Raw genomic sequence first — 42,334 nt, 5'->3', positions numbered from 1 at the left:
TCATGGCGGGAAGCACCTTCCAGGAGCCGGTTAAAGGCCCACCGCATACAGGCACAGAAGAGACGCATCTCCGTAGTCAGCTGGTCTTCTTCGCCCCGGCTCCATTTCGAAGACCGGTGAGCCGGGTAAATCTCCGGAAAAAACTCCCCGCACACAGTTATGCTAAATTTGTTCTTCTCGTGTTTCTCTGGCATTCCTGATCAGCTCCCCGAAACCCTGCCGGACTTTGCTGCCTCACCAATGGATAATAGTTCCATTTTTTTATTGTAGCAAAACAGTTAAATACAATCAATTATAGTCTAGTTTTCTGAAGCTGCTGCTTACCTCCTCAGTGTTTGAAATGCCGCACTCCCGTCAGTACCATTACCAGGCCCAACCGGTCAGCCGCTGCGATTACTTCCTCATCCCTGAGGGCCCCACCGGTCTGAATGATAGCACTGATTCCGGCCCGGGCTGCCAGTTCCACCGTGTCGGGGAAGGGGAAGAAAGCATCTGAAGCCAGGACCGCCCCGGCTGCCTTTTCGCCGGCTTGTTCCAGGGCAATGCGGGCCGAACCCACCCGGTTCATCTGACCAGCTCCGACTCCCAGGGTAACGCCCCCTTTGGTAACCACGATAGCATTGGATTTGACATGCTTGACCACTCGCCAGGCAAACAGCATTTCCTCGATTTGCTCCGGTGTGGGCTGTTTCTGGCTCACTACCCGCAGATCAGCAGCAGTTATTTCTCTTGTATCAGCTTCCTGGACCAGGAGACCGCTGCCTACTACCCGCAGGTCATAGGGAAATACGGTGGCATTCCCGGCAGGCATAACCAGTAAGCGCAGGTTGGATTTGGCTGCCAGGATGGTTTTGGCCTCTTCACTAAAGGCAGGGGCAGCAATCACTTCCAGAAAGATTTCCGTCAGCTCTCTGGCCGTTTCTCCATCCACTTCCCGGTTAAGGGCAACTATCCCGCCAAAAGCGGAAACCGGGTCAGCCTGCAGGGCCTTGCGGTAGGCAGTGGCAATATCTTCGGCAATAGCTGCTCCGCAAGGATTGTTGTGTTTAACAATCACCGCCGCCGGCTGGGTAAATTCCTGGACCAGATTCCAGGCCGCCTGGGTGTCCAGCAGGTTATTGAAGGACAGTTCCTTGCCCTGCAGCTGTTCCGCCCCGGCTACTCCGGAGGCAGCATAGCCGGGCAGGCGATAAAAGGCTGCCTGCTGCTGGGGATTTTCGCCATAACGTAGCGTCTGCACCTTGTTGCCGGCCAGAATCAAGTCTTCTGTCAGCAATCCCGGCCGTTCCCCGGTCTGGCCAAACAGATACTGGCTGATCATGGCATCATACTGGGCCGTATGGCAATATGCTTCCGCTGCTAGCTGGCGGCGCATAACCAAAGGCACTTCCCCTTCTTCCCGCAAATAGTTAAGGACCTGGGAATAGCGCTGGGGATTGACTACAATCACCACGCTCTCGTGGTTTTTGGCGGCAGCCCGTACCATGGCCGGGCCCCCGATATCGATATTCTCGATGGCTTCCTCCAGAGTCACTCCCGGCTTGCTGATGGTTTGCCGGAAGGGATAGAGGTTAACAGCCACCAGATCAATAGTCCCGATCCCCTGTTCGGCCAGCTGGGCCAGGTGTTCCGGCGTGCGCCGGGCCAGGATGCCCCCATGGATTTTGGGGTGCAGGGTTTTTACCCGTCCATCCAGAATCTCAGGAAAACCGGTAATTTCACTGACATAGGTTACGGGAATTCCCGCTTCCTTGATGGTCTTATAAGTACCTCCGGTGGAAACCAGTTCCCAGCCCAGTTCTACCAGACCCCGGGCCAGTTCCGTCACCCCGGTTTTATCAGAAACGCTGATCAGCGCTCGTTTCATCAGAAAGCCTCCTTTCTGTCCTGCGGCTCAATCTGTACCCGCCGCCCTACTATCTTTACTCTGCCTTCGGCAATCAAATTGACTGTCCGGGGCAGAAGTTTATGTTCCTCAGCCAGAATCCGGGCCGCCAGCTCAGCTGCCGTATCCCCTTCCTCCACCGGCACGGCTGCCTGCAGGATGATGGGCCCGCTATCCAGCCCCTCATCAACGAAATGCACCGTGCATCCACTGATTTTTACCCCGTATTCCCAGGCCTGGCGCTGGGCCTCCAGCCCGGGAAAAGCGGGCAACAACGAAGGATGGATATTGATAATCCGCTCCGGGTAGGCTGCCAGCAGCACCGGTCCCACCAGGCGCAAATAACCAGCCAGCACTACCAGTTCCACTCCATTTTCCTTTAGCAGCCGGCAGATTTCCTGTTCATAGGCTGCTTTATCCGGATAAGCCCTGGGATCAACATGATAGGCAGGCACTCCGGCGGCCCTGGCTCGTTCTAAAGCCAGGGCCCCCGCCTTGTCGCTGATCACTACCGCCACTTCTGCTTTCAGTTCTCCCCGGGCCCGGGCATCCAGCAATGCCTGCAAATTCGAGCCCCGCCCGGAAACCAGCACTCCCAGTTTTAGCATCTCACACCACCTGCACTCCGGCCCCGGCTACCACCCGGCCGATGGTATAGACCTTTTCCCCGGCAGCCTTCAAACGGTCAGCGATGGCCGGCGCTTCCTCAGCCGCGACGATAGCCACCATGCCAATCCCCAGATTAAAGGTACGGGCCATTTCCTCTTTGGCTATATGCCCCAGCTTCTCAATCAAATCAAAAATCGGTGGAATCGGCCAGCTGCCGGCGGTTAACTCCACCCCCAGACCCGGCGGCAATACCCGCGGGATATTTTCCAGCAGTCCCCCGCCGGTAATATGGGCCAGGGCAGCGATGCGCCCTTCCTGAACCAGGGGCAGGAGGGAACGTACATAAATACGGGTAGGTTTCAGCAACTCCTCCCCTACAGTACAACCCAGTTCCGGCAGGTAGAGGTCAAGGTTCAGTCCGGCCCGCTCCAGCAAGACTTTACGGGCCAGGGAATAGCCATTGGAATGGAGACCGTGAGAAGCCAGGCCCAGCACCGTCATGCCTTCCCGCACCCGGGAGCCGTCGAGAATTTTCTCCTTATCCACCACTCCCACAGCAAAACCGGCCACATCATATTCTCCCGGCGGGTAAAAACCGGGCATTTCCGCCGTTTCGCCCCCGATGAGCGCACAGCCTGCCTCCCGGCAGCCTTCGGCAATGCCGCCAACAATAGCGGCTACCTGTTCCGGATCCAGTTTACCCACTGCCAGGTAGTCAAGGAAAAAGAGGGGTTCTGCCCCCTGAACCAGGATATCATTGACACACATGGCCACACAGTCGATGCCAATGGTGTCATGTTTATCCATCAGCATGGCCACCCGCAGCTTGGTCCCTACCCCATCAGTGCCGCTGACCAGCACCGGCTGCCGGTATTTGCTGATATCCAGGGCAAACAGCCCACCAAAGCCGCCGATATCTGTCAAGACTTCCGGTCGCATGGTTTTCCTGACTTTTTCCTTAATCAGTTCTACGGCGCGATTGCCGGCATCAATATCTACGCCGGCTTCTTTATAGGTCAAGCCTTTCAACAGCAAGACCCCCCTTTTTCCAGAATGTGTTTCCCCGCTTCCGGCGGGATGGGGACGGGATATTGACCATTAAAACAGGCGGTACAGAAGCCCTGATTGACATCAGCCTGAAATACAGCCAGCAGGCCTTCCAGGCTGAGATAATGCAGGCTATCCACCCCGATATACTGGGCTATCTCTTCCACACTTTTCTGGGCAGCGATCAGTTCACTCCGTTCCGAAGTATCAATACCATAGTAACAGGGATGCAAAATGGGCGGACTGCTGATCAGCAAGTGAATTTCTTTCGCCCCCGCTTCCCGCAGCATTTTGACAATGCGGCGACTGGTCGTGCCCCGTACAATGGAGTCATCCACCAGCACCAGGCGCTTATCTTTCACTACCGAAATAATGGGATTGAGTTTTAACCGCACCGCCAGCTCCCTTAAGGCCTGAGATGGCTGGATAAAAGTGCGGCCAATGTAGCGGTTTTTCATCAGCCCTTCTTCAAAGGGCAGGCCCAGCTCTTCGGCATAGCCTCGCGCTGCTGCCGTGCCGGAATCAGGCACAGAAATGACCACATCTACATCCCGGGGAGCCTCCCGGGCCAGCTGCCGCCCCATCTGGCGCCGGCACCAGTTGACCCCGAAGCCATCAATGCGGCTGTCGGGCCGGGCAAAATAGATATATTCGAAAATGCAGGTCTGCTTCTGAGGCGGTAAAGCCTGGCGGGAATGCAGGCCATTTTCATCGATTACCACCACTTCCCCCGGCTCAACATCCCGCAGGAAAGTAGCTCCCACCGTATCCAGTGCACAGCTTTCGGAAGCAATCACATAGCCATCCCCTAGCCGCCCCAGACAGAGGGGACGGATGCCATGGGGATCCCGCACTCCCAGCAATTTATCCTGGGTCATGATCACCAGGGAATAGGAGCCTTTGAGGTCAATCATGGTTTTATGGACAGCATCCTCTATCCCGCCCTGGCTATGCCGGGCCAGCAGGTTGATAATCACTTCCGTGTCAATGGTGGACTGAAAGAGGGACCCACGGGCGGTAAGATTCTTCCTTAATTCATAGGCATTGACCAGGTTGCCATTGTGGGCTACTGCCAGCATTCCCTTGGCATAGCGAAAAACCAGGGGCTGGGCATTAATGGGCGAACTGGCTCCTGTGGTAGAATAACGGACATGACCACAGGCAATATACCCTTTCAGGCTTTGTAAATCTTTATCCTGAAATACAGCTGGCACCAGGCCCATGCCTTTATGGAGGCGGATTTCCTTACCGTCAGCCACAGCAATTCCGGCGCTCTCCTGTCCCCGGTGCTGGAGGGCATAGAGGCCATAATAGGTGATCTGGGCTACTTCGCCACCAGGCAAATAAATCCCAAATACACCGCATTCGTCTTTTATTTCCCCCGCCATGGTTTCTCCCCCTAATTATTAGTTGCCGGTCAACCGGCGATACACTTCCTGATAGGCTTCCTCCACTCCGCCCAGATCACGACGGAAGCGGTCTTTGTCCAGTTTTTCCCTGGTCTCTGCATCCCAGAAACGGCAGGTATCAGGGGAAATTTCATCAGCCAGAATGATTTTACCATCTACCCGGCCAAATTCCAGTTTGAAGTCCACCAGGATGATTTCTTTGTCGCGGAGATATTCCTGTAAAATAGCGTTGATTTTCAGGCCCATTTCTTCCATGTAGAGCATTTCTTCCCGGGTTGCCAGCCCCAGAGCCAGAGCATGATAGTAGTTAATCAGGGGATCTCCCAGCTCATCATTTTTGTAATATAGCTCTACAACGGGTTGCTGCATGGCAGTTCCTTCCTCCAGGCCCAGCCGCTTGGCCAGGGAGCCGGCAGCGATATTGCGCACTACTACTTCCAGAGGTACGATTTCAACTTTTTTAACGATCTGCTCATTATCACTGACCAGCTGGACAAAGTGACTTTCAATCCCCTTCTGGGCCAGCAGCTGGAAAAAGTAAGCAGAAATCTTGTTATTCAGCTCCCCTTTACCACTAATGGTCCCCTTCTTTAAGCCATTGAAAGCAGTAGCATCATCCTTGTACTCAATCCAGACCAGACCGGGCTGATCAGTAGCATAGATTTTTTTGGCCTTGCCCTCGTATAAGAATTCGCCTTTTTGCATCTGCCTTCCTCCTAACTTGTTAATTTTATAAGCCGAAACGAGCAAAGATGGTATCCACCTGGGCCAGGTGGTAATTGAAGTTGAACAGCCCCCGGATTTCCTCCTCATTCAAATGAGCGGTAATTTCCCGGTCAGCCAGGACCAGGTCCAGGAAAGGCTGTTTGGTCTCCCAGGCTTGAAGGGCATTACGCTGCACCAGAGCATAGGCCGCTTCCCGGGTCAAGCCCTTATCCACCAGGGCCAGCAGCACCCGCTGGGAAAAGACCAGGCCATGGGTCTTATTGATATTAGCCAGCATGTTTTCCGGGTAGACCAGCAAGTTTTTCATCACTCCGATGAATTTGTGCAACATATAATTGAGAGCAATGGTGCTGTCAGGAATAATCACCCGTTCCACCGAGGAATGGGTAATGTCCCGTTCATGCCAGAGCGCCTGGTTTTCCAGGGCCGCCAGAGCATTGGCCCGCACCACCCGGGCCAGGCCGGCAATACGCTCACAGGTAATGGGATTGCGCTTATGAGGCATGGCCGAAGAGCCCTTCTGGCCTTTCTGGAAGAATTCTTCCACTTCCAGAATATCAGTCCGTTGCAGGTTCCTGATTTCAGTGGCGAATTTATCCAGGCTGCCCGCAATCACAGCCAGGGTGGTCATGAAGGCTGCATGGCGGTCCCGCTGGATAATCTGGGTAGAAACTTTCGCCGGTCTTAAGCCCAATTTACGGCAGGCGATTTCCTCCACCCGTGGATCGATATTGGCATAGGTGCCTACTGCCCCTGAAATCATGCCAGTAGAGATATCCTCTAATGCTGCCTGGAGCCTGGTCAGATTGCGCTCTGTTTCCGCCGCCCACAACAGCATTTTCAGGCCAAAGGTAATGGGTTCAGCATGAATGCCATGAGTGCGCCCAATCATGGGGGTATAGCGATACTCCTGCGCCTTTTCCAGCAATATCTGGTAAAGTTCCCGCAGCTGGCCCAGGAGGATTTCCCCGGCTTCTTTCATCTGCAGGGCCAAGGCCGTATCCAGCACATCGGAAGAAGTCATACCCAGGTGGATAAAACGGCTGGCTTCACCCACCCGCTCAGCCACACAGGTCAAAAAAGCGATTACGTCATGATTGGTTACCTGTTCAATCTCAAGGATGCGTTCTACACTGAAATCAGCTTTGGCCTTGATTTCCGCTACTGCGTCAGCCGGAATCATGCCCAGCTCTGCCATAGCTTCACAGGCAGCTATTTCCACCTGTAACCATTTGCGATACTTGTTTTCTTCTGACCAGATTCTCCCCATTTCCGGCAAGGTGTAACGCTCAATCATCCTCTTCTCAGCACTCCTTTGCTAAAAATAATCCCAGGCAGACCAAACCCTCGTTTTATGGCGAGGACCTGGCTGCCTGGGTCAGGGACGAGTTGAAAATTCCGGGGCGGTCCTCTTTAGCCCTGCTGTTTTTGGGCCAGATAACCGTCAATGCCCAATTGCTGCAGTTTGTCCGCCTTTGCCTGTACTTCCTCAGCCAGCTTCCGGCGGTACTCCACCAGTTTGGCCTGCAATTCCGGTCTGGTTGATGCCAGGATTTGGACAGCCAGCAATCCTGCATTCTTTGCTCCATTGATAGCTACAGTAGCGACCGGAATGCCACTGGGCATCTGCACTATAGCGTACAGCGCGTCAATACCATTGAGGGCCCCAGCTTTTATTGGTACACCAATTACCGGCAATGGTGTCACTGCAGCCACCACTCCGGGCAGATGGGCAGCTACTCCGGCACCGGCAATAATCACCTCCAGGCCCCGTTCCACTGCCCCTTTAGCCCACTCAATGGTCACCTCCGGGGCCCGATGGGCGGAAGAGATCTTGACTTCATACTCTACTCCAAATTGATCCAGCACTTTGGCCGCTTCAGCCATGATCGGCAAGTCAGAGTCACTGCCCATGATGATTCCAACCAGTTTTGCCATCAACTCATCCCTCCTGAATTTTTTCCTTATTCCGCTCCGATGAAAACGTAACGGCTTAACACCAGAGCGGTGAGAATCCACATTAGCCAGTGCACTTCCTTAGTCCGGCCGGTAACCACCTTCAGCACAGTGTAGAAAACGATACCAGCCGAAATCCCATTGGCGATATTATAGGTAAAGGGCATTACCGTCATAGTTAAGAAAGCAGGCATGCTTTCAGTGAAATCATCAAAATCGATTTCTTTAATGGCAGAAGCCATTAGCAAGCCTACAATAATCAGGGCCGGAGCTGTAGCAGCATCGGGAATCAGCTTAAAGAAAGGAGCCAGGAAGAGGGCAGCCAGAAACAGTACCCCGGTGGTTACAGCAGTCAAGCCGGTGCGTCCACCTTCCCCAATCCCGGCTGCGCTTTCAATATAAGCAGTAACAGTACTGGTACCCATCAGAGCACCGAAACTGACCCCCAGGGCATCCACCAGCATGGCCCGGCCGATATAAGGATTGTTGCCGGTCTCATCCAGCAAGCCAGCCCGGCCAGCAGTACCCACCAGGGTACCAAAGGTATCAAACAATTCCACGAAGGTAAAGGTCAGCACTACAGCAATCAGACCATGTTCCAGGGCTCCCATGATATCCAGTTTACCTACCGCCAGGTTACTCAACTTGGGCAGGGCATACTGGAATTTGTCAATCGGAGTAACACCCATCGGAATCCCAATTAAAGTGGTTAAGATAATCCCCCAGAGCAGGGAGCCTTTTACTCGCCGGGCCATGAGAATCCCGGTAATGGCCAGGCCAATCAGGGCCAGCAAGGGTTCGGCATGGGTCAGGTTGCCCAGCTTTAGATCCCATTCAAAGAAGAGCAGGGAACCGGCAATACCATTAGTTTTATTCAAAGTCTCCAGGGTAGGAGGAATAACATGCAAACCTGCGACCAGCAAATGCGAAGTCTTAAAACCGATAATAGTAATAAAGAGACCGATCCCGACAGTAATGGCTTTTTTCAGGGAATTGGGTACGGCAACCACCAGCAACTGCCGGATATTGGTGACGGTCAGGATTAGAAAGATAATACCGGAAATGAAAACTGCCCCCAGAGCTGCCTGCCAGGTAAATTCTCCGCCTTTAGCCGCCACTACGGCAAAGTAGGCATTCAGGCCCATGCCCGGAGCCAGAGCGATGGGGAAGTTGACAAACAGACCCATAGCGATAGTTACAATCCCTGCTGCCACACAGGTAGCGAAGAAAACCGCATCATAGTCCATCCCGGTGGTAGAAAGGATACCGGGGTTAACCGCCAGTATGTAGGCCATGGTCATAAAAGTAGTCAAACCGGCAATGATTTCCGTACCAACAGTGGTGTTGCGTTCCCGCAATTTGAACAGTTTCTCTAGCATCTCTACGCCTCCTAGCATCCATGGTAGTGAGTTTAATCAGCCATAGTTTCTCCTAACCGTAAAATCTCTACTACTTTTCACCTCCAAAAGAAAATTGGCCCGGACAGGCAGACTTCTTCCGCGAAAAAATACGAGAAGAAACCTACCCGTCCGGGCTTTTGTCCCATCGGTGTAGCGGGTAAAAAATACCCACCTGTGCCACTCGGTCACAGACCCGGCCATAAAACCGGCGGAACCCTAGGCACACTTTCTCTCGTAGTCAGATGATTTACGGTCATCTGGTAGAGACGCCGAAGCCATATTCTTCGGCTTATACGAGATGCTATTTGGCTGTCCACTACCTATGTTACCAGGTCTGGCCACTGCTGTCAAGGAGCAAAACCGAACGTTTAATATTATCTTAACAATGACGTTCGGATATTACCGGAAATAAGCTACCCCAGCGGCAAAGATTTTCTGGTCAAATTCCCCGGGCACATTCCGGTAGAGATGGGGGCCAATCCGCTCCGAATGCCCCATTTTGCCCAGTACCCTGCCATCAGGGCTGGTAATACCTTCAATGGCCTCGATGGAGCCATTGGGGTTGAACTGCAGGTCATAGGTGGGCTTACCCTCCAGGTCCACATACTGAGTGGCAATCTGCCCCCGTCGGGCCAGTTCAGCCACCAGTTCCGGTGCGGCTACAAACCGCCCTTCCCCATGGGAGACTGCTACGGTATGAATATCCCCTACCTCTACCAGACTCAACCAGGGGGACAGGTTAGAAGCCACCCGGGTACGCACCAGTTTGGAGACATGGCGCCCCAGGGTATTGAAGGTTAGGGTCGGAGAATCATCGCTCAAATCCCGGATTTCACCAAAGGGCACCAGTCCCAGTTTGATCAGGGCCTGAAAACCATTACAGATTCCCAGCATCAAGCCATCCCGCTGATATAAAAGCTCCATTACCGCATCCCTGACCCGGGGGTTACGGAAGGCGGTGGCGATGAATTTGCCGGAGCCATCGGGTTCATCCCCGCCGCTAAAGCCTCCTGGCAACATGATAATCTGGGCCCGCTTAATCCCTGCCACCAGGGCCGCCAGGGATTCCTCGATAGCCGCCGGGGTCAGGTTGCGGATAACCAGAGTTTCCACAATTCCACCCGCAGCAGTAAAGGCCCGGGCTGTGTCATATTCGCAGTTGGTGCCGGGGAAAACCGGCATCAGAATGCGGGGACGGGCGATTTTAACCGTACTCTGTCGCCGCTGTTCCTGCCAGTAGCTAAAAATTTTCGGCGGCTCTTCCTGCGTCTTAACCCGGGTGGGAAATACCCCTTCCAGGGGTTCTGTCCAGGCCCGGTATGCCTCTTCCAGGTCTATCTCTATACCATTAACCCTGATTACTTTTTCCGCCAGGGTCTGGCCCAGGAGCTGCCAGTCCAGTCCTGCCAGAACCCGTTCCAAATCCAGCCCTGCCTCCACTTCCAGGACCAGGGAACCATAAAGAGGGGCGAAAAGTTCCTTCCCATCAAATATATTTGCAAAGGCAAAACCTATCCGATTGCCGAACGCCATTTTACTAATCACTGCCGCCAGCCCGCCCAGGCGTACCGAATGGGCAGCCAGCACCCGGCCCTGGCTGATTAATTCGTGTATACGGCTGAAGTTTTGCTGTAATTGCTGAAAATCGGGGATTTCCCGTTCATCCCGCCGGGCCCGAACCAGCACCACCCGACTTCCTGCCTGCTTGAACTCTGGCGATATAACCTGGCGTACATCCACCGGTGCCACGGCAAAAGCTACCAGGGTCGGTGGCACATTCAGATCCTTGAAAGTGCCGGACATGCTATCCTTACCGCCAATGGCAGCAATCCCCAGCCGTTTTTGGGCCAGATAGGCCCCTAGCAAGGCACTAAAAGGCTTGCCCCACTTTTGCCGGTCCTTGCCCAGCTTCTCAAAATACTCCTGCAGGGTGAGGCGCACCCGGCGATAATCCCCACCCATAGCCACTATTTTGGTCACTGCCTCCACCACAGCATAGAGGGCACCATGGAATGGGCTCCATTTGGCCAGTTGAGGATTATAACCAAAGGTCATCAGGGTCCCGGTGACCGTTTCCCCTTCCAGTACAGGAATCTTAGCCGCCATACCCTCGGCCGGGGTATCCTGATAAATCCCTCCTAGCGGCATCAGCACGGTTCCGGCACCAATAGTGCTGTCAAATCGTTCGACCAATCCCTTCTGGCTGCAGACATTGAGGTCCTGTAAATTGGCCAGCCAGGCCTGCTGTAAATCCCCGGCTTTCGCCACCGCTGCCGGTACAGCAGCAAAGTAGTTTTCCTCTGCTTTCGGTGCGATTACCGTCACCTGAGTGGTCTGTTTCACCCCATTGGTGTTGAGAAAATCCCGGCTGATATCGACGATGGTCTGGCCCCGCCAGTGCATGCGCAAACGCCGTTCAGCGGTAACCCGGGCCACCGGTGTAGCTTCCAGGTTTTCCTCTGCTGCCAGCTGAATAAACTGCTCTACATCAGCAGCGGCTACCACTACTGCCATCCGCTCCTGGGATTCAGAAATAGCCAGTTCTGTCCCATCCAATCCCTCATATTTTTTCGGGATGGCATCCAGATTAATATCCAGCCCATCGGCCAGTTCCCCGATAGCTACCGACACCCCACCGGCGCCAAAGTCATTGCATTTCTTGATCAGGCAGCTTACTTCCGGCTTGCGGAAGAGCCGCTGGATTTTGCGCTCCTCCGGCGGGTTGCCCTTTTGTACTTCCGCCCCACAGCTAAAGAGGGATTCTTCGGTATGTTCCTTGGAGGAACCGGTCGCACCGCCACAGCCATCCCGCCCAGTGCGGCCTCCCAGCAAAATTATGACATCTCCGGGCTGGGGCCGCTGCCGCACCACATTGGTTCGCGGTGCCGCCCCGATCACTGCCCCGATTTCCATACGCTTGGCGATATAGCCCTGGTCATAGATTTCCGCTACCTGGCCGGTAGCCAGGCCGATCTGGTTACCATAAGAGCTGTAACCGGCTGCCGCCCCGGTAGTAATTTTCCTCTGCGGCAACTTGCCGGGCAAAGTATCCTCCACCCGGGCCCGCGGGTCACCACTGCCCGTTACCCGCATCGCCTGGTAGACATAGGAACGGCCGGAGAGAGGGTCCCGAATCGCCCCGCCCAGACAGGTAGCCGCCCCCCCGAAGGGCTCGATTTCAGTGGGATGGTTATGGGTTTCGTTTTTGAACATCAACAACCATTCTTCCGTTCGACCATCGATCTCCACCGGCACAATTATACTGCAAGCATTGATTTCCTCCGACTCATCCAGGTCCGGCAGTTTCCCCAGCTGACGCAGTTCCTTCATGCCCATGACGGCGATATCCATCAGGCAGATATCCCGTTCTTCCTCACCATAAACCAGGGTGCGGGCCCGCAGATATTCCTGATAGGCCTCCTTTACCGGCTCAGTCAAGGGTGCCGCCTCAATCTCCACCTCATTAATCCGGGTCAGGAAGGTAGTATGCCGGCAATGATCAGACCAGTAGGTATCCAGCACCCGCAGTTCGGTAATGGTGGGATTGCGCCCTTCTGTATCCCGGAAATATGTTTGGCAAAAGGCCAGATCCTCCAGCCCCATAGCCAGGCCCAGCCGGGCATGGAGTTCAGCCAGTTCTGGCTCCTTCATGTCGATAAAGCCCTGAATAACCGCCACCTCCGGCGGTTCCGCCATTTCCAGCTCCAGACTGACAGGCTTGTCCAGTGCCGCCTCCCGGGCTTCCACCGGGTTAATGCAATAGTCCTTGATTTTGGCCAGTTCTTCCTCGGTGATATCTCCCTGTAAAACAATCAGCTTGGCAGAGCGTACCAGGGGCCGTTCTTTCTGGGTAAGAATTTGCAGGCATTGTCCGGCGGAATCAGCCCGCTGGTCATATTGCCCGGGCAAATATTCGATGGCAAACACCCGCTCCCGGGGGTCCAGGGGTAATACCTCATCATATGCCACATCCACAGGGGGTTCGGAGAATATGGTGTCCCGGGCCAGCCTGTATTCTTCCTCACTGATACCAGCCACATCATAGCGGTTGATAATACGCAGTCCGGTTAAACCCGTGATGCCCAGATTTTCCTTTAAGTCTTCATATAGATGCCGGGCCTCCACGGCAAACTCCGGCTTTTTTTCTACATAAATCCTGCGCACTGGCACCATTAATACCTTCCCCCTCGGCTTTTCTTTGCTTTTATTATATCATAGCCGCATTCATAATAGTAGTTAATATATCTAATGTTATTTATAAGCATGACTGAATTATATGTGTGCGCAACTTATATCATTTTTTGTACATAAAAGAACCTCAAGAAAGCAAAAATCACTCTCTTGAGGTTAATTTTAAAATAAAATAGTACTGGGCTCAGAGCCTTTTCAGGAGCAAATTGTCTCATCCCCTGATGGGTGTCGCCTGACTTATTGGCTTCAGATACCCTTAATCCCCCCATACCGGGTATAGCTGGCATCTGCAAATAGGGTTTTTCTAGGCTTAATAACTGTCTAAACCCAATTTAGCTGCGGCCGCCCCGGCCTACAACCCATGTTGTGTTTTCCTGCTTATAAAACTACACTTAACCACAAATCCAAACTCTCTTCAACACAACTAGCCACAAGGCTAATAAAATCCCTGTAATCCCCGGAAATATGAGCATTATCAAGGGAATCATAGTATTCTGCCCGCCGTTCTTTCTTAATAATTACTGGCGGATAACTCGCTTTCATCAACTCAAAATTTAACAAAAGCCTTGCTGTTCTGCCATTTCCATCCACAAAGGGATGGATTTTAACAAACTCGCCATGTAATAGAGCCGCCCTTTCAATTGGATGGAGGTTACGCCACTCCCCCTGATACTGTTTTATCAGGTTTTCCATCTGCTCTTTTACAAGAAAATGCTGAGGCGGTCGATGTTTAGCCCCACTGATTATCACATTTTCTTTCCTATACACCCCGGCATTAGCATCATCAATATTCTTTAATACAAGCCGGTGAATATTCTTAATCTCCCACTCAGTCAGGGGAGCATCCTTATCTACTAACTCCTCCAGATATAAAATAGCATCTTTATGGTTGATAACCTCCAAATGTTCTTTCAAGGACTTGCCCCCAATAGTTATCCCTTCCAGGACCACCTTAGTTTCATAAATAGTCAGGGTATTTCCTTCGATGGCATTAGAATTATAGGTCCATTCTACCAGAATATGCTCCCGTAAAGATTTTACAGTACTGGCTGGCAACGGCCGTTTAGCGTCAAGCATTCTCTTTTTTTGCTCAATCAGCGCAAAGTTCATCTTTACCACCCCATCTTTATTATATCGCCAAATAGTTGCTAAGAAAAATTATCTAATGATACAATAAAGCAAAAACTATCACAGGAGCGGTAAGATGAACATCAGCTTTGAACTCTATAAAGTTTTCTACCATGTAGCCAAAAGCCTGAGCTTCTCTGCCGCAGCCCGGGAACTGTTCATTTCCCAGTCAGCCGTCAGTCAGAATATCAAGGCTCTGGAAGAGCAGCTGGGTTGCTCTCTCTTCTCCCGCCATACCAAGCAAGTCCGCTTAACCAGAGAGGGCGAAGTCCTTTTCCAGCATATCGAGCAGGCATACCTGGCCATCAAAACCGCTGAGCGCACCCTGGATGAAATGCGCACCCTGGCTCGGGGCGAAGTGCGACTGGGAGCTACCGACACTATTTGTAAGCATTTCTTGCTTCATCCCTTTCAACACTTTAGCCAGCTCTATCCCCAGCTCAAACTCCGGGTCACCAACACCACTTCCCCGGGCTGTCTGGATTTATTAAGCCGGGGACTGGTGGATCTGGCGGTCATCCACCTCCCGGAAAAAGAACTGCCTGCAAACCTGCAGGCAGTCCCTTTGCAAGAATTGAATTATGGTTTTATCGCCGGCCCCCAGTACCGGCAACTGCAGGGCCAAACCCTGACCCTTGAAGAAATCGTAACTTATCCATTGCTGTTACTGGAGAAAGCCACTACCACCAGAAACTTGCTGGATCAGCTTCTGGCTGCTCACAATCTCAGCGTTCAACCCGAAATCGAATCCGGCAGCATTGACTTGCTGGTTGAATTGACCAAAATCGGGCTGGGCCTCACCTTCCTGCCTTTAGCCTATGTGCAGGCAGAACTGGCCAGCGGTCAGGTCTTTCTCCTACCGCTGGAACTGGAACTGCCCCGGCGTCATCTGGGGGTAGTTACCCGTTCCGATTTTCCTTTACCCCTGGCTGCTGGCAAATTCATGGAGTTACTGATTTTTGCTGCTGCCGATACTGAGCCCGCAGAGCAACTGCCGACTTAATTTCATTCTCTTTCCCTCCTGCTTTGTTTTTGTACAAAGCAGATTATATGCTGTTTCTGTGGCAGTTCTGTGAAAACTAGGTGGCAGATTGATGAAAATCCAGCTCAAACCAGAAATTCACCCCATCGGGCAAATTCTCGGCGCCGTACCCATTCTGGTGCAATTCCATAATCGCCCTCACAACGGCCAGACCCAGCCCGGTACCACCATAGGCTCTGGTACGGGCTTTGTCTACTTTATAAAAACTGGTCCAGATTTTTTCCAGAGCCTCGGCCGGAATAGACTGGCCGCTGTTGAACACTTCGACCCGAACCTTTTCCCCCCGCCGCCTGGCCTTGATTCTAAGCTGCTTGCGCTGGTCCAGATGGTTTATCGCATTATTCAAATAGTTAATCACGACCTGCTCAATCCGACCAACATCCCCCAGTACCGGCAAAGCTCCGGGTATGTCCAGCCCAATATCTACGCCCTGTTCATTCAACAGGGGCCGGAATTTTTCCACAATCTGCCTTAGCAGTTCCGCCAGGTCAAACTCCGTCTTCTCCAGTTGCAAATAACCTGACTCGATCTGGGATAAATCCAGCAGGTCCCTCACCAGCCGGTTCATTTTGCCGGCCTCATCTATAATCACATCACAGTAGAAATTTCTGCTTTCCTCATCCTCATTGACATTTAGTTTCAATCCTTCTGCGTAACCCTGAATCAAGGCAATAGGAGTCTTTAATTCATGGGAAACATTGGAGATAAACTCCTTCCGCATTTGATCAATCCGGCGTTCCCGCTCAATGTCCTCCCGCAGCTGGTTGATAGCCCTATCCAGTTGTTCAGACATAGAATTAATGCTCTCCCCCAGCTGCCCGATCTCGTCATCAGTCTGCCCGCGATATTTCTGGCTAAAATCCAGCCGGGCCATATGCTGGGCCAGTTCATTCAGCTCCAGAATCGGCCTGGTAAACCGCCGGGCGAAGATATATGCTCCCAGTCCCCCCAGGACTATTGTGATCAGACCCGTGAACAGGAAAAAGCGATTGGCAACTGCAGTGCTTTCATCAATAGCCGCAACAGGCAGGCTCAATACCAGCAGCTCCCCTGTTTTTAACCGCCCTGTCAGCAGGAGAAAATTGGTCTTCAGCCGCGGGTCCTCCACCACTTCCAGCCGATACTCCCCCTGGGGACGTTGCCACAGATCTGACCGCAAAACATGCATCCAGAGGGTCATCTCCATGCCTTTTCGACCGGGGCCACCCATACCAAAAAGACGCATCGCAGGATTATACTTTAACTCCATCCCCGGACCGATAATATAAACATTTAGTCCTTGATTTCTCTCCAGTTTTTCCAGTTGCAATCCAATAGTTTCAAGATCCCCCTGGTAGTTCTCGTTAAGCATCTCCAGACTCTCGATCAGAATGTTTTTCTTTTGCCAGAGATAATATTCATTTAAATAAAGATTGTTTAACAGCAGAGAAAACCCGACAAAAAAGGCCACCAGCCCACTCCCTGCCAGAAATAGTTTGGTGCGTATAGATAATCTCATTTTTTCACCTCAAATCTGTAACCAACCCCCCGTACCGTCTGAATTAATTCGCTTTTCTCCCCCAGTTTCAGTCTGAGTCGCTTGATATGGGTATCCACCGTACGGGTATCGCCAAAGTAATCATAATTCCATACCGCATTTAAAATCTGATCCCTGTTCAAAGCCCGGCCGGCATTATCTGCCAGATAGAGCAAAAGATCAAACTCCTTGGGTGTTAGTTCAATCCGTTCCCCGTTCACATAAACATTACGCCCCGGTTCATCGATTTCCAGCCCGTCATAATTTCTTATCGCCACTTGCCGGTTTTCCAGGCGGCGAAACAGGGCCTGGATTCTTGCTGCCAGTATCTTTAAGCTAAAAGGCTTGGCGATATATTCATCTGCTCCCAGATCAAAACCAAAAAGCTCATCCTCCTCTTCTCCCCGCGCCGTTAACATGATAATCGGGACCCTGGAAGTCTTTCTGATCTCCCGGCAGACAGCCCAGCCATCATATTCCGGCATCATTACATCCAGTATAACTAAATCCGGATGTTCCCGCTGAAAAATCTCCAGTGCCTGGCGACCATCTGCTGCTTCCCGCACAGCATAGCCTTCTTTTTTCAGAAAATCTCCTACCAGTTTGCGCATTCTCATTTCATCATCGACCACGAGAATTTTTTTCTCAGCCATAGCCTCACCCTCCGACCCAGGATGCTAATTTCAGTATAACGAAAGAATATGGCGATTGTGTGAACAAAAAAGCTGTCCGCCTCTCGCAGACAGCCTGTTTCCTTTCCTTATAACTTTCTTCCCAGCTCAAAAGCCCGGGCCAGTACCCTCTGGTTGCGCTCCCAGGCCTGGCGGGCCTGTTCCTCCCCAATTGGTATCCCGGATCGCCTGGCTAATTCCAGCAGTTCCGCTACACTCATGGCAATAGCCCCCTGGCTGGTAACCGAAGTAGCCACCAGGGCTTCTATAAACCCGCCATTGGTATGCTTTTCCATCATCCGTCGCAGCAGTTTTTCAGCATCTTCAGCACATTCAGGATGAGGTGCGCCAGCTGTGAATACCAGCAATACATTGCGCTGTTTCGGCACCAGGCGGCTAAAAGTCTGGAACTTCTTTTCCCGGGGATCAAAAACCCGTCGGGTTAATACCCCCATCAAACGATCCAGCAACATTTTTAGTTGCCCGGTCATGTAATTTCCATAAATGGGAGTACCGATAATAATGCCATCAGCAGCCTCTATTTTATCCCGAATCAGGCGGACATCATCCTCCAGTTTGCATACCCCTGCCGGCCGGCATTCATAGCAACCCTGACAGGAGGTAAACCGCAAATCATCCACAAAAAATTTTTCCGTTTCCGCTCCACAGTCTCTAGCCCCGGCCAGAGCCTGCTCAATGATCAAGTCGGTATTACCCCCTTTGCGGTAACTGCCCACCAGTGCCAGCACTTGCCGTTTCTGCCCTTCCATGCGGTCTCCTCCCATATTTTTAGCTCAGCTGCTTCAAGATGTTTTCAGCGGCATTCCAGCCTTCGCCTACACAGTTACCAATACCTACTCCACGATAAGAACCGCCTACGATCTGCAACCCCGGATACTGGGCCGTTTTTTCCTCCAGGGCCTTAATCCGCTCCAGATGGCCCAGCACATACTGAGGCATGCCTTTAACCCAGCGGTACACCCGGGTAAGCAACGGATCTGCAGTCAAGCCCATAATCTCCCGCAATTCGGCGCGAACCATACTGATCATGCGCTCGTCATCCAGCAAGACCAGCTCCTGACTGGCTGGCCCGCCCACAAAAGCCCGCAGGAGAACATATTCCTCTCCCGGGGTTCGATGCCCATACCATTTGGTAGAGCTATACGTAGCCGCCATGATTTTACGCCCTTCCACCCTGGGAATGACAAAACCAAAGGAGTTCAGGTCCTGTTTTACATCCCCTTTCCGGTAAGCCAGAGAGACAGTAGCCGAGGAAACAAAAGGAATGCCCTGCAAGAGCTGACTGATTTCCCGATCCAGTTCAGCGGTCAATTCTGCCGCTGCATTGGCCGGTGTGGCCAGGATAATTGCATCGGCAATTACCGGCTCTTTGCCTGCCAGTTCCACGAGATACTTTCCGTCAGCCTGACGCTTTATCCCTTTTACTTCCTGCCCCAGCCAGATTTTGGCCGGGTCCAGTTTGCTGGCAACAGCCTCTACCAGTTGTCCCATGCCCTCCTTGAAGGACATGAAATAGGTTTTTTCAATTTTACCATTGGCCAGATACTGTACCGGCGCTTTATGCCTTCGGGCTGCCAGCATGGCTTTAATCAGGCTACCATATTTCTTTTCCATATCAAGGAAACGGGGAAAACTGGCCTTTAAGCTCATTTTCTCCGGATCCCCAGCATGAATGCCCCCAATGAGGGGTTCAGCAATTTTCTCCAGTGCTTCCCGCCCCAATCTGCGGGTAACAAAACTGGCCAGACTCTCATCTTCATCACTCTGGCGCGGTGGAATAAACAGATCCATCCCCATGCGGATTTTTCCCGGCCAGGAAATGAGGGAGCTCAGCGCAAAAGGAACGATTTTGGTCGGCACCATCAACATCAAGCCTTCCGGCAGCTTGTGCAGTCTGCCTCCGGAAAAGACATAAGTCCCTTTGCTGGCCTCATGGCTGGGCAAGAGCTGTTCCTCAATCCCCAGTTCGGCACTGAGCTGAGCCACCTGAGGCTTTTCCGAAAGAAAACAGTCGGGCCCACCTTCAATAACAAAGCCATCAACCTTATCTGTGGCAATTTTGCCTCCCAGGCGCTGCTCCCGCTCGATCAGGAGATAGTCCACCTGGCCCTGTCCCTTTTTCCCCAGAGTGTAGGCAGCCGCTAAACCCGTGATGCCGCCACCGATAATGACCACTTTTTTCATCTTTTCATCACCTCTGTTACAACCTCCGCCAGGGCTGAAATAAATAACGGCAAATCATTGACTGCCCGGGCCCGCCGGAAATTCAGCCCCAGGGATCTGGCATGATTGGCCTGCTCGATATCTATGTCATACAGTGTCTCAATATGGTCAGCCGCAAAACCGATGGGAATCAGCAGGACATCCTTTTTACCCTTCGCCGCCAGCTGCTCCAGCACTTCCTCCACTTCCGGGCCCAGCCATTCCCCCTGCCCGCCCCCTTTGCTCTGGTAAGCCAGGGTCCAGGGATTGGCCGGAAAATGAGCAGCCAGAGCCCGGGCTGTTACTTCCACCTGCTCCTGATAGGGGTCAGCCTCCGACCCACTTACATAGGAGACAGGCAAGCTGTGGGCACTGAAAATCAATTCTACTTCTTCCGGCCGCTCAAAGTCCTGTAGCTGTTCCCTTCCCCTCGCAGCCAGAGCCGCGATAAACAGGGGATGGTCATACCAGGCCGGTGCCGGAATCACCGGACAGGAAAACTGCTCCTTTAGCCTGTCCACTTCAGCCAGATAGGCTCCAGTGGTTATCCGCGAATAATGGGGCGAGATGCTGAGAGCGATAACCTGCCCGGCCCCTGCTGCAATCAGTTCCTTCAAGCCCTCTTCTATATATGGAGCCGAATTGCTCATTCCTACCGCTACCTTCCAGCTTCCTCCCAGCTGGTTCAGTCTGGCTTCCAGGGCGGCCGCCTGGGCCCTGGTAATCTCCAGCAGGGGAGACTTTCCTCCAATTTGCCGATAACGGGCCTGTACTTTGGTGATCACCGGCGGCGGTTTTCGCCCTTTCATCAACCGGGTCATAAAAGCCTCGACCCCTTCTGGCCCTTCTGGCCCGCCAAAACCCAGCAACAGCACCCCGTTGAGCCGCTCTCCCATTTACTTCACTCCTTACCGGCGACTGTGTTTGTGCACTGCTTCCACCAGAGCAATCACATGTTCTACCGGGGTATCTTTGTGGATGCCATGGCCCAGGTTAAAAATATGTCCCGGCCGATTGCCAACCCGGGCCAGAATATCCTTAACCCTTTCCTCAATTACCCGGGGCGGTGCAAACAACATCATGGGATCCAGATTGCCCTGAACAGCTACATCATCGCCCAGGCGACGAATGGCATCATCGATATTGATGCGCCAGTCCAGGCCGATGACATCTCCACCGGCTTCTTTCACCAGTTCCAGCATGCTGGAGGCATTATTGGCAAAATGGATCACGGGCACGCCACTATCCTTCAGGCCGTCCAGCACCTTTTTGGAATAAGGCAGCACATACTGACGATAATCTTCGGGAGACAGAGCCCCTACCCAGGAGTCAAATAACTGCACCGCCTGGGCTCCGGCAGCAATCTGAGCCTTGAGGTAACGCAAAATCACCTCGGCAATCTTGTCCATCAGAGCATGCCAAACTTCGGGGGCCTGCCACATCATCTTCTTGCACTCAATATAATTTTTAGAGCCGCCCCCCTCGATAATATAGCTAGCCAGGGTAAAGGGCGCACCGGAAAAACCGATCAGAGGAACTTTATCTGCCAGTTCCCGCCGTAAGATACGGATGGCTTCCATGACATAGGGAGTAGCCTCTTCCGCCTCAATGACCCGGATGGCATCCACATCCGCCCTGGTTCGGACCGGGTTATGAATTACCGGGCCCTCGTTTTTGGCAAACTCCAGTTGAATCCCCATGCCTTCCAAAGGCAAAAGAATATCGGCAAAGAGGATGGCAGCATCCACCCCCAGTTTGTTCACCGGTTGCAAAGTAACTTCAGCGGCAATTTCCGGAATCTTGCACATTTCCAGGAAAGAATACTTGCTTCTAATCGCCATATATTCGGCCATGTAACGGCCCGCCTGGCGCATCAGCCAAACAGGAGTATAATCCACCGGCTCCCGGCGACATGCTTTGAGAAAGGTGTCATTCATGTATGTACTGCCTCCTTGTCCTCAGTTTCACATACTTTTTACTATTCAACGAGAAAGAAGAAAATCCTTTTTTATCTTACCCTATTTTCGCTAATTAACAAAATACCCTCCGTTAAACGGAGGGATAGCATTTACTCCCACTCAATGGTGCCAGGAGGCTTAGAAGTTATATCATAGACAACCCGGTTCACATGGGGGACCTCATTGACAATCCGGTTGGAGATGCGCTCCAGCAGCTCATAGGGCAAGCGGGCCCAGTCCGCAGTCATACCGTCCTCACTGGTCACTGCTCGCACTACGATAGTGTATGCATAAGTGCGTTCATCCCCCATCACACCCACACTTTTCATGGAAGGCAGTACGGCGAAATACTGCCATACCTGTTTGTTCAAGCCCGCATTAAAGATCTCTTCAGTAACAATCGCATCAGCTTCCCGCAATATATCCAGTTTGTCCCTGGTAACCTCTCCCAAAATGCGTACCGCCAACCCGGGGCCCGGGAAAGGCTGGCGCCAGACGATCTCAGCAGGCAATCCCAGTTCCTCACCCACTGCTCGCACTTCATCCTTGAACAGCCAGCGCAGGGGTTCAATCAGTTCAAACTGCATGTCTTCCGGCAAGCCCCCCACATTGTGGTGGGTTTTGATCGTAGCTGCTGTTTCCGTGCCGCTCTCCACCACATCGGGATAGAGGGTACCCTGCACCAGAAAATCAATCTGCCCCAGTTTTTTGGCCTCATCTTCGAAAACATAAATGAATTCATTGCCAATCAGTTTCCGTTTGCGTTCCGGATCAGTAACCCCGGCCAGTTTTTGCAGGAACCGCTCTTCCGCATCCACATAAACCAGATTTATCTTAAACTTCTCGCTAAAGATTCGCCGTACCTGTTCGGCTTCCCCTTTGCGCAAAAGGCCATGGTTAACAAAAACACAGGTCAGTTGATCCCCTACTGCCTTGTGAACCAGTACTGCTGCTACGGAAGAATCCACTCCCCCCGAGAGGGCACACAGCACCTTGCGGTCTCCTACTCGCTCCCGAATTTCCTTTACTGTTTGTTCAATAAAGGAGCCCATGTTCCAGGTACCATGGCAGCCGCAAACATTGAAGAGGAAATTGCGCAGCATCTCCTGGCCTTTCGGGGTATGCACCACTTCCGGATGGAATTGTACCGCATAGAGCTGGCGCTGGTAATCAGCCATAGCTGCCACCGGAGTATGTTCCGTCTGGGCTGTCACCTCAAAACCAGCCGGAGCAGCAGCTACAAAATCCCCATGGCTCATCCAGCACTGGGTAGGGCTTTCGATCCCGGCAAAAACTTGATCCTCTTTCAGGATGCGCAGCTCGGTTTTGCCATATTCCCGGTTAACAGCCCGGTCCACTTTGCCCCCCAGGGTATAAGCCATCAGCTGCATGCCATAGCAAATACCCAGAATCGGAATTCCCAGCTCAAAGATGGCGGCATCAATCCGCGGTGCTCCTTCTCCGTAGACGCTGGCTGGTCCGCCGGAAAAGACAATCCCTTTCGGATTCATGGCTTTAATGCGTTCCAGGGAAGTGGTATAAGGCAGCATTTCGCAATATACCCTGCACTCCCTGATGCGCCGGGCGATCAGCTGACTGTATTGACCGCCGAAATCCAGGACCAATACCATTTCCTGCTGTTGCATTTCTTTAATGGCCTCCTATCCTATTTCTGATAAGCTTCCGGTTTTAACACGCAAATATAGGGCAGGTTGCGGTATCTTTCTGCAAAATCCAGACCATAGCCCACCACAAATTCATCGGGAATGGTAAAACCGTTAAAATCAGCTTGAATATTCACTTTACGCCGGCTGGGCTTATTCAGCAGAGTTACAATCTTAACACTGGCCGGCCCCCGGGATTTCAGGTTTTCTACGAGATAATTCAAAGTGAGGCCACTGTCAATAATATCCTCAATAATCAGAACGTTTTTCCCCTCAATGCTGCAGTCCAGATCCTTTAAGATTCTAACCACACCGGAAGATTCGGTGGAAGAACCATAACTGGATACTGCCATGAAGTCTATTTCCAGTGGACAGGTGATCTGCCGAATCAAGTCAGACATGAACACAATAGCACCTTTCAGTATCCCCAGAGCCAAAATGGGCTTGTCCCCATAATAGGAAGAAATTTCTGCTCCCAATTCCTTTACTTTTGCCTGAATTTCCTCTTCTGACAATAAAATCCGTTCAGCCTCTGCGATCATGTTCTGTCCTCCCTGCAAGTTTATTTTTCAATTTTAACACGGAAAAAGGAAACCGGTCAAGGTATGACCGGTGGTTTTAGTGGTTGATTAATCTGGTTGTGTCGCCGAAAATCCAGGTTAATAAAGATTTTTACCCCGGGATTTTTCTGATGAGTCCCGGTCAGCATTACTCGATAAAGTTTTCCTTCTTTTTGATCCAGCCATAATGTCCCCTTAAACTGACCAAAAGCCTGGTTCAAATAGGGATTGGTAATGCGTGGAGTAGTAGTGATACGATAGCAATTCACCCCTGCTACCTTTGCTTCCGTAATCTGGTCCGTTGCTTTTAGGCCCTGGCCCCAGTCCAGTAGGCCCCAGGATGAAAGCAAAATCTCAATCAAATCCTGGCTACCCGCCTGCGGTGGCGGCATTTGCTGCCAGCGACCATAGGGGTCCTTCAGATAAATTTTCCCCTTGACCTGATAGTAATCCAGAGGCGTTTTAAGCAGTTGGCCCTGCAAATGCACATCCTGGCCAACCTTTACTCCCTGCAGATCACTTAAATCCTGTTTTTTCCCATCCACCTCCAGCCAGGCGCGATTTTGAAATTCATAGCTCTGCAATTGCACCATCTGCCGGGGCAAGTTTTGCAAAATTTGTTCAGGGGAAAGAGGGCGGGTCAACCACCACCAGCTCGCAGCAGCCAGAACCGCTATAATCGCTAAGCTAAATGTTATGAAAATCCAGTACCGGTTTTTCCCCATAATCCAGCCCCCTTCCCTCACTATCATCTTATGAGGGCCAGGGGGCTAATATTACTCGGATTCAGCTGTTATAGGCGTCCAGCGGTTTTTATCCCGGGTCCGGTACTTTTCCATCATCCGGTCCCAGGCTTCATCCAGATCTATACCCAGAGAATTGGCAAAACAGACAACAATGAATAAGATATCCGCCAGTTCAAGAGCTATGTCTCCTGGCGGCTCCCCCGGTTTTTTGGGTTTCTCGCCAAACTGGTGGTTTACTTCCCGGGCCAGCTCTCCTACTTCTTCTGCCAGTCGCGCTACCAGGGTCAAAGGCTTAAAATAGCCCTCCTTGTACTGGCTGATATAGGCATGGGTCTCTTCCTGCAAGCGCTTCATCCGTCATCCTCCCTGTGACTCTTCTTGTTCATCATTGCCTCACTGCCTCCAGCCAGTGGGCCCCAGCCCAGTTGAAAAAATTCCTCTGCTGCCCCGATTCCCCCCCAGGAAGTCCAGGTTCCCCAGGATTTATGACCATGTCTTTTCATAACTGCACCTCCGGACTTTTTCTGTTATTATGCCCGGAAGTGTTATCAATCAATCTTTAATTATATATATTGCCATATACACCATCAGCTACATTTTCAGTACCATTAGGCTGGGGGAGCTGTATCACTGTTTGGATTTTGATGACTTTGGCTCTGTTCATATATTCCAGCTGGTAGCCCAAAGCGGACAGTACAGGCAGCAAAGGCAGGTATGGCCCATCGGCAAATAACTGAGGCGCAAGACTGCTCCTTGTTTCCCTGCCATTTATTTTAAGCCCCGGTTCGCTTAAAAACAACTCTAAAACCGTCTTTTCCCGGACAAACTGTATATATGTTCCTTTTATTATCATTTTCCCGGGAATAAACCAGGATAATTGTTGTGCCCGCAGATAAGCCTGCCCTTCCAGCCAGCGTATATCCAGCCAGGCAGGGTAAAGTTTGCCATTAACCTGGACTTTCCATTTTTCCTTTTTCATGCCTGCTTTGCCGCTTTTCCTGATTTTTACCGGTGTTCCCCGGGGCACCTTTTCCTGTAACCACTTGGCATCATAGAGATTCAGGCGAATACAGCCATGAGACGCCGGCCGGCCTAGCATTTGTACTGAACGGCTGATCAGGCGTTTCCCGGTTCGGTCGAAAAGGATGGAATGAAAAAGATAATCCCCGTTGAAAGCGGAATAATATTTGGCTGAAACCCCATAATCAGTAACAAACATTGGCCCTTTGCCCTGGATGCGAAAATCCCCCACCGGTGTTGGCGTCCCAGGCGCACCGGTTGAACAAATCATGGCCCGCAGCAAGAGATTGTTATCATAGACCTTGACCATCTGGGTGCTTAAATCCACCTCAACCCTCATGGCAGCCTGAACTGCCGAAGGTAATAATAAACATGCTATAAATAGAACAATAAAATAAATTTCTCTTTTCATTCTCCCCACCCCTTCATAGAAAATAGCATTAAAGTACATCTATATATCTATGAGGGGCAGAATGGAGATAGAATTACTGATTTAACTTTTCACATCTTCACATCATATCTTAAAGCATAGCATAACATAAGGGGTGATATTTATGCCTTTTCTAGCACATGCTCCTAACAAATATGCAGCTGCCGGGCCATATCCAGAAATAAAAGTAGTTTCTTCAAATCCTTACTATGCTGAGCTGTTGATGGATGATTATGCTGGATTTGCCAGCGAATTTACTGCAATAACCCAGTATTTATATCATCACTATATAATAAAAAATAAAAAAATAGCTGAACTTTTAGAGGGTATTGCTATTACTGAAATGCATCATATGGAGTTATTGGCAGAAACTATTGTACTTTTAGGTGGTGAACCAAGAATTCGAGGTGCTTTCAGCACCTGGGGGCACTACTGGAATGGCTGTTATATAAAATACGGTACAAGTGTTTATGATCAATTACAAGCTGATATTGAAGCAGAAAAACAAGCTATAGCTAATTATCGTTATCGTATTATGCAAATTGACGATCCTTATATCCAAAAACTTTTAGAGCGGATAATTCAGGATGAAGAGTTGCACCTGGTACTTTTTCAAGAAGCTTTGAGAGAGCTTCCTTGCTTAAATAGGCAGTCCATAGTAAGATAAAAACAGATAAGTACACTTTGTTCGCTAAAGTTGGGCACCAATTAGGCACCAATAAACAAAAAAGCCTCCGGCCCAAATTCCGGAAGCCTTGATTTCTCTGGAGCCGATGAGGGGACTCGAACCCCTGACCTACGCATTACGAGTGCGCCGCTCTACCGGCTGAGCTACATCGGCTCGCACCAAAAATAATACCTAAATCGCCCTTTATTGTCAAGTATAAGCTATTGGTAAGAGGTGAAATAAATGGTCTCACCCCGACTTCAACAGATATTCAACAAAGCCCTGGAGGTATTTGCCGAAAAAGGATATGCCGGAGCAGTAATGGATGAAATCGCTGCTCGTGCCCAGGTTGCCAAAGGAACTCTGTATTATCATTTTGACAGTAAAGAAGATTTATTTGCAAAGCTGATCAGAAATGGCTTGCAACCTTTGCTTTCCGCCGGCCAGCAAGCCTTGAACCACCCCTCACCCCAGGATATATATAGCCTTATAAAAGTACAGGTGAATTTTTTTGCTCATAATAAATTATTTTGCCAGGTGCTTTTAACTGAGGTCTGGGGAGCTTCAGAGCTGCAATACCAGTTTCGCTCCCAATTGAGTGATTTCATTTCCCTCTGGGCTGAAAGCTTACGCAAAGGCCAGCAGGCTGGCTTTATTCTACCTGAACTCGATTGTGAAACTGCCGCTGCTGCCTGTTTTGGTGCGGTTAGCATTGCCTGTTTACACTGGATCCTGAAACCGAATACACCCTCATTTCCCATCAATCATCTGGAAAATATCTGCCATCAACTAATAATATCCGGTTTAACAAATAATAAAGCAGGTCAGTAACGCCTGCTTTTTGCTTTTATTTTTTTATTAATTTTTCCTGTCCGGTTTTAATCTCTTCCAGTATTTTCTTAACCAAGGGCGAACCGGCAGGCAATCCTTGCTCCCTGGTAATATCCTTACCACAGTAGGGACAAATCCAGGTAAAATGGGGAGATGAACTATAGGAATCACCATAACAGTTCGGACAGATCTTACAATACACAGAACCCACCTCAGCATCCTGTTATACAATAACAGATTATTCGCCATGATTGCGTGAATTCCTGCTCATCTTTCACCTTTTTTTTCAATTATTATTTTTCTTTTCCAGCAGCTCGCAAAAACAACGGACGATTTCAGGATCAAATTGCTGACCCGCACCTTTTTTAAGCTCAGCTACGGCTTCATCCTGGTCAAGGGCTTTACGATAAGCCCGGTCTGAAATCATGGCATCATAGGCATCTACCACTCCGATTATCCGTGCCCCTAAAGGAATATCTTTGCCTGCCAGCCCGTCGGGATAACCCTGGCCATCCCAGCGTTCATGGTGAGACCGAATCATAAGTGCTATCTCTTCAAATTGCTCCAGTCCAGCCAGAGCTTCCTGCCCTATAACCGGATGACGCCGCACTATATCCTTTTCTTCCGGACATAAACAATGGGGTTTATTCAGAATCATGCCGGCAATGCCTATTTTCCCAATATCATGTAAGGAGGCAGCCATTTCAATTTGTTCCACCAGTTCCTGAGGCAAATTCATATATCTGGCCAGTAAACCTGCCCAGCGTCTGACCCGCTGGGAATGACCTCCTGTATACTGGTCCTTTAACTCAATTAATCCAACTAGAATATCAATGGTTGCCAGCATTTCCTCAGTTCTTTGTTGCAGTAGCATTCTTTCCTGGGTTTTGTCAATAATTATTTCCAGTACCTGCTCTACTGCACCATTTTCAATCAAGGGCACTGCTACTTGTTCTACAATCCGCCTTTGTCCTCCACTGAACTCTTCTTTAACCTGACTCTCTACCGCCTTGCTAACAAAAGCACGGGCTACCGCACACCCGGGACAAATGCTATTACGCCCCAGAATCTCAAAACAATGCCGCTCCAGAACTCGTTCTGTCGGCATTCCCACAATATCTATTGCAGCCCGATTTATCCGTTTAAAAGTGTAATCTTTATCTATCAAAGCATAAGCAATGGGAGTACTTTGAAAAATCGTCTCCCAGAGACGGTTTTGTTCTTCAAGATGTTTTTTAATCGCAACCAGCTCTTTATGTTGATTCAACAACTCTTCCTGGCTCAATGTAAGTCGGGCCAGCAAAATGCCAATTAATGGTGGTACCATATCCACCAGTAAAAACCAGGCCCGTCCAAAATGGGTAGCCCAAAAGGCCTGCCAGCTTAAAGTAACCCCTGTACTGAGCATTTCTACCACGGTAGCGAAAAAGGGTATGAGCAGACCGATAATAAAACCATATATGCCATTGATGATATAGCGTTTCTTCCTCATTTAGTGCCCCTCACTTGTTACTAATGTTACAAGCCTTCTATTACAATATTCGGCACATACAATATTCGGCACAAAATCACAAAATCCTTCATTATTTTCGCTACAAGACTGAATTTTTTAGTCAATTTATTATTTAGAAAAACCGGACCAGTCGGCCCGGTTTTTCAGGATATTTATTGCTGTAAATATTGCTGAACCATCTGCCAGTAGGCAGAATCCTCAAAGCCCAGGCGCCAGATACCAGCACCGGCTAAACCATATTGTTTTACCAGCACCAGTCTTTTAGCATTGCTTTCTACGTTTTCAAACCAAACTTCATGTTTTTGTCCCTGTTCATCGGTATAGGTAAACCAGGATTCCAGTGCTGTAGCATCCCAGTTAACTTTAACACCATATTGGGCTGCTCTGGCTACAGCTTGCGGATAGGTTACACTGCGAGCACCGGTTCCAACCCAATCATACCCATAAGTGGCCAGGCCCAGCAGAATTTTGGAAGCCGGTATTTTGCTGACCGCATATTTTACTACTTGTTCTGTCCAGGGATAAGAGGCAATAGGTCCAGCCGGGCCCCCAATCCAGTGTTCATCATAGGTCATGATCTGAACCAGATCAGCCCGCTGCCCAATAGCCGCATAATCATATCCCCCTGACCAGGAACTGGTGGTATCATCCTTGGTTTTCGCCGGGATAGAAACTACAGTTAATAAGCCTTTTGCCCCTAGTTGCTGTTTCAACTCACCCAGAAAAGCGAGGTAGTGTGGGGCATCTGCCGGATATATTCCTTCTACATCCAGGTTAACCCCTAGATAACCGCGATTCTGTACCTCATTCACCAGCTGGCTGATCAAACGCTGTCTTTTAGCGGGATCAGTCAGCACTGCCCGGGCCAGGTTTTTGTCAAAACCCACACGATAATCAAAGTTGTGTAACAAAGCCAGTGGTTTGATCCCCCGGGCCCTGGCCTGCTGCAATGTATAAGCTTCCTGGTCAGCATTACCTTTCAGATTACCATTGTTATCAAAGGTATAGGTAAAGGTAGCTATTGCCCCCAGCCCCTGACTCTGGATCACACTCTGGGCCGAGCGGTTATCGCCTGGATAGTCAATAGCCGTATAGCCCAGAATCCAGGCGCCTTTTTCAGCACCACCCAGCAAATTGGTTAGAGCTTTAGCCTGAGTGCGGATTTTATTTAATTCCTCTTCAACTACTATGCCATCGACTTTTAATCCATTGGCTTTTTCCCAGGCCTGTACTGCCATTACCGTCAACAAACCATAATAACCGGTGGGTTGTACAGTCAGCAATCCCATGGTTTTCAGGGATTGCTGCAATTCCAGCACCAGGTTGGAACGCACCCCTAGCCCCAGTACGGCTGGGCGGGTTGCAGTTACCCCCCGGCTGACAGGATTCTGGCTGGCCATCAGTGCTGTCCAGGCCTGCTGATTAACTACCCCGGTTGCCGCTAACCCCCTGGACTTTTGCCATTTTACCACTGCTGTTCTGGTCAGAGTACCAAAGTAACCGGTAATTGGCCCCTGGTAGAAACCGAGCTGATTCAGTTTCTGTTGCAGCCTTTTCACCTGTTCCCCGCGACTGCCCAACGTCAAATAGATCCGTTGAGCTGTTGCGGTTGTACCGCGAGTTACACTGACATTAAACAGGCGATTCCAGCTAACTGGACCGATTATTCCATCAGCAGGCAGGCCATTAGCCTTTTGCCAGCGCAGGACAGCAGCCCTGGTTTGAGTACCATAGTACCCCGTAATAGGTCCGACAAAATAACCAAGCTGTTTTAATCTGGTTTGTACCTGTTTAACAGCTTCACTTTTACTGCCTACTTTCAGTACAATTACTGTTGCTGATTCTGCCCTTAAGACAGGCATAAAGTTACCTAAAACCAGGGAGAAACTCAATACTAATAAAATCAGTCTTTTAAGATTAGTCATTTTATCCCCTCTCTTTCTCCGCTTTACTCCCCCTATGCTTTTATGGTAACACTGGTCAAGGTGTAACTCAAGGAACAAATCTTACCAAAATTAAAACCGCCGTTTTTAGCCGGCGGTTTTGGTTCTACAATACAAATTCTACCACATCGCGATCTATTAACTTAATACAATGACTGAGTTTATCCGCCAGACTGCGATCTGCTGCTGCTGCCCCCCGGATTTGCCGGAGTAAATCGATGGTACGGCGGAAGATGGAAACAATATCTCCGTCCTGCAGATTACAATAACTGCGCAGATCGGCGAATTCCAGGCCTGCGCTCCACTGGTAAGCCAGGAGGGAAACTTCAGGATGGAATTCTACCGTTACCGTATTCAGGATTTGCTCCTCCGCCCTAATCAAAGGCAACATCAGTCGGTAAATCCGTTCCAGATCATAAACCGGACCCTTTTTGAACCAGTCGTGTTTGCGGCTTTCATAGGCAATGGCCGCCACCAGAGCCACAATCTGCTCCGGTTCAAATTCATGAAAGACTCCATCAAAATACAATTCTGTTACCAGCAACTCCTGAACATAAATCTGGGTAGCAAACTTGCCCCGGGGAGTCAAGGCATTATTTTCATCCACAAAGCCTAATTTTTGCAAAAGCTGGCGCTTCAAACGAAAATCCCGGATGAAATTGGTTTGCTTGCTTAACCTCCCCCACTCTTTATATAATTCCTTCTTTTCCTCATCCAGGCGACGATATCTTTCCTGCTGGGCCTGACAGTGGCCCTGTTGCTCCGCAGTACATAAGCGGGGAACAACCTCCGCCAGCAAGCTTTCGTTCTGGCTGATACGCAGGGACAGTTCCTTGCGTTTGCTTTCATAACGTTTACTCCGCCCCCAGCGGGTACGGAAGAGACGGTTAAGCTCCCGCTTGTCAGCCTTCAGCCTGGACCAGGCAGTATGATACTGCAAGGGACAGGTCAGATTGTAAATATCTTCACAGCGCTCTGCCAGGATTTGTGCCAGCTCCTGCTCCAGTTCTCGAATACGTTTTTGTAAAAAATCAGCTTTTCGGGAGGCCTGGAAATAGGCAAAATTATGTTGCAAAACTTCCTCTATTTCTTCCTCGGTTTGGTGATGACCTATCAAATTCACCACCGAATTATAACCCAGGTTAAAGCAGCTTTGCAGGTTTTCCAGTTTTCTTTCATCTGGTTTTACCATCTTGTCGGGATTAAGCCAGTTTAAATCCACAATGGAAAATACAAAACCTTCAGTATCTATTCCCCGCCGTCCAGCCCGGCCTGCCATCTGGAAATACTCCTGATTGGTCATAACCCGAAAATCTTTGCCATCAAATTTTTCATTGGAATCAAAGCAGACAGTTTTCACCGGCATATTGATACCCACAGCAAAAGTTTCCGTACAGTAAAGGACTTTGATGAGGCGGGCCGTAAGCAAATCCTCAACCACTTCCTTTACTATAGGCAACATGCCGGCATGGTGAAAACCAATGCCTTTTAATAACACCCGACGTACTCGCTCTAAAGCCAGCAGGTTAGCTGTAACCCCCTGTTCTGCTGATTTGTTAGCCAGGTATTGTTCCACTTTAATTCGTTCATCTCTGGTCAGGAAATTGAACTTGCGGGATAGCTCATAGGCATAGTCTTCGCATTTTTTACGGCTGAAAACAAAATACAAGGCAGGCAGATATTCATCCTTTAAGAAACTGACCAAATCCACATGGGTGGTCGCAGGCAATCCTTTTCCTGCCGGAACTCCGCTCTCCGCCATCTCCTCCAGTTTTTGACGCCGGATTTTGATGGCTTTTTTCAGGTTACCAGCCCCCATGGTTTTTTCAAAAACAAAATGCTTTAAGGGAACAGCCCGTTGATGATGTTTAACTACCTTTACTTCTTCACCTTTAATCGAGGCAATCCACTCGGCCAGTTCTTCCGCATTGGGAATGGTTGCCGATAAACCTAAAATCTTAATATGTTTGGGCAAGAAGATAATAGTTTCTTCCCAGACACTGCCCCGGTCCAGGTCACTAATGTAGTGAATTTCATCCAGAATCAGGTAGCGTACCATATCCACAACCGGGTCTCTGGTCAAAATCATATTGCGAAAAATTTCTGTTGTCATTACCAGAATAGGGGCATTGCTGTTAATAACCACATCCCCGGTTATGATTCCCACAGCATCCTTACCAAAATAGTGTTTGAAATCCTTATACTTCTGGTTGGAAAGAGCCTTGATAGGGGCGGTATAAACAACCTGTCGCCCTTCCCGGTAACATTTTTCAATAGTGTAATCCGCAATCAAGGTTTTTCCTACTCCTGTTGGAGCAGAAACCAGTACCGACAGGTTATTGTCCACATAATCCATGGCCTGGCGCTGAAAGTCATCCAGCAATAAGCCGCGATAATATTTCTTATCCAATGCTTCCACTCCTCACTACCGGGAAATTTTGCGCCAATGCTCTCTGATTTTATTCCAGACCTTGTTAGTAACCAGTTTATCGACATTATTCAGGATTTTTTCCACCTGGGCCAGAACCTCTCCTGAACCGCTCCAGTGTTCCACGACAATATCAGGGGCTGCCTGTAATAAACGATTAATTACCAGAGCAGCTAAAATCAAATCATCCCCAAAACCAATAGGCCCTACCAGGATTTCCGGCAAAAAATCCAGTGGCAAGAAATAATAGGCAATTGCTCCCGCTATCCCATATTTAGCTGTAGCCGGAACCCGGGGGTCCCTTAATAAGCGCACCAGTAGAAGGAAGAAATCCGGCGCCAATAAAAGCAGGTCTACCAGTTGCCGGCTGGTTTCTCCCCCTTTTTCCTCCGCCCAGTTAGCTATCTTTAGTCTGATCCGGTCATAAAAATTATCCGCTCTGCGCATCTCTCTCACCGTCCTTATCTTCCTGTTACTATCTGTTACTATATAATAGCAAAAAATATGGTAAAATGAAACTGAGGTGATTTTATGGGTTACGTGGGTGCAATCTTTCGACCTCCCAGTGAAGCAGATAGCCTGATCCTCCAGGTAACAGTAGGCTGTTCTCATAATCGCTGTACTTTTTGTACCATGTACAAGGATAAAAAATTCGCTCTTAAACCTGTAGCTGAAATTAAGGAAGACCTGCTGTCCGCTACTCAATGGCCCTATTTCCGTCGCGTTTTTCTTGCTGATGGCGATGCCCTGGCCGCTCCTACCGATTATCTCCTTAACATCCTGGAGTTAATTCAAACACTCCATCCCCAGGTGAACCGGGTCGGCATCTATGCCAGCCCTAAAAGTATTTTGACCAAATCTGTACAAGAATTGCATTTATTGAAAGAAAAAGGGCTGGGCATTGCTTACCTCGGACTGGAAAGCGGCTCTGACCTGATTTTGAAAAAAATCAATAAGGGTGTAGACAGCCAGGCCATGATTGATGCTGCCGAAAAGGTAAAAGCTGCTGGCCTGCTTCTCTCTGTCACAATCATCAACGGCCTGGGTGGCAAAGGCCTCTGGCAGGAACACGCACAGGCCACTGCCAGGGTCTTAACAGCTATGCAACCCCACTATCTCGGAGCTTTAACCTTGATGCTCGATCCCGCAGCTCCATTATATCAGGAAGTCCTACAGGGTACCTTCCAGCCCATTGATGAACGAACACTCCTGGCTGAACTGGAGCTTCTGCTGTCCCAGGTTGAACTGGAAAACTGTATCTTTCGTTCCAACCATGCTTCCAATCTGTTTGTATTAAAAGGCACTCTCAACCGGGACCGCGACCATTTGCTGGCTCAAATTCGGCAGGCCCCGGAACAAATACAGCGTTTCGGCTGGATTCCCCGCCTCTGATGTCGGAAAGAAGGGAAAAAGAGACATTTTTCTTAGCAGGAATATCCAGGCACGTCAGCGAATTACCTGGCTGGAGGTGTCAGTATGGCCAGGTACCGGCTGATTTTCCTGTTGGCCTTTTTCATAAACCTGCTTTACCCTGCATCCATATTTTCCGCTACTCCAGATTTTCCCGCTAGCAAACAGCTGGTACTAGCGGCTGTAAACTCATGGACCACTGCTCCTCGCCAGGCTCTCGAAATTACCAGCCAGTTTGCCGAATCTGACCTGAATCCAGAGCAATTGCTTCTGGCTTACCCCGCTTCGCCCTGGATTTTACGTCTGCGCTGGCTACAACACGACCGCAGTTTTTATTATTCTTCCCTCTATGAAGACGAAAACCACCGCGGTCTTTACCGCGGTGGTAACTGGTCGGGCTATCCCGCGCCCTATCTTTATCCGGGGCCTTTATCCCAATGGCCTCTGTTACCATGGCCCGGTTCGGAAGGTGAAATTCACTTCCTGGGCACCAAACAATATGCTGATCAGTGGGTTAAAGTCTATGACTTTCAGCCTCCGACGCCGTTTATTTCCCCTCACTGGCAAGGAAACGTCCAGGTAATTTCTTCCCGTTATCTGCTGTTTATTACTCAACAGCCCTTTCCTCGCCTGGTAGCCGGTGAATATTACTGGCGTTTACGCCTGAATAACCAGCCCCTGGTGGTGGCTATGAAAGCCCGCTTCAATTATTGACATTGCTTCATGGCACAAAACTCTCCGCACATAGAGCATTCTGCCCGGTGTCCCGGGTTTTTTCTTTTTCGCATTTCTCTAGCAGTAGCCTGATCCAGGGCCAGATTAAGCTGCTGTTCCCAGTCCAATTCTTTACGGGCCTTGCTCATCGCTTTATCCCAATTCCAGGCTTTTTCAATTCCTTTAGCCAAATCAGCGGCATGAGCCGCAATTCGGGTAGCAATTACCCCCTGCCGTACATCATCGGCATCTGGCAAGCCCAGGTGTTCTGCCGGAGTCACATAACAAAGGAAATCTGCCCCGGCAGCTGCAGCAATCGCTCCGCCGATAGCTGCCGTAATGTGGTCATGCCCGGCACCCACATCAGTAACCAGGGGGCCCAGTACATAGAAGGGTGCACCATGGCAAAGACGCTTCTGTAATTTAATATTGGTTTCAATTTGGTTTAAAGGAACATGACCCGGTCCTTCCACCATGACCTGAACTCCTTTGGCCCAGGCCCTTTTTACCAACCGTCCTAGTTCTAGCAGTTCAGCTATCTGCGGTCCATCGGTGGCATCAGCAACAGCACCCGGTCGCAGCCCGTCACCCAAACTCAGTGTAACATCATATTCCCTTACCAGTTCCAGTAACTCATCAAAATGAGCATAAAGAGGGTTTTCTTCGCCGGTTTCCTGCATCCAGCGAACGATAAAGGACCCACCTCGGCTGACTATACCACATACCCGCGGACTTTCCTGAATTTCCTCCAGCACCCGGCGATTGATGCCACAGTGAACAGTAATAAAATCCACTCCTTGCCGGCAGTGGTCCTCGATTACCTGAAACAGTTTATCTTTGCTGAGTTCCCCATAAAACCCGGCTTCGTAAATTGGCACTGTCCCTACTGGTACCGGACAGCGCTTTAAGATCTCCTGCCGGGCCCGGCGGAGATTGGGCCCCAGACTTAAATCCATAATGGCATCTGCTCCAGCAGCCAGAGCTACTTCCAGTTTCTCCAGCTCCTTTTCCACCTCCGGCCAGTCACCAGAGGTGCCGATATTGGCATTAACCTTGGTAGTCGCCCCATAGCCGATTAACTTGGGCTGGGCTAGATCCCTCTGTTTATTGGCCGGTAAGATCATAACCCCAGCGGCAATCCTTTCCCGCACAATTTCAGGAGCTATTCCCTCTGCTTCTGCCGCCAGTTTCATTTCCGCTGTTATTCTCCCAGCTCTGGCCAACTCCAATTGTGTCATCTCAATTTTCCTCCTTTGCCTTACTTGCTAATAAAAGTTTTTGCCCCAGAATATAGCTTTGATAACGCCATCTTTTTGCCTTAGCGGCCAGTTCCAGGTCGGAAAGCACTTTACTTCCTTCTTCAATCACCCGCAAAGACTCTGCCACACGGGAGGCATTGGCATTGATTAGTGCCTGCCAGGACGCCCTTTCCTGTTCTCGGAGTGTTGTCACTTCTGTTCCCGGATCCCCTTGGACATCCCTAAATCGCCAAATTTCCTCCGGCCGGGCCAGGCCTATTTCCTGTCGCAACTGCTTTAAAGCCTTCGCCAGTTCCTTCTCTTCCAGGATAAACCGAGCCATATCTTCCAGTACCCGCAATCCTTCCACACAGCGGTTGAAATTGGCATCTAGCATACGAAAAAATTTTTCGCGCATTATTATCCTTCCTCTCATAAATAAAAAACACCCGTCCCGAAGAGACAGGTGTAGAGTATACACTCGTTCCACCCACTTCCCTTCGCTGGTATTACCCAGATCAGGTACAAAGGGTTGAAGCCATAGCTTCTCTCAGCCTTTTGGGCACCCCTAGTGGTAACTACAAATATTCGATTAGCTGATATTGACTTTTTACCTGGTGGGCAATGTGTTCCCGCAGGGCTTGCCGTCGTGGCCCATTAAATCCAATAAACTGCACGCCTGTTAACCATCCCTCCTGCCAGGGCCGTGATCTTACAACCCGGCCTTTTAGCTTTAAAGTCCCCAGTTCAGGGATAGTTAATTCCAGAAGCAATATCATATTAACTGGTAAGCGCAGAGCTGAAAAAAAACTGAGACCTTCTTCTGCCAGGTCATAGGTCTGCCCCCGTCCCCGCTTACCACGTAAATGCTCAATGGGATATGTGCCAAACTGGGCCACTTCAAAATACAACGGCAGCTGAGTATGCCAGCGAAAATGCCTGCGCTCAGCCATAGCCCTCCCTCCCAAAAGAGGTACTTTTGTCTAATTATAACATACAATTTCTACTGTTGCCACAATTTCTTTTTTTCCGCTTCAATAAAGGAAAGCATTTTTTCTTTCTCTTCCCGAACCTTTTCCATCAACTGGTCCACAATTTCTTCCACTTTTTCCCCATTATATGCCCGCTGACAGAGCTGGATTGCCTCCTCTTCAGCACAGCCCACAGCCCCTGCCAGTTGCTGAATACGCAAACGGTCAAAAACCACTTCATTATCTTTGATTTGAGCAAAACCGATAATTAATTTTATCAAGTGAATAGCGGTTCCCCGTCGAATGTCCAGCGATGAGCCATTGGGTATATTGTCCACAAACATATTCACTGCCATCTGTCTCCACCTCACCCAGTTTCTTTGCGCCAATATTATATCAGGAAGAATCTTTCTTTGCAAACAAAAGAGAGGCTTTTGCCTCTCTTTTACACCCCAAACTGGTTGTCATCAATAATGCATACGCTGCCACTGGCCAGAGATGCCGGTACATCAATCAGCCTTTGATTGGTAGAACCCCGGAAAGGCAGCCATAATGCTCGCTGTTCCTTTAAATAGGGACCATCCACCAGCACATCTGTTAACTGCAGCAGCTCCCCGATAACTGGATTGCTTTCTGACATTCGCATCAATTGTTCCCAGGTATAGCCAGTAAAAACCCAGAGGTTTTTACCCTTCTCCCTGGCCCAGCGGGCGATAACCAAACAGGCTTCCGGCTGAAAGAAGGGCTCCCCACCTGAAAGAGTTATTCCTGTTGCCAGCTTGTCCCCTTCCAGTTCAGCAAAGACCTGTTCAAAGGTCCAAAGTTCCCCTCCTTCAGGGTCATGGGTATCAGGATTATGACAACCCGGACAGCGGTGGGGACAGCCCTGGGTCCAGATTACTGTTCTCAACCCTGGCCCGTCCACCACACTTTCAGTTGTAATTCCTGCCAGCCTGATCATCAGTTACACCCACATGTAATCCCCAGCGGGGAATGTTTCACCCTTTGGGCAATTTCCTGCAATTTAGCATCATTGCAATTAGATAATTTACAAAAATATCCTGTAACCCGCCGTACCCGTTCAATACTAGAAGGAGCAAAATGGGTTACTACTTTCACCTTTCCCTGAGGAGTCATATATACATCAATACCGGTTATCTCCAGGCCCCTGGCATTAGCTGCATAAAGAGCCTTCTGCCGATAATAGGCAATTTGCTCCGGAGTCAGTTCCGGCAATTTCTCCTGTACACATACAGCACTTTTCATCAATCAACACCCTCCTCTTCACTTTTTATCTAGTTAGTAGTACCCGTAGCGGGCCACTCCAGGTCATATTCTATTTCTTCTTCCATTACATTGACTGAACCACAGTTAGGACACTTATCGTGGTTAATAATCCCTAAGTAACCACAGACCTTACAAAAATCTATGGGAAAGTTAACTGCTCCATAGCCTACATCACAGGCTGCCATGTGCTTAATAATCGCTTCCAGGGCATCGATATTATGTTGCGGAGCAGCCGGTAACTCCAGATAAAGGATATGTCCGGCATTCAGGTACTTGTGATATTTCCCCTCAATCCTGGCTTTATCATACATCGAAATATTATACCACACCGGAATGTGCATACTATTTGTGTAGTACATGCGGTCTGTTACCCCGGGGATAATACCAAATTCCTTTTGGTCCAGTTTGGTAAATCGTCCTGCCAATCCTTCGGCAGGTGTTCCCAGTAAGCTAAAGTTCAACTTGTATTCCCGGGTATACTGGTCACATTTTTCCCGCATAAATTTGACTATTTCCACACCCAGGGCATCGGCCTCTTCTGACTCACCATGGTGTTTACCCAGCAGAGCTACCAGTGTTTCCGCCAAGCCGATAAACCCAATGGAAAGGGTGGCATGCTTAATAGCTTCATAAATTTCGTCATTGGGCCCTAGTTTATCACTATCGAGATAGAGATTCTGTCCCATCAGAAAAGGCATATCCTTGACTTTCAGCCGCCGCTGAATATCAAAACGGAACAACAACTGTTCCTTGACCAAATCCATCATTTCCTCTAGCAGTTCAAAAAACTTTTTGATATCACCCTGGGCCCTCAAGGCCAGTCGCGGTAAGTTAATGGTAGTAAAGGAAGCATTACCACGTCCTTCCGTTATCTCAGGCCCATTCACATTACCAATTACCCGGGTACGGCAACCCATATAGGCTACCTCCCCTTCTTTGCGCCGGGAATATGGCGCGTTAAAACTGCTATCCTGGAATGCATAAGTCGGGAACATTCTCCTGGAGGTCACCCGCAGGGCCAAACGGAATAAGTCATAGTTGGGATCTCCAGGGTCCATGTTTACTCCCTTTTTCAGCTTAAATATTAAATTGGGGAAAATCGGGTTCTCCCCACGTCCCAACCCGGCCTCATAGGCCAGTAGCAGGTTTTTGGTAACCATTCGTCCTTCTGGAGAAGTATCTGTTCCAAAGTTCAAACTGGAGAACGGCACCTGCGCTCCCGCTCGGGAATGCATGGTATTCAAATTAAAAATCAGTGCTTCCATAGCCTGATAGCACTCTTTATCTACCAGTTTTTCCAACTGCTCATCACTGATCTCAACCCCGACTTCCGCAAATATTTTGCGCTGTCTTTCCCGTTCCCTTTGTATAAACGGAGCCAGATCATAATCAAAATAGGCTACCGACTGTCCACCATGCATGTCGTTTTGAGATGACTGGATAATTACTGCTGTTAAATTAGCTGCCGATTTTATGCCCTTAGGACTGCGTATAAACCCATGTCCATTATTAAACCCATTTAGCAACAAACGCCCTAAAGGTATCTGAACACAGGTCAAGGTTTTGGCAAAAAAGTCCAGGTCATGAATGTGAATATCACCATTGATATGGGCCTGGGCATGCTTCTCCGGCATTAAACGGGTTAAATAGTATTTCTTACTGCCCGTAGAGGCTATTTGCAGCATTTTCGCCATCGGGCTATTCTGAACATTAGCATTTTCCTTGCTAGTCTCCACCAGGATTTCGGCTACTGCATCCATTAAATCGGATTGCGATTCCCTGATTCTAGTGCGTTTATTCCGATAAAGTATGTACGCTTTGGCAGTCTGGGCATGTCCATTTTCAATTAAAACCTTTTCCACTGCATCTTGAACATACTCCACAGAAACAGTACCTTCCGGCCCTTCGGGATGGCTCTCCAGGTATTTTACTACTTCAATCGATAGCCTGTCAGCCAATTGCTCATTGTCCCCACCAACTGCCCGAGCAGCTGCCATAATGGCATTTTTAATCTTCTCCCGATTAAAGGGAACCACCCGGCCATCCCGTTTTTTGATATAATGGATCATCCGCTCTCGCCCTCCAAAAAACGTTTAATTTCTTCCATAAACTCATTTACATCACGGAAACGGCGGTAAACTGAAGCAAAGCGGACATATGCTACCTCATCCACTGTTCTCAGCTTTTCCATCACAAGCTCTCCTAAATAAGAGCTAGGTACTTCTTTGTCAAATTGGGTCCGCACCTGACTCTCTACCTCAGTAACTATTTTCTGTAACACTTCCATTGACACTGGTCGTTTTTCCACGGCCTTTACCAGACCGTGCATTAATTTTTCCGGTGAAAAAACTTCCCGGCGCCCATCGTTTTTAATAACCAGTAAAGGTCGCTCTTCTATCCTCTCATAAGTGGTGAATCGTTTACCGCAGTTCTCACATTCCCGTCGCCGCCTAATACTATTGCCTTCATCAGCGGTACGGGATTCCACTACTTTGGTAGCAGTTTCATGACAAAACGGGCATTTCATATGCTTCCCCGTCCTTGCGAAATTGTCAGAATATAGCTCTAGATATAGAGCATATTTCTTGGCTAAACCTATTTTATACTCTATATATGGGGTAAGTCAATAAATGCTTTGGAAAAATATTTTTAACTAGTGTAAGAAAACTAGCTTGTCCTTTATTTTTCTCCTGATTATACTTAAGGAATAATTTTCTTTGGAAAAAAACAACAGACCTTCTTATTTATGAGAAGGCCTGTTGTTGTGTCCGGCAGCGACCTACTCTCCCAGGACCCTGCGGTCCAAGTACCATCGGCGCTGGTGGGCTTAACTGCCGTGTTCGGTATGGGTACGGGTGTTGCCCCACCGCCATTGCCACCGGACTGGCTCCCCGAGCAGGACTCGAACCTGCAACCTACCGGTTAACAGCCGGGCGCTCTACCATTGAGCTATCGGGGAACATTATTCAATTCAAGGGATTGCTCCCTCAAAACCGCACAGAGTTCTTTTGAGGTTAAGACCTCGACCTATTAGTACCGGTCCGCTCAAAGCCTTGCGGCTCTTACACTCCCGGCCTATCTACCTGGTCTTCTTCCAGGGGTCTTACCTGGTTTACCCAGTGGGAAATCTTATCTTGAGGTGGACTTCGCG

41 protein-coding genes, 2 tRNA genes, 2 rRNA genes and 2 riboswitches are annotated in these 42,334 nt (G+C 49.7%); of the genes, 5 read left to right on the top strand and 40 right to left on the bottom strand.

Features of this window, described 5'->3' with window-relative positions; translation table 11 throughout:
- From B5D20_RS07730 to B5D20_RS07680, 11 genes are all read right to left on the bottom strand, one after another.
- A partial coding sequence (locus B5D20_RS07730) for a hypothetical protein (RefSeq protein ID WP_200803482.1) occupies nucleotides 1-194 on the bottom strand: 194 nt, incomplete at its 3' end.
- Between the two features lie 134 nt (nucleotides 195-328).
- Complete coding sequence (purH, locus tag B5D20_RS07725) at nucleotides 329-1,870, bottom strand: bifunctional phosphoribosylaminoimidazolecarboxamide formyltransferase/IMP cyclohydrolase (protein ID WP_078665660.1); 1,542 nt, start codon at nucleotides 1,868-1,870, stop codon at nucleotides 329-331.
- Complete coding sequence (purN, locus tag B5D20_RS07720; protein ID WP_078665659.1) at nucleotides 1,867-2,493, bottom strand: phosphoribosylglycinamide formyltransferase; 627 nt, start codon at nucleotides 2,491-2,493, stop codon at nucleotides 1,867-1,869. The genes purH and purN overlap by 4 nt, the downstream gene beginning before the upstream one ends.
- Nucleotide 2,494: 1 nt before the next feature.
- On the bottom strand, nucleotides 2,495-3,523 hold the full coding sequence (purM, locus tag B5D20_RS07715) for a phosphoribosylformylglycinamidine cyclo-ligase (RefSeq protein ID WP_143311838.1): 1,029 nt from the start codon (nucleotides 3,521-3,523) through the stop codon (nucleotides 2,495-2,497).
- The gene (gene purF, locus B5D20_RS07710) at nucleotides 3,520-4,929 is read right to left on the bottom strand and encodes an amidophosphoribosyltransferase (protein ID WP_078665657.1); all 1,410 of its coding nucleotides are present in this window, start codon (nucleotides 4,927-4,929) and stop codon (nucleotides 3,520-3,522) included. Before purF ends, purM begins: the two co-directional genes overlap by 4 nt.
- A gap of 18 nt (nucleotides 4,930-4,947) precedes the next feature.
- Entirely contained in the window at nucleotides 4,948-5,655 is a 708-nt protein-coding gene (gene purC, locus B5D20_RS07705) for a phosphoribosylaminoimidazolesuccinocarboxamide synthase (protein ID WP_078665656.1), read from the bottom strand.
- Between the two features lie 25 nt (nucleotides 5,656-5,680).
- Nucleotides 5,681-6,973, bottom strand: coding sequence for an adenylosuccinate lyase (gene purB, locus B5D20_RS07700; protein WP_078665655.1), 1,293 nt, complete (start codon nucleotides 6,971-6,973; stop codon nucleotides 5,681-5,683).
- A gap of 116 nt (nucleotides 6,974-7,089) precedes the next feature.
- Nucleotides 7,090-7,614, bottom strand: a complete 525-nt coding sequence (gene purE / locus B5D20_RS07695) for a 5-(carboxyamino)imidazole ribonucleotide mutase (protein WP_078665654.1) — start codon at nucleotides 7,612-7,614, stop codon at nucleotides 7,090-7,092.
- A 26-nt stretch (nucleotides 7,615-7,640) separates the two neighbouring features.
- Entirely contained in the window at nucleotides 7,641-9,011 is a 1,371-nt protein-coding gene (locus B5D20_RS07690) for an NCS2 family permease (protein ID WP_078665653.1), read from the bottom strand.
- 236 nt (nucleotides 9,012-9,247) lie between these two features.
- A riboswitch (purine riboswitch) is annotated at nucleotides 9,248-9,349 on the bottom strand.
- 82 nt (nucleotides 9,350-9,431) lie between these two features.
- Complete coding sequence (locus tag B5D20_RS07685; protein WP_078665652.1) at nucleotides 9,432-13,205, bottom strand: phosphoribosylformylglycinamidine synthase; 3,774 nt, start codon at nucleotides 13,203-13,205, stop codon at nucleotides 9,432-9,434.
- A 396-nt stretch (nucleotides 13,206-13,601) separates the two neighbouring features.
- Nucleotides 13,602-14,333 (bottom strand): Fic family protein, encoded by a 732-nt coding sequence (locus B5D20_RS07680; RefSeq protein WP_078665651.1) that lies wholly within the window; start codon nucleotides 14,331-14,333, stop codon nucleotides 13,602-13,604.
- A gap of 94 nt (nucleotides 14,334-14,427) precedes the next feature.
- Between B5D20_RS07680 and B5D20_RS07675 the strand changes: the two genes are divergently transcribed.
- Nucleotides 14,428-15,354, top strand: coding sequence for a LysR family transcriptional regulator (locus B5D20_RS07675; protein WP_078665650.1), 927 nt, complete (start codon nucleotides 14,428-14,430; stop codon nucleotides 15,352-15,354).
- A gap of 76 nt (nucleotides 15,355-15,430) precedes the next feature.
- Here B5D20_RS07675 and B5D20_RS07670 read toward each other — a convergent pair whose 3' ends face one another.
- From B5D20_RS07670 to B5D20_RS07620, 12 genes are all read right to left on the bottom strand, one after another.
- The gene (locus B5D20_RS07670; RefSeq protein ID WP_078665649.1) at nucleotides 15,431-16,891 is read right to left on the bottom strand and encodes a sensor histidine kinase; all 1,461 of its coding nucleotides are present in this window, start codon (nucleotides 16,889-16,891) and stop codon (nucleotides 15,431-15,433) included.
- Nucleotides 16,888-17,562 carry a response regulator transcription factor gene (locus B5D20_RS07665; protein WP_078665648.1) on the bottom strand — a complete coding sequence of 225 codons (675 nt, stop codon included), beginning with the start codon at nucleotides 17,560-17,562 and terminating at the stop codon, nucleotides 16,888-16,890. The genes B5D20_RS07670 and B5D20_RS07665 overlap by 4 nt, the downstream gene beginning before the upstream one ends.
- A 107-nt stretch (nucleotides 17,563-17,669) precedes the next feature.
- Nucleotides 17,670-18,350 carry a flavodoxin family protein gene (locus B5D20_RS07660; RefSeq protein ID WP_159071768.1) on the bottom strand — a complete coding sequence of 227 codons (681 nt, stop codon included), beginning with the start codon at nucleotides 18,348-18,350 and terminating at the stop codon, nucleotides 17,670-17,672.
- A gap of 19 nt (nucleotides 18,351-18,369) precedes the next feature.
- On the bottom strand, nucleotides 18,370-19,785 hold the full coding sequence (gene hemG / locus B5D20_RS07655; RefSeq protein ID WP_078665646.1) for a protoporphyrinogen oxidase: 1,416 nt from the start codon (nucleotides 19,783-19,785) through the stop codon (nucleotides 18,370-18,372).
- A complete protein-coding gene (gene hemH, locus B5D20_RS07650) occupies nucleotides 19,782-20,699 on the bottom strand; it encodes a ferrochelatase (RefSeq protein WP_078665645.1) in 918 nt (305 codons plus the stop codon). The genes hemG and hemH overlap by 4 nt, the downstream gene beginning before the upstream one ends.
- A 12-nt stretch (nucleotides 20,700-20,711) precedes the next feature.
- Nucleotides 20,712-21,740: a uroporphyrinogen decarboxylase gene (gene hemE / locus B5D20_RS07645; protein WP_078665644.1), complete on the bottom strand. Its 1,029-nt coding sequence runs from the start codon at nucleotides 21,738-21,740 to the stop codon at nucleotides 20,712-20,714.
- A gap of 131 nt (nucleotides 21,741-21,871) precedes the next feature.
- Nucleotides 21,872-23,407 (bottom strand): glutamine-hydrolyzing GMP synthase, encoded by a 1,536-nt coding sequence (guaA, locus tag B5D20_RS07640; protein WP_078665643.1) that lies wholly within the window; start codon nucleotides 23,405-23,407, stop codon nucleotides 21,872-21,874.
- 20 nt (nucleotides 23,408-23,427) lie between these two features.
- The gene (hpt, locus tag B5D20_RS07635) at nucleotides 23,428-23,967 is read right to left on the bottom strand and encodes a hypoxanthine phosphoribosyltransferase (protein ID WP_078665642.1); all 540 of its coding nucleotides are present in this window, start codon (nucleotides 23,965-23,967) and stop codon (nucleotides 23,428-23,430) included.
- 56 nt (nucleotides 23,968-24,023) lie between these two features.
- Nucleotides 24,024-24,710, bottom strand: a complete 687-nt coding sequence (locus tag B5D20_RS07630; RefSeq protein WP_078665641.1) for a LolA-like protein — start codon at nucleotides 24,708-24,710, stop codon at nucleotides 24,024-24,026.
- A gap of 51 nt (nucleotides 24,711-24,761) precedes the next feature.
- Entirely contained in the window at nucleotides 24,762-25,085 is a 324-nt protein-coding gene (locus B5D20_RS07625) for a nucleotide pyrophosphohydrolase (RefSeq protein ID WP_078665640.1), read from the bottom strand.
- Nucleotides 25,082-25,234 (bottom strand): hypothetical protein, encoded by a 153-nt coding sequence (locus B5D20_RS13870; RefSeq protein WP_159071767.1) that lies wholly within the window; start codon nucleotides 25,232-25,234, stop codon nucleotides 25,082-25,084. The genes B5D20_RS07625 and B5D20_RS13870 overlap by 4 nt, the downstream gene beginning before the upstream one ends.
- Before the next feature lie 56 nt (nucleotides 25,235-25,290).
- Nucleotides 25,291-26,163, bottom strand: coding sequence for a L,D-transpeptidase (locus B5D20_RS07620; protein ID WP_159071766.1), 873 nt, complete (start codon nucleotides 26,161-26,163; stop codon nucleotides 25,291-25,293).
- A 142-nt stretch (nucleotides 26,164-26,305) separates the two neighbouring features.
- Here B5D20_RS07620 and B5D20_RS07615 point away from each other — a divergent pair, with 142 nt between their 5' ends.
- A complete protein-coding gene (locus B5D20_RS07615) occupies nucleotides 26,306-26,848 on the top strand; it encodes a ferritin-like domain-containing protein (protein ID WP_078665638.1) in 543 nt (180 codons plus the stop codon).
- A 98-nt stretch (nucleotides 26,849-26,946) separates the two neighbouring features.
- Here B5D20_RS07615 and B5D20_RS07610 read toward each other — a convergent pair.
- A tRNA-Thr gene (locus B5D20_RS07610) sits at nucleotides 26,947-27,022 on the bottom strand.
- A 69-nt stretch (nucleotides 27,023-27,091) separates the two neighbouring features.
- On the opposite strand from B5D20_RS07610, the gene B5D20_RS07605 reads away from it, so the two are divergent.
- Nucleotides 27,092-27,679, top strand: a complete 588-nt coding sequence (locus B5D20_RS07605) for a TetR/AcrR family transcriptional regulator (protein ID WP_078665637.1) — start codon at nucleotides 27,092-27,094, stop codon at nucleotides 27,677-27,679.
- 16 nt (nucleotides 27,680-27,695) lie between these two features.
- Here the strand turns inward: B5D20_RS07605 and B5D20_RS07600 are convergent, their stop codons facing one another.
- The 5 genes from B5D20_RS07600 to B5D20_RS07580 all read right to left on the bottom strand — a co-directional run bounded on the left by B5D20_RS07600 (nucleotide 27,696) and on the right by B5D20_RS07580 (nucleotide 34,010).
- Nucleotides 27,696-27,881, bottom strand: a complete 186-nt coding sequence (locus B5D20_RS07600; protein WP_078665636.1) for a hypothetical protein — start codon at nucleotides 27,879-27,881, stop codon at nucleotides 27,696-27,698.
- Nucleotides 27,882-27,965: 84 nt separating this feature from the next.
- A complete protein-coding gene (locus B5D20_RS07595) occupies nucleotides 27,966-29,171 on the bottom strand; it encodes an HD-GYP domain-containing protein (RefSeq protein WP_078665635.1) in 1,206 nt (401 codons plus the stop codon).
- Nucleotides 29,172-29,344: 173 nt separating this feature from the next.
- Complete coding sequence (locus B5D20_RS07590; RefSeq protein ID WP_078665634.1) at nucleotides 29,345-31,117, bottom strand: peptidoglycan-binding protein; 1,773 nt, start codon at nucleotides 31,115-31,117, stop codon at nucleotides 29,345-29,347.
- A gap of 124 nt (nucleotides 31,118-31,241) precedes the next feature.
- Nucleotides 31,242-33,545: a DEAD/DEAH box helicase gene (locus tag B5D20_RS07585; protein WP_078665633.1), complete on the bottom strand. Its 2,304-nt coding sequence runs from the start codon at nucleotides 33,543-33,545 to the stop codon at nucleotides 31,242-31,244.
- Between the two features lie 15 nt (nucleotides 33,546-33,560).
- Entirely contained in the window at nucleotides 33,561-34,010 is a 450-nt protein-coding gene (locus tag B5D20_RS07580) for a YkvA family protein (protein ID WP_159071765.1), read from the bottom strand.
- Nucleotides 34,011-34,094: 84 nt separating this feature from the next.
- Here B5D20_RS07580 and B5D20_RS07575 point away from each other — a divergent pair, with 84 nt between their 5' ends.
- Both B5D20_RS07575 and B5D20_RS07570 read left to right on the top strand, forming a co-directional pair.
- The gene (locus tag B5D20_RS07575; protein WP_078665631.1) at nucleotides 34,095-34,955 is read left to right on the top strand and encodes a radical SAM protein; all 861 of its coding nucleotides are present in this window, start codon (nucleotides 34,095-34,097) and stop codon (nucleotides 34,953-34,955) included.
- 84 nt (nucleotides 34,956-35,039) lie between these two features.
- Nucleotides 35,040-35,687 carry a hypothetical protein gene (locus B5D20_RS07570; RefSeq protein WP_078665630.1) on the top strand — a complete coding sequence of 216 codons (648 nt, stop codon included), beginning with the start codon at nucleotides 35,040-35,042 and terminating at the stop codon, nucleotides 35,685-35,687.
- Here the strand turns inward: B5D20_RS07570 and thiC are convergent.
- From thiC to B5D20_RS07515, 11 genes are all read right to left on the bottom strand, one after another.
- A complete protein-coding gene (thiC, locus tag B5D20_RS07565) occupies nucleotides 35,681-36,925 on the bottom strand; it encodes a phosphomethylpyrimidine synthase ThiC (protein WP_078665629.1) in 1,245 nt (414 codons plus the stop codon). The genes B5D20_RS07570 and thiC overlap by 7 nt on opposite strands.
- Before the next feature lies 1 nt (nucleotide 36,926).
- On the bottom strand, nucleotides 36,927-37,343 hold the full coding sequence (locus B5D20_RS07560; RefSeq protein WP_078665628.1) for a hypothetical protein: 417 nt from the start codon (nucleotides 37,341-37,343) through the stop codon (nucleotides 36,927-36,929).
- A 60-nt stretch (nucleotides 37,344-37,403) separates the two neighbouring features.
- Nucleotides 37,404-37,505, bottom strand: a riboswitch (TPP riboswitch).
- Entirely contained in the window at nucleotides 37,504-37,878 is a 375-nt protein-coding gene (locus B5D20_RS07555) for a PilZ domain-containing protein (RefSeq protein ID WP_078665627.1), read from the bottom strand. Its footprint overlaps the riboswitch before it by 2 nt.
- 50 nt (nucleotides 37,879-37,928) lie before the next feature.
- A complete protein-coding gene (locus tag B5D20_RS07550; RefSeq protein WP_078665626.1) occupies nucleotides 37,929-38,252 on the bottom strand; it encodes a hypothetical protein in 324 nt (107 codons plus the stop codon).
- 89 nt (nucleotides 38,253-38,341) lie between these two features.
- The gene (nrdG, locus tag B5D20_RS07545) at nucleotides 38,342-38,857 is read right to left on the bottom strand and encodes an anaerobic ribonucleoside-triphosphate reductase activating protein (protein ID WP_078665625.1); all 516 of its coding nucleotides are present in this window, start codon (nucleotides 38,855-38,857) and stop codon (nucleotides 38,342-38,344) included.
- Nucleotides 38,857-39,162, bottom strand: coding sequence for a hypothetical protein (locus B5D20_RS07540; RefSeq protein WP_078665624.1), 306 nt, complete (start codon nucleotides 39,160-39,162; stop codon nucleotides 38,857-38,859). The genes nrdG and B5D20_RS07540 overlap by 1 nt, the downstream gene beginning before the upstream one ends.
- A gap of 29 nt (nucleotides 39,163-39,191) precedes the next feature.
- A complete protein-coding gene (gene nrdD, locus B5D20_RS07535) occupies nucleotides 39,192-41,252 on the bottom strand; it encodes an anaerobic ribonucleoside-triphosphate reductase (protein ID WP_078665623.1) in 2,061 nt (686 codons plus the stop codon).
- Complete coding sequence (gene nrdR, locus B5D20_RS07530; protein WP_078665622.1) at nucleotides 41,249-41,710, bottom strand: transcriptional regulator NrdR; 462 nt, start codon at nucleotides 41,708-41,710, stop codon at nucleotides 41,249-41,251. The genes nrdD and nrdR overlap by 4 nt, the downstream gene beginning before the upstream one ends.
- Before the next feature lie 239 nt (nucleotides 41,711-41,949).
- Nucleotides 41,950-42,066, bottom strand: a 5S ribosomal RNA gene (rrf, locus tag B5D20_RS07525).
- Between the two features lies 1 nt (nucleotide 42,067).
- Nucleotides 42,068-42,142 (bottom strand) — tRNA-Asn (locus B5D20_RS07520).
- Between the two features lie 51 nt (nucleotides 42,143-42,193).
- Nucleotides 42,194-42,334 (bottom strand): 23S ribosomal RNA (locus tag B5D20_RS07515); the annotation flags it as partial.

This window comes from Carboxydocella sporoproducens DSM 16521, assembly GCF_900167165.1.
Classification (GTDB): Bacteria; Bacillota.
This window is presented reverse-complemented; position numbering and strand designations above follow the sequence as displayed.

Coding starts and splice junctions, on each gene's coding strand:
- B5D20_RS07660 (WP_159071768.1), bottom strand. CDS start 18,350: ATGGAAGGGCAGAAACGGCAAGTGCTGGCACTGGTGGGCAGTTACCGC.
- B5D20_RS07550 (WP_078665626.1), bottom strand. CDS start 38,252: ATGGCAGTGAATATGTTTGTGGACAATATACCCAATGGCTCATCGCTG.
- hemH (WP_078665645.1), bottom strand. CDS start 20,699: ATGGGAGAGCGGCTCAACGGGGTGCTGTTGCTGGGTTTTGGCGGGCCA.
- nrdG (WP_078665625.1), bottom strand. CDS start 38,857: ATGATCAGGCTGGCAGGAATTACAACTGAAAGTGTGGTGGACGGGCCA.
- B5D20_RS07540 (WP_078665624.1), bottom strand. CDS start 39,162: ATGAAAAGTGCTGTATGTGTACAGGAGAAATTGCCGGAACTGACTCCG.
- purN (WP_078665659.1), bottom strand. CDS start 2,493: ATGCTAAAACTGGGAGTGCTGGTTTCCGGGCGGGGCTCGAATTTGCAG.
- B5D20_RS07560 (WP_078665628.1), bottom strand. CDS start 37,343: ATGCGCGAAAAATTTTTTCGTATGCTAGATGCCAATTTCAACCGCTGT.
- B5D20_RS07680 (WP_078665651.1), bottom strand. CDS start 14,333: ATGAACTTTGCGCTGATTGAGCAAAAAAAGAGAATGCTTGACGCTAAA.
- nrdD (WP_078665623.1), bottom strand. CDS start 41,252: ATGATCCATTATATCAAAAAACGGGATGGCCGGGTGGTTCCCTTTAAT.
- guaA (WP_078665643.1), bottom strand. CDS start 23,407: ATGCAACAGCAGGAAATGGTATTGGTCCTGGATTTCGGCGGTCAATAC.
- purB (WP_078665655.1), bottom strand. CDS start 6,973: ATGATTGAGCGTTACACCTTGCCGGAAATGGGGAGAATCTGGTCAGAA.
- purF (WP_078665657.1), bottom strand. CDS start 4,929: ATGGCGGGGGAAATAAAAGACGAATGCGGTGTATTTGGGATTTATTTG.
- hemE (WP_078665644.1), bottom strand. CDS start 21,740: ATGAATGACACCTTTCTCAAAGCATGTCGCCGGGAGCCGGTGGATTAT.
- nrdR (WP_078665622.1), bottom strand. CDS start 41,710: ATGAAATGCCCGTTTTGTCATGAAACTGCTACCAAAGTAGTGGAATCC.
- purC (WP_078665656.1), bottom strand. CDS start 5,655: ATGCAAAAAGGCGAATTCTTATACGAGGGCAAGGCCAAAAAAATCTAT.
- B5D20_RS07685 (WP_078665652.1), bottom strand. CDS start 13,205: ATGGTGCCAGTGCGCAGGATTTATGTAGAAAAAAAGCCGGAGTTTGCC.
- B5D20_RS07625 (WP_078665640.1), bottom strand. CDS start 25,085: ATGAAGCGCTTGCAGGAAGAGACCCATGCCTATATCAGCCAGTACAAG.
- hemG (WP_078665646.1), bottom strand. CDS start 19,785: ATGAAAAAAGTGGTCATTATCGGTGGCGGCATCACGGGTTTAGCGGCT.
- B5D20_RS07690 (WP_078665653.1), bottom strand. CDS start 9,011: ATGCTAGAGAAACTGTTCAAATTGCGGGAACGCAACACCACTGTTGGT.
- B5D20_RS07605 (WP_078665637.1), top strand. CDS start 27,092: ATGGTCTCACCCCGACTTCAACAGATATTCAACAAAGCCCTGGAGGTA.
- B5D20_RS07575 (WP_078665631.1), top strand. CDS start 34,095: ATGGGTTACGTGGGTGCAATCTTTCGACCTCCCAGTGAAGCAGATAGC.
- B5D20_RS07570 (WP_078665630.1), top strand. CDS start 35,040: ATGGCCAGGTACCGGCTGATTTTCCTGTTGGCCTTTTTCATAAACCTG.
- B5D20_RS07595 (WP_078665635.1), bottom strand. CDS start 29,171: ATGAGGAAGAAACGCTATATCATCAATGGCATATATGGTTTTATTATC.
- B5D20_RS07580 (WP_159071765.1), bottom strand. CDS start 34,010: ATGCGCAGAGCGGATAATTTTTATGACCGGATCAGACTAAAGATAGCT.
- B5D20_RS07670 (WP_078665649.1), bottom strand. CDS start 16,891: ATGAGATTATCTATACGCACCAAACTATTTCTGGCAGGGAGTGGGCTG.
- B5D20_RS07615 (WP_078665638.1), top strand. CDS start 26,306: ATGCCTTTTCTAGCACATGCTCCTAACAAATATGCAGCTGCCGGGCCA.
- B5D20_RS07630 (WP_078665641.1), bottom strand. CDS start 24,710: ATGGGGAAAAACCGGTACTGGATTTTCATAACATTTAGCTTAGCGATT.
- B5D20_RS07555 (WP_078665627.1), bottom strand. CDS start 37,878: ATGGCTGAGCGCAGGCATTTTCGCTGGCATACTCAGCTGCCGTTGTAT.
- B5D20_RS07590 (WP_078665634.1), bottom strand. CDS start 31,117: ATGACTAATCTTAAAAGACTGATTTTATTAGTATTGAGTTTCTCCCTG.
- B5D20_RS13870 (WP_159071767.1), bottom strand. CDS start 25,234: ATGAAAAGACATGGTCATAAATCCTGGGGAACCTGGACTTCCTGGGGG.
- thiC (WP_078665629.1), bottom strand. CDS start 36,925: ATGACACAATTGGAGTTGGCCAGAGCTGGGAGAATAACAGCGGAAATG.
- B5D20_RS07620 (WP_159071766.1), bottom strand. CDS start 26,163: ATGAAAAGAGAAATTTATTTTATTGTTCTATTTATAGCATGTTTATTA.
- purE (WP_078665654.1), bottom strand. CDS start 7,614: ATGGCAAAACTGGTTGGAATCATCATGGGCAGTGACTCTGACTTGCCG.
- hpt (WP_078665642.1), bottom strand. CDS start 23,967: ATGATCGCAGAGGCTGAACGGATTTTATTGTCAGAAGAGGAAATTCAG.
- B5D20_RS07665 (WP_078665648.1), bottom strand. CDS start 17,562: ATGGCTGAGAAAAAAATTCTCGTGGTCGATGATGAAATGAGAATGCGC.
- B5D20_RS07675 (WP_078665650.1), top strand. CDS start 14,428: ATGAACATCAGCTTTGAACTCTATAAAGTTTTCTACCATGTAGCCAAA.